General features: G+C 72.1%; 54 protein-coding genes (2 of these 54 only partly in view). 39 read left to right on the forward strand and 15 right to left on the reverse strand.

Features of this window, described 5'->3' with window-relative positions:
- On the forward strand, positions 1-1,001 hold the 3' portion of the coding sequence (gene groL, locus ABEB12_RS01625) for a chaperonin GroEL (RefSeq protein ID WP_185058597.1). 631 nt of this gene lie to the left of the window's left edge; 1,001 of the gene's 1,632 nt are visible here — the last part of the coding sequence; its start codon lies off the left edge, out of view; the stop codon is at positions 999-1,001.
- 49 nt (positions 1,002-1,050) lie between these two features.
- On the opposite strand, the gene ABEB12_RS01630 is transcribed toward groL, so the two are convergent.
- Positions 1,051-2,037 carry a WYL domain-containing protein gene (locus ABEB12_RS01630; RefSeq protein WP_185058598.1) on the reverse strand — a complete coding sequence of 329 codons (987 nt, stop codon included), beginning with the start codon at positions 2,035-2,037 and terminating at the stop codon, positions 1,051-1,053.
- 63 nt (positions 2,038-2,100) lie between these two features.
- Here ABEB12_RS01630 and ABEB12_RS01635 point away from each other — a divergent pair, with 63 nt between their 5' ends.
- Positions 2,101-2,679, forward strand: a complete 579-nt coding sequence (locus ABEB12_RS01635) for a TIGR03086 family metal-binding protein (RefSeq protein WP_185058599.1) — start codon at positions 2,101-2,103, stop codon at positions 2,677-2,679.
- Here the strand turns inward: ABEB12_RS01635 and ABEB12_RS01640 are convergent.
- On the reverse strand, positions 2,670-3,317 hold the full coding sequence (locus tag ABEB12_RS01640; protein ID WP_345702475.1) for a PspC domain-containing protein: 648 nt from the start codon (positions 3,315-3,317) through the stop codon (positions 2,670-2,672). The two genes, ABEB12_RS01635 and ABEB12_RS01640, sit on opposite strands and share 10 nt — an antisense overlap.
- Before the next feature lie 183 nt (positions 3,318-3,500).
- The gene (locus ABEB12_RS01645) at positions 3,501-5,153 is read right to left on the reverse strand and encodes a DNA repair helicase XPB (RefSeq protein ID WP_185058600.1); all 1,653 of its coding nucleotides are present in this window, start codon (positions 5,151-5,153) and stop codon (positions 3,501-3,503) included.
- Between the two features lie 332 nt (positions 5,154-5,485).
- Here ABEB12_RS01645 and ABEB12_RS01650 point away from each other — a divergent pair, with 332 nt between their 5' ends.
- From ABEB12_RS01650 to ABEB12_RS01665, 4 genes are read left to right on the forward strand one after another with little or no spacing between them, the layout of a single operon-like run.
- Entirely contained in the window at positions 5,486-8,581 is a 3,096-nt protein-coding gene (locus ABEB12_RS01650) for a nitrate- and nitrite sensing domain-containing protein (RefSeq protein WP_185058601.1), read from the forward strand.
- Positions 8,578-9,000: a roadblock/LC7 domain-containing protein gene (locus ABEB12_RS01655; RefSeq protein WP_185058602.1), complete on the forward strand. Its 423-nt coding sequence runs from the start codon at positions 8,578-8,580 to the stop codon at positions 8,998-9,000. Before ABEB12_RS01650 ends, ABEB12_RS01655 begins: the two co-directional genes overlap by 4 nt.
- Entirely contained in the window at positions 8,997-9,563 is a 567-nt protein-coding gene (locus ABEB12_RS01660) for a DUF742 domain-containing protein (protein WP_185058603.1), read from the forward strand. The genes ABEB12_RS01655 and ABEB12_RS01660 overlap by 4 nt, the downstream gene beginning before the upstream one ends.
- Entirely contained in the window at positions 9,544-10,137 is a 594-nt protein-coding gene (locus tag ABEB12_RS01665; RefSeq protein WP_185058604.1) for an ATP/GTP-binding protein, read from the forward strand. Before ABEB12_RS01660 ends, ABEB12_RS01665 begins: the two co-directional genes overlap by 20 nt.
- Here the strand turns inward: ABEB12_RS01665 and ABEB12_RS01670 are convergent.
- Positions 10,134-12,404, reverse strand: a complete 2,271-nt coding sequence (locus ABEB12_RS01670) for a helicase-associated domain-containing protein (protein ID WP_185058605.1) — start codon at positions 12,402-12,404, stop codon at positions 10,134-10,136. The genes ABEB12_RS01665 and ABEB12_RS01670 overlap by 4 nt on opposite strands.
- A 48-nt stretch (positions 12,405-12,452) precedes the next feature.
- Between ABEB12_RS01670 and ABEB12_RS01675 the strand changes: the two genes are divergently transcribed.
- The 3 genes from ABEB12_RS01675 to ABEB12_RS01685 all read left to right on the forward strand — a co-directional run bounded on the left by ABEB12_RS01675 (position 12,453) and on the right by ABEB12_RS01685 (position 14,746).
- The gene (locus ABEB12_RS01675; protein ID WP_185058606.1) at positions 12,453-12,629 is read left to right on the forward strand and encodes a hypothetical protein; all 177 of its coding nucleotides are present in this window, start codon (positions 12,453-12,455) and stop codon (positions 12,627-12,629) included.
- Complete coding sequence (locus ABEB12_RS01680) at positions 12,626-13,231, forward strand: NTP transferase domain-containing protein (protein WP_185061061.1); 606 nt, start codon at positions 12,626-12,628, stop codon at positions 13,229-13,231. The genes ABEB12_RS01675 and ABEB12_RS01680 overlap by 4 nt, the downstream gene beginning before the upstream one ends.
- 144 nt (positions 13,232-13,375) lie before the next feature.
- Positions 13,376-14,746, forward strand: coding sequence for a malic enzyme-like NAD(P)-binding protein (locus tag ABEB12_RS01685; RefSeq protein ID WP_185058607.1), 1,371 nt, complete (start codon positions 13,376-13,378; stop codon positions 14,744-14,746).
- Positions 14,747-14,807: 61 nt separating this feature from the next.
- On the opposite strand, the gene ABEB12_RS42030 is transcribed toward ABEB12_RS01685, so the two are convergent.
- Complete coding sequence (locus ABEB12_RS42030) at positions 14,808-15,959, reverse strand: transglycosylase family protein (RefSeq protein WP_185058608.1); 1,152 nt, start codon at positions 15,957-15,959, stop codon at positions 14,808-14,810.
- A 381-nt stretch (positions 15,960-16,340) separates the two neighbouring features.
- Here ABEB12_RS42030 and moaC point away from each other — a divergent pair, with 381 nt between their 5' ends.
- Genes moaC through ABEB12_RS01720 form a run of 5 tightly spaced genes read left to right on the forward strand, consistent with a single transcriptional unit; the run spans position 16,341 to position 18,260 of the window.
- Positions 16,341-16,817, forward strand: a complete 477-nt coding sequence (moaC, locus tag ABEB12_RS01700; protein WP_185058609.1) for a cyclic pyranopterin monophosphate synthase MoaC — start codon at positions 16,341-16,343, stop codon at positions 16,815-16,817.
- Positions 16,814-17,296 carry a MogA/MoaB family molybdenum cofactor biosynthesis protein gene (locus ABEB12_RS01705; protein WP_345702476.1) on the forward strand — a complete coding sequence of 161 codons (483 nt, stop codon included), beginning with the start codon at positions 16,814-16,816 and terminating at the stop codon, positions 17,294-17,296. The genes moaC and ABEB12_RS01705 overlap by 4 nt, the downstream gene beginning before the upstream one ends.
- Positions 17,296-17,733: a molybdenum cofactor biosynthesis protein MoaE gene (locus ABEB12_RS01710; RefSeq protein WP_185058610.1), complete on the forward strand. Its 438-nt coding sequence runs from the start codon at positions 17,296-17,298 to the stop codon at positions 17,731-17,733. Before ABEB12_RS01705 ends, ABEB12_RS01710 begins: the two co-directional genes overlap by 1 nt.
- Before the next feature lie 10 nt (positions 17,734-17,743).
- Positions 17,744-18,106 (forward strand): hypothetical protein, encoded by a 363-nt coding sequence (locus tag ABEB12_RS01715; protein WP_185058611.1) that lies wholly within the window; start codon positions 17,744-17,746, stop codon positions 18,104-18,106.
- On the forward strand, positions 18,081-18,260 hold the full coding sequence (locus tag ABEB12_RS01720; RefSeq protein WP_345702477.1) for a pyridoxal-phosphate dependent enzyme: 180 nt from the start codon (positions 18,081-18,083) through the stop codon (positions 18,258-18,260). The genes ABEB12_RS01715 and ABEB12_RS01720 overlap by 26 nt, the downstream gene beginning before the upstream one ends.
- 475 nt (positions 18,261-18,735) lie before the next feature.
- On the opposite strand, the gene ABEB12_RS01725 is transcribed toward ABEB12_RS01720, so the two are convergent.
- Positions 18,736-19,572, reverse strand: a complete 837-nt coding sequence (locus ABEB12_RS01725) for a transglycosylase family protein (RefSeq protein WP_185058612.1) — start codon at positions 19,570-19,572, stop codon at positions 18,736-18,738.
- A gap of 411 nt (positions 19,573-19,983) precedes the next feature.
- Between ABEB12_RS01725 and ABEB12_RS01730 the strand changes: the two genes are divergently transcribed.
- From ABEB12_RS01730 to ABEB12_RS01750, 5 genes are read left to right on the forward strand one after another with little or no spacing between them, the layout of a single operon-like run.
- Entirely contained in the window at positions 19,984-20,868 is an 885-nt protein-coding gene (locus ABEB12_RS01730) for an AAA family ATPase (RefSeq protein WP_185058613.1), read from the forward strand.
- A complete protein-coding gene (locus ABEB12_RS01735) occupies positions 20,868-22,025 on the forward strand; it encodes a VWA domain-containing protein (RefSeq protein WP_185058614.1) in 1,158 nt (385 codons plus the stop codon). Before ABEB12_RS01730 ends, ABEB12_RS01735 begins: the two co-directional genes overlap by 1 nt.
- A gap of 11 nt (positions 22,026-22,036) precedes the next feature.
- A complete protein-coding gene (locus tag ABEB12_RS01740) occupies positions 22,037-23,161 on the forward strand; it encodes an XdhC family protein (RefSeq protein WP_185058615.1) in 1,125 nt (374 codons plus the stop codon).
- A 54-nt stretch (positions 23,162-23,215) separates the two neighbouring features.
- Positions 23,216-25,198 carry a hypothetical protein gene (locus tag ABEB12_RS01745; RefSeq protein WP_185058616.1) on the forward strand — a complete coding sequence of 661 codons (1,983 nt, stop codon included), beginning with the start codon at positions 23,216-23,218 and terminating at the stop codon, positions 25,196-25,198.
- Positions 25,195-26,715, forward strand: a complete 1,521-nt coding sequence (locus ABEB12_RS01750) for a type 1 periplasmic-binding domain-containing protein (protein ID WP_185058617.1) — start codon at positions 25,195-25,197, stop codon at positions 26,713-26,715. The genes ABEB12_RS01745 and ABEB12_RS01750 overlap by 4 nt, the downstream gene beginning before the upstream one ends.
- Positions 26,716-26,840: 125 nt before the next feature.
- On the opposite strand, the gene ABEB12_RS01755 is transcribed toward ABEB12_RS01750, so the two are convergent.
- Positions 26,841-28,391, reverse strand: a complete 1,551-nt coding sequence (locus tag ABEB12_RS01755) for a DHA2 family efflux MFS transporter permease subunit (RefSeq protein WP_185058618.1) — start codon at positions 28,389-28,391, stop codon at positions 26,841-26,843.
- A 99-nt stretch (positions 28,392-28,490) separates the two neighbouring features.
- Here ABEB12_RS01755 and ABEB12_RS01760 point away from each other — a divergent pair, with 99 nt between their 5' ends.
- The gene (locus tag ABEB12_RS01760) at positions 28,491-29,132 is read left to right on the forward strand and encodes a TetR family transcriptional regulator (RefSeq protein WP_185058619.1); all 642 of its coding nucleotides are present in this window, start codon (positions 28,491-28,493) and stop codon (positions 29,130-29,132) included.
- Positions 29,133-29,134: 2 nt separating this feature from the next.
- Complete coding sequence (locus tag ABEB12_RS01765) at positions 29,135-30,307, forward strand: FAD-dependent monooxygenase (protein WP_185058620.1); 1,173 nt, start codon at positions 29,135-29,137, stop codon at positions 30,305-30,307.
- Between the two features lie 149 nt (positions 30,308-30,456).
- On the opposite strand, the gene ABEB12_RS01770 is transcribed toward ABEB12_RS01765, so the two are convergent.
- Positions 30,457-31,647, reverse strand: coding sequence for an FAD-dependent monooxygenase (locus ABEB12_RS01770; protein WP_185058621.1), 1,191 nt, complete (start codon positions 31,645-31,647; stop codon positions 30,457-30,459).
- Between the two features lie 16 nt (positions 31,648-31,663).
- Positions 31,664-32,809: a GNAT family N-acetyltransferase gene (locus ABEB12_RS01775; protein ID WP_185058622.1), complete on the reverse strand. Its 1,146-nt coding sequence runs from the start codon at positions 32,807-32,809 to the stop codon at positions 31,664-31,666.
- Between the two features lie 233 nt (positions 32,810-33,042).
- Between ABEB12_RS01775 and mftA the strand changes: the two genes are divergently transcribed.
- The 9 genes from mftA (at position 33,043) to ABEB12_RS01820 (ending at position 41,275) form a co-directional block, all read left to right on the forward strand.
- Positions 33,043-33,141 carry a mycofactocin precursor MftA gene (gene mftA, locus ABEB12_RS01780; RefSeq protein WP_185058623.1) on the forward strand — a complete coding sequence of 33 codons (99 nt, stop codon included), beginning with the start codon at positions 33,043-33,045 and terminating at the stop codon, positions 33,139-33,141.
- Complete coding sequence (gene mftB, locus ABEB12_RS01785) at positions 33,131-33,460, forward strand: mycofactocin biosynthesis chaperone MftB (RefSeq protein ID WP_345702478.1); 330 nt, start codon at positions 33,131-33,133, stop codon at positions 33,458-33,460. Before mftA ends, mftB begins: the two co-directional genes overlap by 11 nt.
- Positions 33,461-33,600: 140 nt before the next feature.
- On the forward strand, positions 33,601-34,767 hold the full coding sequence (gene mftC / locus ABEB12_RS01790; protein WP_185058624.1) for a mycofactocin radical SAM maturase: 1,167 nt from the start codon (positions 33,601-33,603) through the stop codon (positions 34,765-34,767).
- A 457-nt stretch (positions 34,768-35,224) separates the two neighbouring features.
- Positions 35,225-37,012 (forward strand): oxidoreductase, encoded by a 1,788-nt coding sequence (locus ABEB12_RS01795; RefSeq protein ID WP_345702531.1) that lies wholly within the window; start codon positions 35,225-35,227, stop codon positions 37,010-37,012.
- Positions 37,009-39,012 carry an oxidoreductase gene (locus ABEB12_RS01800; protein ID WP_185058626.1) on the forward strand — a complete coding sequence of 668 codons (2,004 nt, stop codon included), beginning with the start codon at positions 37,009-37,011 and terminating at the stop codon, positions 39,010-39,012. The genes ABEB12_RS01795 and ABEB12_RS01800 overlap by 4 nt, the downstream gene beginning before the upstream one ends.
- Complete coding sequence (gene mftE / locus ABEB12_RS01805; protein WP_185058627.1) at positions 39,009-39,692, forward strand: mycofactocin biosynthesis peptidyl-dipeptidase MftE; 684 nt, start codon at positions 39,009-39,011, stop codon at positions 39,690-39,692. Before ABEB12_RS01800 ends, mftE begins: the two co-directional genes overlap by 4 nt.
- A 65-nt stretch (positions 39,693-39,757) precedes the next feature.
- Positions 39,758-40,114 carry a metalloregulator ArsR/SmtB family transcription factor gene (locus tag ABEB12_RS01810; protein ID WP_185058628.1) on the forward strand — a complete coding sequence of 119 codons (357 nt, stop codon included), beginning with the start codon at positions 39,758-39,760 and terminating at the stop codon, positions 40,112-40,114.
- Complete coding sequence (locus ABEB12_RS01815; protein WP_185058629.1) at positions 40,098-40,523, forward strand: SRPBCC domain-containing protein; 426 nt, start codon at positions 40,098-40,100, stop codon at positions 40,521-40,523. Before ABEB12_RS01810 ends, ABEB12_RS01815 begins: the two co-directional genes overlap by 17 nt.
- On the forward strand, positions 40,520-41,275 hold the full coding sequence (locus ABEB12_RS01820) for a DUF899 family protein (protein WP_345702479.1): 756 nt from the start codon (positions 40,520-40,522) through the stop codon (positions 41,273-41,275). Before ABEB12_RS01815 ends, ABEB12_RS01820 begins: the two co-directional genes overlap by 4 nt.
- Before the next feature lie 29 nt (positions 41,276-41,304).
- Here ABEB12_RS01820 and ABEB12_RS01825 read toward each other — a convergent pair whose 3' ends face one another.
- The gene (locus tag ABEB12_RS01825) at positions 41,305-42,453 is read right to left on the reverse strand and encodes an alkaline phosphatase family protein (protein ID WP_185058630.1); all 1,149 of its coding nucleotides are present in this window, start codon (positions 42,451-42,453) and stop codon (positions 41,305-41,307) included.
- Positions 42,454-42,615: 162 nt separating this feature from the next.
- Between ABEB12_RS01825 and ABEB12_RS01830 the strand changes: the two genes are divergently transcribed.
- Together ABEB12_RS01830 and mftF are read left to right on the forward strand one after the other, a co-directional pair.
- On the forward strand, positions 42,616-43,392 hold the full coding sequence (locus ABEB12_RS01830; protein WP_185058631.1) for a mycofactocin-coupled SDR family oxidoreductase: 777 nt from the start codon (positions 42,616-42,618) through the stop codon (positions 43,390-43,392).
- An 82-nt stretch (positions 43,393-43,474) separates the two neighbouring features.
- Positions 43,475-45,322, forward strand: a complete 1,848-nt coding sequence (gene mftF / locus ABEB12_RS01835) for a mycofactocin biosynthesis glycosyltransferase MftF (protein WP_345702480.1) — start codon at positions 43,475-43,477, stop codon at positions 45,320-45,322.
- On the opposite strand, the gene ABEB12_RS01840 is transcribed toward mftF, so the two are convergent.
- Positions 45,239-45,829: a DUF5134 domain-containing protein gene (locus tag ABEB12_RS01840; protein WP_185058632.1), complete on the reverse strand. Its 591-nt coding sequence runs from the start codon at positions 45,827-45,829 to the stop codon at positions 45,239-45,241. The two genes, mftF and ABEB12_RS01840, sit on opposite strands and share 84 nt — an antisense overlap.
- Positions 45,830-46,115: 286 nt before the next feature.
- Between ABEB12_RS01840 and ABEB12_RS01845 the strand changes: the two genes are divergently transcribed.
- The 6 genes from ABEB12_RS01845 (at position 46,116) to ABEB12_RS01870 (ending at position 53,649) form a co-directional block, all read left to right on the forward strand.
- Positions 46,116-46,631, forward strand: coding sequence for a 2Fe-2S iron-sulfur cluster-binding protein (locus ABEB12_RS01845; RefSeq protein WP_185058633.1), 516 nt, complete (start codon positions 46,116-46,118; stop codon positions 46,629-46,631).
- Between the two features lie 7 nt (positions 46,632-46,638).
- Positions 46,639-49,122 carry a molybdopterin cofactor-binding domain-containing protein gene (locus tag ABEB12_RS01850; RefSeq protein WP_185058634.1) on the forward strand — a complete coding sequence of 828 codons (2,484 nt, stop codon included), beginning with the start codon at positions 46,639-46,641 and terminating at the stop codon, positions 49,120-49,122.
- The gene (locus tag ABEB12_RS01855; RefSeq protein ID WP_185058635.1) at positions 49,119-49,979 is read left to right on the forward strand and encodes an FAD binding domain-containing protein; all 861 of its coding nucleotides are present in this window, start codon (positions 49,119-49,121) and stop codon (positions 49,977-49,979) included. The genes ABEB12_RS01850 and ABEB12_RS01855 overlap by 4 nt, the downstream gene beginning before the upstream one ends.
- An 87-nt stretch (positions 49,980-50,066) precedes the next feature.
- On the forward strand, positions 50,067-50,843 hold the full coding sequence (locus ABEB12_RS01860) for an SRPBCC domain-containing protein (protein WP_185058636.1): 777 nt from the start codon (positions 50,067-50,069) through the stop codon (positions 50,841-50,843).
- Between the two features lie 47 nt (positions 50,844-50,890).
- Positions 50,891-51,931 carry a P1 family peptidase gene (locus ABEB12_RS01865; protein WP_185058637.1) on the forward strand — a complete coding sequence of 347 codons (1,041 nt, stop codon included), beginning with the start codon at positions 50,891-50,893 and terminating at the stop codon, positions 51,929-51,931.
- A 53-nt stretch (positions 51,932-51,984) separates the two neighbouring features.
- The gene (locus ABEB12_RS01870) at positions 51,985-53,649 is read left to right on the forward strand and encodes a PstS family phosphate ABC transporter substrate-binding protein (RefSeq protein WP_345702481.1); all 1,665 of its coding nucleotides are present in this window, start codon (positions 51,985-51,987) and stop codon (positions 53,647-53,649) included.
- 181 nt (positions 53,650-53,830) lie between these two features.
- Here ABEB12_RS01870 and ABEB12_RS01875 read toward each other — a convergent pair whose 3' ends face one another.
- On the reverse strand, positions 53,831-54,529 hold the full coding sequence (locus ABEB12_RS01875; RefSeq protein ID WP_185058638.1) for an NAD(P)H-binding protein: 699 nt from the start codon (positions 54,527-54,529) through the stop codon (positions 53,831-53,833).
- A gap of 89 nt (positions 54,530-54,618) precedes the next feature.
- Between ABEB12_RS01875 and ABEB12_RS01880 the strand changes: the two genes are divergently transcribed.
- Positions 54,619-55,203 carry a TetR/AcrR family transcriptional regulator gene (locus tag ABEB12_RS01880; RefSeq protein WP_345702482.1) on the forward strand — a complete coding sequence of 195 codons (585 nt, stop codon included), beginning with the start codon at positions 54,619-54,621 and terminating at the stop codon, positions 55,201-55,203.
- Here ABEB12_RS01880 and ABEB12_RS01885 read toward each other — a convergent pair whose 3' ends face one another.
- From ABEB12_RS01885 to moaA, 3 genes are all read right to left on the reverse strand, one after another.
- The gene (locus ABEB12_RS01885; protein ID WP_185058639.1) at positions 55,204-55,923 is read right to left on the reverse strand and encodes an SDR family NAD(P)-dependent oxidoreductase; all 720 of its coding nucleotides are present in this window, start codon (positions 55,921-55,923) and stop codon (positions 55,204-55,206) included.
- Between the two features lie 100 nt (positions 55,924-56,023).
- Entirely contained in the window at positions 56,024-56,272 is a 249-nt protein-coding gene (locus tag ABEB12_RS01890) for a MoaD/ThiS family protein (RefSeq protein WP_345702483.1), read from the reverse strand.
- Between the two features lie 2 nt (positions 56,273-56,274).
- A protein-coding gene (gene moaA, locus ABEB12_RS01895; RefSeq protein ID WP_425572185.1) for a GTP 3',8-cyclase MoaA crosses the window boundary here: on the reverse strand, positions 56,275-56,499 show its 3' portion. Its footprint extends 915 nt past the window's final position; the window shows 225 of its 1,140 coding nt (coding positions 916-1,140); the start codon falls outside the window, past its right edge; its stop codon occupies positions 56,275-56,277.

A 56,499-nucleotide genomic window follows, 5' to 3' on the forward strand; every position in this document is an offset into this window, starting at 1 on the left:
CCGAGCTGGAGGACCCGTACGTCCTCCTGGTCAGCTCCAAGATCGCGACCGTCAAGGACCTGCTCCCGCTGCTGGAGAAGGTCATGCAGGGCGGCAAGCCGCTGGCCATCATCGCCGAGGACGTCGAGGGCGAGGCCCTGGCCACCCTGGTCGTCAACAAGATCCGCGGCACCTTCAAGTCCGTTGCCGTCAAGGCCCCGGGCTTCGGTGACCGCCGCGAGGCGATGCTGACCGACATGGCCATCCTGACCGGTGGCGAGGTCATCTCGGAGAAGGTCGGCCTCAAGCTGGAGAACACCGACCTGGCGCTGCTGGGTCGGGCCCGCAAGGTGGTGGTCACCAAGGACGAGACCACCATCGTCGACGGGGCCGGCGACGCCGACCAGATCGCCGGGCGGGTCCAGCAGATCCGCAACGAGATCGAGAAGAGCGACTCCGACTACGACCGCGAGAAGCTGCAGGAGCGCCTGGCCAAGCTGGCCGGCGGTGTTGCGGTGATCAAGGCCGGTGCCGCCACCGAGGTGGAGCTGAAGGAGCGCAAGCACCGCATCGAGGACGCGGTGCGCAACGCCAAGGCCGCCGTTGAGGAGGGCATCGTCGCCGGTGGTGGCGTCGCCCTGCTGCAGGCCGGGGCCACCGTCTTCGACGGCCTGGGCCTGGACGGCGACGAGGCGACCGGCGCGAACATCGTCAAGGTCGCGCTGGAGGCTCCGCTCAAGCAGATCGCGATCAACGCCGGCCTCGAGGGTGGCGTTGTGGCGGAGCGGGTGCGCAACCTGCCCGCCGGCGAGGGCCTGGACGCGGCCACCGGCGAGTACAAGGACCTGATCAAGGCCGGCATCATCGACCCGGCCAAGGTCACCCGGTCCGCGCTGCAGAACGCGGCATCCATCGCGGCGCTGTTCCTCACCACCGAGGCAGTGATCGCGGACAAGCCGGAGAAGTCGGCCGCTCCCGCGGGCGACCCCACCGGTGGCATGGGCGGGGGCATGGACTTCTGAGTCCACGCTCTTCCTAGCTGGCACACACGCTTCGGCGCCGGCACACGGGCTATCGCTCGGGTGCCGGCGCCGAATGCTGTGTGTGGACGACCTTCGCGCGCTCGGCCAGCGCCGTGCGGAGGGTGGGCGGGGAGAGGGCTTCGGCGTGGGGGGCCAGGGACCAGATGACGTGCTCGGCGTGGCCGAGGTCGGCGAACTCGATGTCCACGAGCAGCCAGCCGGGGTGTTCTCCGGGCTCGCTGAGGTGGCCGAGGCAGGTGCGGACCAGTTCGTCCAGGCGCTCGGCGCGGACCCGTACCCGGGCCGACACGCTGGTCAGGCGGGACCGGAAGTCGGCCTGGCGGCGTCGCCAGAGCTGGGCCAGGTCGATGCCCCGGGGCCGGCGGGCGGGTTCGTCGAGGTCGACGGCTTCGCTGATGCGGGAGACCCGGTACGTGCGGTCCCGCGCGTCGTGCAGGGCCAGCAGGTACCAGCGGTTGGCGGTGTTGACCAGGCCGAGTGGATCGACGACCCGCCAGGTCTGCTCGGAGTCCGGGTCCTTCGTGTTCGTCGGGTACCGGATGCGCAGCCTGCGCCCGGCGAACACCGCGCGCTGCACGGTGGCCAGCGCGGGCTCGTCCAGAGGGGGCGGGCAGCGGGTCCACCTGATTCGCGGATCGACCAGGACGCGTTCGGCGGCCTCGGTGGCGCCGGGGCGGGTGCTGGCGGGTAGCGCGGCGACCACCTTGCGGATCGCCGAGGCGAACGCCGGGCCGAGACCGAGGGCTTCCGGGGTGGCGGCGGACTGGGCGGTCAGCAGGGCCACGGCCTCGTCCGGGGTCAGGCCGGTCAGGTCCGTGGAGAAGCCCGGCAGCAGCGCGAAACCGCCGTCCCGGCCCCGTTCGGCGTACACCGGGATGCCGGCGGCGGACAGCGCGTCGATGTCGCGCAGCACGGTCCGGGTGGACACCTCGAGCTCCGCGGCAAGGGCGGCGGCGGTCAGCCGACCTCGCGCGCGCAGCAGCAGGACCAGGGCGAGCAGTCGGTCGGCGCGCATGCCCGGAACTCTCTCTCACATATACGACAGAAGATGTCGTATATGGCGGACAGACTTCCACTCATGACGCAACAACCAGACCCCCGACCGCTCTACCGCGACGCACTCGCCTGGGCGCAGTCTCTCATCGAGAACGTCCGGCCCGATCAGTTCGGTCTCCCTACCCCGTGCCCCGAGTTCGACGTCCGCACCATGCTCGGCCATCTGGTCACCGTCGTCGAACGGAGCAGGGTGGTCGGGGAGGGTGGCTCGGCGCTGTCCGTGCCACTGGTGACCCCCGAGGTACCCGGCGACGACTGGGCGCTGGCCTTCGGTGCCGGCGTCCAGAAGATGCTGTCGGTCTGGTCGGACGACGGCCTGCTCGACACGGTGGTGACCGTTCCGTGGGGCACCATGCCCGGCCGGGCTGCCCTGTGGGGCTACCTGGACGAGGCCGTGGTGCACGGCTGGGATCTCGCTGTGGCCACTGGTCAGCCCCCGGAGGGACCCGCTCACGCGGCCGAGGCGACGTTGGCGGTGTTCAAACAGACCCTGCCGGCCGATCAGCGCGGCGAAGGGGTGCCGTTCGGGCCGCCGGTCGACCCGGCCCCGGACGCCGGACCCACCGAGCGCCTCGCCAACTGGGTGGGCCATCACCGCTGAGTCGGCTGGTCCTCCTCGGGCATCAGGATCCAGCAGGCGACATAGAGCACCACACCGGCGCCGAAGCCGAGCACGGTGGCCAGCACCAGGGCCAGCCGGAGGATGAGCGGGTCGATGTTCAACACCTTGGCCAGCCCGCCGCACACCCCGCCGATCATCTTGTCCGACCGGCTGCGCACCAGGCGGGTGGACCGCCCGGGCAGGGATGGCGGGGATGCCGGAGGGGCCGGCGGTAGCGCCGGAGCCGGGGCCGGCGGGATGGCGGGCGGCGTCGGCTCGGCGGGTGGTGGGGCCGGCTCGGCCGGTGGTGGGGCCGGCCGGGCAGCGGGTGACTCGGCGACCGGGGTGTCGGTGGCCGGTGCCTGGGTGGCAGAGGTGTCGGCAACCGGGGTCTCGGCAGCGGGTGGCTCGGCGACCGGTGCCTCAGTGACCGGTGCCTCAGTGGCCGGTGCCTCAGTGGCCGGTGCCTCAGTGGCCGGTGCTTCGGCTTCCTGGGGCGGTGCGGGCTCGGTGTCCGTCGTGGGCTGGGTGTCCGCCGGTTCGGACCGCGGTGCCGCCGGAACTTCGGCGGCCCGCGGTTCGGTCGGTTCGGACGGGTTCTCGGGCGTGGGGACCTTGTCGGTGGCGGTCTCGTTCATGCCTCCGAGGGTGTCGCCCCGCCGGCCCGGCCACCTCGGGGCTGTGCCCGGATTCGCCCCTGAACGGTGACCCTGGTGTGTGCGGTCGGCCGCCTTCCGCCGTGTGTCGGAATCCGCGACACAGCGTGCCGGAACCCGCGACATGACCCGGTGAAATCCGCGACATGGGGGTTTTGGGGGTGGTTAGGGGATGGCGGGGCCTAGGAGGTCGTCGGCGTCGACGATGCGGTAGGCGTAGCCCTGTTCGGCCAGGAAGCGCTGGCGGTGGGCGGCGTACTCGGTGTCCAGGGTGTCGCGGGAGACGACCGAGTAGAAGTGGGCCTGCCGGGCGTCGGACTTGGGGCGGAGGAGGCGGCCCAGGCGCTGCGCCTCCTCCTGGCGGGAGCCGAAGGTGCCGGAGACCTGGACCGCGACCGACGCTTCGGGGAGGTCGATGGAGAAGTTGGCGACCTTGGAAACCACCAGGCGCGGGATCTCGCCCCGGCGGAAGGCGTCGAACAGTGCCTCGCGCTCCTTGTTCTTGGTGGAGCCCTCCACCACCGGGCAGTCCAGCTCGGCGCCGAGCTCGTGCAGCTGGTCCAGGTAGGCGCCGATGACCAGGGCCGGCTCGCCGGGGTGGCGATCCAGCACGGCGCGCACCACGGGCAGCTTGGTGCGCGCGGTGGCGGCGAACTTGTAGCGCTCGTCCGCGTCGGCGGTGGCGTAGGACAGCCGTTCGGCCTCGGTCAGGGTGACCCTGACCTCGACGCAGTCGGCCGGCGCGATCCAGCCCTGCTGCTCGATGTCCCGCCATGGCGCGTCGTAGCGCTTCGGGCCGATCAGGGAGAACACGTCGCCCTCCCGGCCGTCCTCGCGGACCAGGGTGGCGGTGAGGCCCAGCCGGCGGCGGGACTGGAGGTCCGCCGTCATCCGGAACACCGGTGCCGGAAGCAGGTGCACCTCGTCGTAAACGATCAGGCCCCAATCCCGTGAGTCAAATAGTTCCAGATGACGGTATTCACCTTTTGATTTACGGGTCATCACCTGATAGGTGGCGATCGTCACGGGGCGTATCTCTTTGCGCTCGCCGGAATACTCGCCGATTTCTTCCTCGGTCAGTGATGTCCGGGCGATCAACTCTCTTTTCCATTGCCTACCGGCCACTGTATTCGTGACCAGGATCAAAGTCGTGGCCTGGGCCTCGGCCATCGCTGCCGCGCCGACCAGGGTCTTCCCCGCGCCGCAGGGCAGTACCACCACGCCCGACCCGCCGGCCCAGAAGCCGGTGACCGCCTCTTTCTGGTAGTCACGCAGCGCCCAACCGTTCTCACGCAACGTGATGGCGTGCGCCTCGCCGTCCACGTATCCGGCCAGGTCCTCGGCGGGCCAGCCGACCTTGAGCAGGGCCTGCTTCAGGTGACCGCGCTCGGACGGGTGCACCAGCACGGTGTCGTCATCCAGCCGGGCGCCGAACATCGGCGCGATCTTCTTCTGGCGCAGCACCTCCTCCAGTACCGCGCGGTCCGACGACTCCAGCACCAGCCCGTGCGCCGGCGATTTGACCAGTCGCAACCGGCCGTACCGGCTCATCGTGTCCACCACGTCGACCAGCAACGGCTGCGGCACCGCGTACCGGGAGAAGCGGACCAGCGCGTCGACCACCTGCTCCGCGTCGTGCCCGGCGGCGCGCGCGTTCCACAGTGCCAGCGGGGTGACGCGGTAGGTGTGCACGTGCTCCGGGGCGCGCTCCAGCTCGGCGAACGGGGCCACCGCGGCGCGCGCTTCGGCGGCGTCCGGATGATCCACTTCGAGCAGCAGAGTCTTGTCGGATTGGACGATCAGGGGTCCGTCGGGCACCGACGATCCTTTCCTGGCGGGTATGGCTTGGCTAACTTCGCCTGGTCGGGGAGCGGCCGGGCGCTCTACCCATGATACGCAGCGAAAATAGTGTTTGCCCTTAAGGATGATGGGCCGCGGTTGTTAGGGCGCTCTTAACGTGTGGCTATACTTCGCGCCCTCATTAGCACACACGCCGGCCAAGAAGATCATACTCGCACCTCGGGGGAGCCCACCAGTCATTTTGATCTAGGTGGGCGTGTCGGGAGGAATCGGTGACGAAAAAGACGGCAACGGACCGTCCAAGCCGGTTACAGCCGCGCAACTGGAGCCTCCCGGTCAAGCTCGCGTCGGTGCTCCTGGTGCCCACGCTGCTGGCTCTCGTGCTGGGCGCGCTCCGCATCGCGGACCGCACGCACGAGGCGAACGACCTGGCCCGGCTGGACCGGTACGTAGTACTGCAGGAGAAGGCGTCCACGGCGATCGACCGGCTGCAGGCCGAGCGGTACACCTCGGCGCTGTTCGTGCAGAAGGGTGCCGGCGCGCCGGAGCCCAGGGACGGGGCCTCGGAGTCCGAGGCGAACTCCGAGGAGGACTCCGCCGCGCCGGACGACTCGGCGGTGGGGGACGCCGTCCGGGCCAGTGACAGCGCGCTGGAGGACCTGAACAAGGCCGTCGGCGACCCGGCCACCATGCCGGGCGCCACCGTCGACGCCTACCGGCTGGTGAGGACCGGCGTGGACCGGCTCGCCGCGGTGCGCGAGGCCGTCACCTCGGCCGGCGAGCGGGACCGCTCGAGCGGGACGGACGCCAAGCCGGCGATCACTCCGGGCGCGGTGATCGGCCAGTACACCGGCCCGATCGAGGCGCTGCTCGGCTTCGAGGACTCGATGAACCGGCAGCTGGCCACGCCCGCACTGGCCGGCCTGCCCGCCGGCCTGTCCGCACTGACCATGTCGCGCGAGCAGGTCGCACTGCAGCACACGGTGATCGGCGTGGCCGCGCTGCGCGGCGGCATGCTGCCCGGGGACGCGGATCTGATGCGCGCCACCGACGCCCGGCTGTCCACCTCGGTGGGCCAGTTCCGGGCCGGGCTGACCGCCGAGCAGCAGTCCCGCTACCTGAGCTTCACCACCAGCGGCGGGCACGACCAGCGGCAGGCCATGAAACAGCAGGCGATGAGCCGGGTCAGCCCGCGCGGCACGGTCGCGCTGGGCATCAACCCCAGCGGCTGGGACCAGGCTTCCAAGTCCGTACTTGAGGAAATGCGGACCTCGGAAACCGGCCTGCGCAACGAGATCAAGGGCATCAGCCACGCCCAGCAGGAGGCGCAGCGCGACGCCGCCGGCATCTACTCGGTGGTCCTGCTGCTCGGGTTGCTGGCCGCCGCGACCGTGGTGTTCCTGGTCGGCCGGTCCATGCTGAAGCCGCTGCGCGAGCTGCAAAAGACCGCGCTGGACGTGGCGCAGCGCCGGCTGCCCAAGGCGGTCCGCGCGATGCGCGCCGGCGAGGTGCCGAACGTGAAGGTGGCGCCGGTCAAGGTGAACAGCATCGACGAGATCGGCCAGGTGGCCCGGGCGTTCGACCAGGTGCACGGGCAGGCGGTCCGGCTGGCCGCCGAGCAGGCCACCCTGCAGACCAGCGTCAACTCGATGTTCGTCAACCTGTCCCGGCGCAGCCAGGGCCTGGTGGAACGGCAGCTGCGGCTGATCGAGCAGTTGGAGCGCAACGAGCAGGACTCCGACCAGCTGGCCAACCTGTTCCAGCTGGACCACCTGGCCACCCGCATGCGGCGCAACAGCGAGAACCTGCTGGTGCTCTCCGGCAGCGACGTGGCCAAGCGGTCCGCGACCCAGGTGCCGACGGTGGACGTGCTGCGCGCGGCCGTGTCGGAGATCGAGCAGTACCAGCGCGTGGTGGTGCAGCCGCCGCCGGCGGCCGACCTGCTCGGCCGGGCCGCCGGTGACATGGTGCACCTGGTCGCCGAGCTGCTGGACAACGCGACCAACTTCTCCGCCCCGGACACCCAGGTGGTCGTCACCAGCACCCGGGCCAAGGACGGGTCGGTGCTGGTGGAGATCGCCGACCAGGGCGTCGGGATGACCGAGGAGGAGCTCACCTCGGCCAACAAGCGGCTGTCCGGCCCGAACACGATGGACGTCTCCGCGTCCCGCCGGATGGGCCTGTTCGTGGTCGGCCGGCTGGCCGCCCGGCACGAGATCAAGGTCGAGCTGGCCGTCGCCCCGTCGGGCCAGGGGGTCACCGCCCGGGTGACCGTGCCGGCCGGGCTGGTCACCGTGGGAAAGTCCTCGGCCGAGCCGGCCCACGCCGCGGCGCCGGAACCGGGCGTCGAGGGACGCCCGGCGGCGGCGATCGCCGGTGGGATGCCGGAGAACCCGAGGGTGCCGGCCGCGCGGGTGGCGACGTCCAGCGGCGGTGTGCTCGCGGTCCCGGCGAACGGTGCCGGTGTCAACGGTTCCCCGAGGGTGAACGGTGCCCACCGGGCCCCGACGAACGGTTCCGGGCCGGCGGACGACGAGGGCGGGCTGCCCCGGCGTACCGCCGGGCTGGCCCTCGGCGCGCGCAACAGCGACGGCACGCGCTCGTTGGTGCCGCCCGGCCAGCCGGCTCCGCCCTTGTCGACCGGCCAGTCCGGCTCCATGACCGCGGGTCAGCCGGGTCAGCCCGGCCACTCCGGTCACTCCGGTCAGCCGGTGGGCGGTCAGTCCGGCCCGATGCCGGTCAACCAGCCCGGCCCGATGGCGGGAGGCCAGTCCGGGCCGTTGCCGATGGGGAACCACTCCGGCCCGCCCGGGCGGTCCGGGCCGCCACCGGGCCGGTCGGTTCCGCCCCCGCCCGGACGCCCCGGGCAGGGCGCTCCCACCAACGGACGCCCGCCCGGCCGGCCGCACGGCGGGCCGCCCCGCCGGCCGGGCGGCGAACTGCCGCCCCTTCCGCCGTACCAGGGCTTCCGCCCGGACCCGACGGAGACCGCTCGGCAGATCCGCGAGCGGAACGCCGGCTCGCCGATCTTCGAGGAGATGGCCTCGGCGTGGTTCCAGGACGTCAGGGCGAACGAGATGGGCGACGACGAGGTCGACCCGGCGGCCAACGCCAAGCTGAACTGGGGCAGCTCGGAACCGGTTGTGCGTGAACCGCGCAAGCCGGCGGACTCCGAGATGACCAAGGCCGGTCTCCCCAAGCGCGCGCCCAAGGCCAACCTGATCTCGACCGGCGGCTCCGGCTCGTCGGGCGAGTCGGGTCCGGCCGCCCCGGCGGCGGTGCCCGCCCGCAGCGCGGAGCAGATCCGCGGCCGGCTGGCCAGCTACCAGCGCGGCGTCCGCCAGGGGCGGGAGTCGCTGACCCCCGATCCGAACGATCCGGCCGCCGACGGGACTGATGACGCCGGCCGGCACGCGCGCGAAGGCGACCGGGAGGAGACGACGTGACCACGGTAGAGAGCCAACCGAGCCGGTTCGGCTGGCTGGTGACCAACTTCGCCGAACGAGTGCCGGGGGTGGCGCACGCGGTGGTGGTGTCGGCCGACGGGCTGCTGCTCACCGCGTCCTCCCGGCTGCCCCGCGACCGCGCCGACCAGCTCGCCGCCGTGGCGTCCGGGATGGTCAGCCTCACCCAGGGCGCGGCGCGCTGCTTCGAGGCCGGCGGCGTGGTGCAGACGGTGGTGGAGATGGAACGCGGCATCGTGCTGCTGATGTCCATCAGCGACGGCTCATGCCTGGCCGTGCTCGCCTCGCCGACCTGCGACATCGGGCTGATCGGCTACGAGATGACGCTGCTGGTGGACCGGGTCGGCCAGATCCTCACACCGCAGCTGCGCGCCGAGCTGCAAGGCTCGCTGGGCAGATGACCAGGCCCGACGGTCCGGAGCCGTCGTTCGCGGACGTGATGAACGGGTTCAGCTTCGACAGCACCCGGTCCTCCCGGCGTCGCAAGCGGCGCCGGGAGGAAGACGAAGAGGTCGAGCAGGTAGTCGTCGCCACGCCGGTCGAGCCGGTGCCGCCGCCGGACCCGTTGGAGTTCGCGCCGGCCGGCTACCTCGACGCGCCGGAGGAAGCCCGGTACGAGGACACCGCGTCCTCCGCCGTGCGGCCGTACGCGTGGACCCGGGGACGCACCACCACCGGCTACCACCTGGAGATCGAAACCCTGGTGTCCACCAGCTCGCGGGGGCGCGAGCAGCTGGTGCTGCTGCCGTTCGAGCACCGGTCGGTCGCCGAACTGTGCGAGCAGGCCCGCTCGGTCGCCGAGGTCGCCGCCCTGCTGGGCGTGCCGCTGGGCGTGGCGAAGGTTCTGCTGGGTGACATGGCCGGCCTGGGGCTGGTCTCGGTGCACTCAACGGTCAGTGGCAATGGCGACGTCCCCGACCTCGCCCTGATGGAAAGGGTGCTCAGTGGACTCCGCCGTCTCTAGCGCCGGTGTCGCCACCACCGCAACCACGTCCGCGAAGATCGTCGTGGCCGGTGGTTTCGGTGTCGGCAAGACCACCTTCGTCGGCTCCGTGTCGGAGATCGTGCCGCTGACCACGGAAGCGGTGATGACCGAGGCCAGTGCCGAGGTGGACGACCTCGGGCACATCCCGAACAAGCGCACCACCACGGTGGCCATGGACTTCGGCCGGGTCTCCCTGGACTCGGACCTGATCCTGTACCTGTTCGGCACGCCCGGGCAGCACCGGTTCTGGTTCATGTGGGACGACCTGGTGCGCGGCGCGATCGGCGCGGTGGTGCTGGTGGACACCCGCCGGCTGGCCGACTGCTTCGGCGCGGTGGACTTCTTCGAGGATCGCGGGCTGCCCTACGTGGTCGCGTTGAACCGGTTCAACGGGGTGCTCGCGCACGACCTGGAGGATGTGCGCGAGGCGATGGCCATCGGCCCGCACGTGCCCATGGTGAGCTGTGACGCCCGGGACCGGGACTCCACGAAGACGGCGCTGATCTCGCTGGTCGAGCACGCCATGCGGGCCCGGCTGGCCAAGGCTCGCTAGTGGGCCTCGGTTTCGGGGTCCATGACCACCGCTGAGGTGATGCGGTGCAGCATGAAGCGGCGCAGGTCGCCCTGCAGGCGGTCGTAGCCCTCGAGCACGCCACCGGCCACGCTCACCGGTTCCACGATCCGCCGGCTGGCCACGCCGAGGGAGTTCACGTAGCCGATCCACACGCTTCGGCGTTCCCGGGCGGCGCCGCGCAGCAGTTCCAGGGTGTTGCCGGCACCGTTGGTGTCCGCGTCGGTGTGCGCCGGTCCGGTGGGGCGCATGGTGGCGGCGCGTTCGCCGGCCCTGATCGAGGCGACCAGTGCGCTCAGCCGGTTCTCGTCCAGGGCGGGTAGGTCGGCGCGCGCGGCCGCGCGGGGCTTGGCGCTGATCCGCCGGCCGCGCGGGCGCAGGTCCACCACGGTGCCGTCGCCGGCCTCGGCGGCCGGGGAGAAGCCGGCGGCCCGCAACCCGTCCAGCAGCTGGGCCAGCGGCAGCTCGCTGATCAGCACGGTGGGCGCGATCTGGCGCAGCTCCCAGTCGTCCGACCCGGGATGCGCGAGCACCTCGGTGAGCAGCACCTCGTCGTCCGCGCGCAGGAACGAGCGCGCGGTGCCGCCGCGCACCCGGCCGTGCCGGCGGGCCACGTCGTCGATCAGGTAGGTCAGCCCCTGCGGCACCGGGGTGGCCGAGCGGGTGGCGAACAGCTGGTGCAGCTCGGTGGGCGCGCGGCCGGCATCCAGCGCGCGCAACAGGCTGGCCTCGGTGATCCGGTACACGGAGGCGGCCCCGGAACTTTCCACGTCGGCGACCAGCGCCATCTCCTCCGCCACGTCGGCGCGCAGCGGGCCGGGGGCCACGGCGGTCAGGTCGGCCTGCAGCAGCACGTGGTCCACCGGTTCGGGCAGCGCCTGGCGCAGCGCGGAGAGCACCGGCGCGGTGTCGCCGGTGTCCGCCGACCGCAGCAGGGCGCGGCCCGGGCCGGTCAGTGCGCCCAGGGCGACCAGTCCGAGCAGGGTGGCCTCGTCGACGGTCCAGGTGACCTGGGCGTCGCGCATCCGCCCGCCCCGGCGGGGTGCGCGCCAGGTGAGCACGGCGGCCAGCGCCTCGGGGTCCACCACGCCCTCACCCTCGGGCAGCTCGGTGAGCGTGTTCAGCACGCGGCGGCGGTCCCGGGGGGCCAGCGGGCGGCGCAGCTCCTCGGACAGCGCGCCGAGCACCTTGTCCCCGTCGTCGCGCTGGCCTATCAGCCCGGGCAACCGCGGCAGCTCCAACCAGGCCCGGGCCAGGGCCAGCCAGCGCTGCTCGGGACCGCCGGCGGCCCACAGGTCGGCCTGGGTGGTCGGCACCCACTCGCCGCCGCCGGCCGCTTCCGAGTCGGCGATCAGCCCGGCCGCCGCCAGTACCTCGACCAGCAGCCCGGTCTGTGGCTCGGTGAGGCCCAGGTCGCGCGCGGCGCGGCGCAGGTCGCGCACGCCGAGGCCGCCGGAACGCAGCACGGGCGGGGGTTCGTGACCCCAGGCCTCGATCAGCGTTTCGGCGTGCCGCAGCAGCTCCAGCACCGCGCCGGCGGCCGTGCCGTCCACCCGTTCCGCGCCGGGCCGGGTGGTGGCCAGTTTCGGTTCCGCCGGGACCAGCGAGCGGAGGGGTGCGGCGCCGCGCAGCTCCAGGCCGACCTGGCGGGGCAGCTCGACGGTGCTCGGGTCCACCCGGAGCAGCAGCCCCCTGGAGATCAGCCGCTGGATCACCCGCGCGCCCGGTTCCTGGCTGCGGCCGATCGGCGGGCCCGCGACCAGCGCCTCCAGCACGCGTTGCTCGTCGGCCGGGGTGTCGGCGAGCAGCTCGCGCAGCTTCGCCGGGTCGGACACCGACTCGGCCGGCCGGCCCAGCCCGCCCGGGTAGCGGGAAACCACCTCCAGCGCGGCCGGTACCAGGCGCAGCTCCTCGTCCCCGCCCCAGACCAGGGCGCGCTCCCGCAACAGGCCCAGCGCGGCGGACAGCCGTCGCTTCGGCATGCTCGAACCGAACAGCTCGGCGATCCGTGCGGCACCGGTCGGCTCGGCTTCCGCGCCGGCGACCACCAAGGCCTCCAGCACCGCGAGGGTGGGCGTTTCCAGGTCCTCGCACGCGCGGTTCACCGAGGCCCGCACGCCGGCGCGGGTGGCCAGCACGGTCAGGTCGGAGGGCGGCGGGACGCCCAGGTCGGGGCGCAGCCGCAGCAGTGTGGCGAGGGTCGCGTCGTCTTGCGCGCGCAGCCAGTCGAGGAGGGAGGTGCCGGCCATCCTGTCCACGGTAGCCTGAACCCGATCGCGACTGACCAGGAGGAGACGGTGGGCAACACCCGTTCCGCACGCATCGACCCGAGCTGGCCGGAGCACGCCGACGGCGAGCACCCGGTCAGCGAGCTCGCCGCGCCGGTGCAGGGCTCGATGTCGCCCTTCGGCGACCTGGAGTTCCCGCTGCCGTCCGTGCCCTACGAGCACCCGGTCACCGAGATCAACCGCTGAGCGGCTCCGCGGCCGGGCTGCTGCTGGCCGCCGGCGCCGGCCGCCGGATGGGCGGCCCGAAGGCGCTGGTGGAGCTGGCCGGCCGGCCGCTGGTGCTGCGCGCGCTGGACGCGCTGCGCGAGGGCGGCTGTGCCCCGCTGGTGGTGGTGCTGGGCGCCGCCGCCGACCGGGTGGCCCCGTTGCTGCCGCCGGACGCGCTACCGATGATCGCGCCGGACTGGGCCGAGGGCATGGGCGCCTCGCTGCGCGCCGGCCTGGCCTCGCTGAGGGACGTCTCAGCCCCGGCCGCGCTGGTGCACCTGGTCGACCTGCCCGGGGTGGGTGCGCCGGCGATCGCCCGTCTGGCCGCTTGTGCGGACGAAGGACCGGACGTGCTGGCCCGCGCGGCCTACCACGCCCGGCCGGGTCACCCGGTGCTGCTCGGCCGCGCACACTGGCCGGCCGTGGCGGCCGCCGCCCGGGGCGACGCCGGCGCGCGTGACTACCTGTCCGGCCATCCCGCGCTGCGCCTGGTCGAATGCGGCGACCTGGCCGACCCTCGGGACGTGGACACCCCCGAGGCGCTGCGCGCATTCTCGCCTCACCCGTCATCGGAAAGCTGAGAGCGTTCCTCGGGCACTCTCCGCCTCACTATGGCTCTGCGTGGAACCTCGGGTCGGAGGGGTCGGCTCGAAGGTGGCGTCTGCCCGGGACTTGCCGGACGCGCGCGGCGCGGAATCGGTAGGCGCTCGGACTAAGCTGTGCGGGTGCCCGTACCTGGTCCTGGTTACACGATTACCGTGCGGTTGTCCGCGCCCCCGACGGCCAGCACGGCCGGCGACCTGGCGGCGGCGGTCGGCCGCGTGGGCGGGGTGGTCACCGCCTTCGACGTGGTGGACTCGCTCGCCGACCGCATCGTGATCGACCTCTCCTGCAACGCGATGAGCGAGGACCACGCGCAGGAGATCACCGAAGCGCTGGCCGCGTTGCCGGGCGTCGACGTGCGCAAGGTCTCCGACCGCACCTTCCTGGTCCACCTCGGCGGGAAGATCGAGGTGTCGCCGAAGGTCAGCCTGCGCACCCGCGACGACCTCTCCCGCGCATACACCCCCGGGGTGGCGCGGGTGTGCCGGGCGATCGCGGCCAACCCGGACGACGCCCGCCGGCTGACCATCAAGCGGAACACGGTCGCCGTGGTCACCGACGGCTCCGCGGTACTCGGCCTGGGCAATATCGGCGCGGCCGCCGCGCTGCCCGTGATGGAGGGCAAGGCGGCGCTGTTCAAGCGGTTCGCCGGGGTGGACGCCTGGCCGGTCGTGCTGGACACCCAGGACACCGAAGAGATCATCCGGATCGTCAAGGCGATCGCCCCGGCGTACGGCGGGATCAACCTGGAGGACATCGCCGCGCCGCGCTGCTTCGAGATCGAGGCCCGGTTGCGCGAGGCGCTGGACATCCCGGTGTTCCACGACGACCAGCACGGCACCGCGATCGTGGTGCTGGCCGCGCTGCGCAACGCGCTGCGGGTGGTGAACCGGCCGCTGTCCGAGTGCCGGGTGGTGGTGTGCGGGGTGGGTGCCGCCGGTTCGGCGATCATCCGGCTGATGCTGCCGGAACAGCCGAAGGACGTGCTGGCGGTGGACGTGGCCGGCATCGTGCACCCGGACCGCCCCGGGCTGGACCCGAACCTGATGTGGATCGCCGAGCACACCAACGCCGAGCGCCGGTCCGGCAAGCTGGCCGACGCGATGGTCGGTGCGGACGTGTTCATCGGCGTCTCCGCGCCGAACTTGCTCGGCGAGGCCGAGCTGGCCTCCATGGCGCCGGACCCGGTGGTGTTCGCGCTGGCCAACCCCGATCCCGAGGTCGACCCGATCATCGCCCAGCGGTACGCCGCCGTGGTGGCCACCGGCCGCTCGGACTACCCGAACCAGATCAACAACGTGCTGGCCTTCCCCGGCGTGTTCCGCGGCCTGCTGGACGCGCAGGCCGGCGACATCACCGACGAGATGCAGCGGGCCGCCGCCGAGGCGATCGCCCGGGTGGTCTCCGAGCCGAATCCGTCGTTCATCGTGCCCAGCGTGTTCGACCTGTCGGTGGCCACCGAGGTCGCTCGCGCGGTGCGTGGGGCCGCCTAGGTCCAGATACTCGTGAACCCCGGGTCTGCCTTGCACCCGGGGTTCACGACACGCGACTTGCTTAGTCCAGTTCGAGCTTCTGGCCCGGCTTGACGGTGTGCTTGCCGCCCAGCTCGCTCTCGTTCGACTTGTAGACCGACTCCCAGCCGCCGTTCACCTTCTGCTCCTTGGCGATGGAGGATAGGCTGTCGCCCTCCTGCACCTGGTAGGTGCGCGGGGTCTTGGCCACCTTCGGCGCGGCCGGTGTCCGGCCGGTCGGGGACTGGGCCAGTGGGGCCGGCGTGTTGTTCGACTCGGGCACGATCTGCCGCCCGGACTGGCTCGGCCGGCTGGGCTCGGCCAGCGGCAGCGCGGTGGGCGCGGTCGGGGCCACCGCGGCGCGGTCGGTCGGCGCGGTGAAGGTACCCCGCTCGGCGGGCGCCCCGAGCGTGCCCCGCTCGGTCGGTGCGGAGAGGGTGCCCCGTTCGGTGGCCGCGTCCGTCGGGGCGCGGTGCGTCGGCGCGCTCGGCGTGATCGCGGTGGCCGGCTGGGTGCGCTGGCTGAACGAGTCGCGGTCCGACGAGGTGACCGGCATCGCCGTGAACGGCGTGGTGGCGCTGTCCGTGCTGGCCGGCGTGCTGTCCATCGCCTCCAGGCGGCCGATCTTCGGCGTGCCGGACTTGTCGGCGCGGGGCGTCGTGGCCAGGCCGGGCGTGGTGTTCGAGCCGGTGAGCGTGGAGGTGACGTCGGAGCCCGGGGTGACCGGCCGGGCGGCGTTGTCCGGGGTAAGGGTCTTGCGGCCGATCGACTTCGGCGTGGCCTTCTTCTTCGCGGTGATGGCGCGCACGGTGTGCGACTCGCCGCGCACCCCGGTCTTGCGGGAGCAGGAGGGCCAGGCGTTCCAGCCCTGCTCGGCGAGGACCTTCTCGGCCACCGCGATCTGTTCCTCGCGGCTGGCCTGGTGGGCCGAGTTGGCGTACTTGGTGCCGCCGTAGGCCCGCCAGGTGGACGGGGAGAACTGCAGGCCGCCGTTGTAGCCGTTGCCGGTGTTGGTGCTCCACTTGCCGCCGCTCTCGCACTTGGCGAGGCGGTCCCAGGAAGCGTCGGACGCGGCGTAGGCCTGACCGGCGGTGGCCAACGGAGCGCCGATGACCACACCGGTGATGGCGGTGGTCGCGATGGTCTTACCCGGGTTGGACGACGGTTTTCGATGCCGCCCTCGGTATCCGGCCATACTCAATCTCCGACAGCCGCGCACCCGGGATACGGCCGGTGGGGAGTCCGGCTGCCCGTTTCGCGCGCCGGTGCGCGAGCTGGGCGTTCCCGCCCTGTCCGACGTCTTCTTTCGGGGGCCGAGGACCACTGGACAGGGCGAGCACGCGGTGGTCTCCGGGGCCCGCCGGAAATGCCTTGGGGAGTGGCGGGCCAGGGCGCAATCTATGCCACACGGGCCGGGGAATAAAGGCCCACGGGCGGGTCGGCGTCGGCGTGGCGCGGGGTAATCGGCCAAAGGGGCAGTTCAGCGGACGAGCGGGTGACAAAACGGAAACGGCGGCGTGTTACCGGATTACCCCGAACGTGTGAGTCACATCGTTGGCTGCGTAGGGTCGGTCAGGTGGAACTGACTCACGTCGACGCCGCCGGCGCGGCGCGCATGGTCGACGTCTCGGAGAAGGCCCCGTCGGCCCGCGTGGCGGTGGCCAGTGGGGTGCTGCGCACCACCGCCGAGGTGATCGACCTGCTCCGCCGGGACGGCCTGCCCAAGGGCGACGCGCTGGCCACCGCGCGGATCGCCGGCATCATGGGCGCCAAGCGCACCCCGGACCTGGTGCCGCTGTGCCACCCGATCGCGCTCAGCGGGGTCACCCTGGACCTGTCGCTGGAGGCGGAAGCGGTGCGCATCACCGCGACCGCGAAGACCACCGACCGCACCGGGGTGGAGATGGAGGCCCTGACCGCCGTGGCGGTGGCCGGGTTGACCCTGCACGACATGGTCAAGGCGGTGGACCCGGCGGCCGTGCTGGACGCGGTACGGGTGGACCGCAAGGACGGCGGCAAGACCGGTAGCTGGACCCGCCCGGAGGACCGGTGAACGGGGGTGCACGCACGGCCCGCGTGGTGACCGCGTCGAACCGGGCCGCCGCCGGGGTCTACCCCGACCGGGGCGGGCCGTTGATCGCCGAATGGCTCCGCGAGCGTGGTTACGCCTGCCCCGACCCCTCGGTGGTGGCCGACGGCGAACCGGTCGGCGCCGCGTTGCGGGACGCCGTGGCCGCCGAGGTCGACGTGGTGATCACTACCGGGGGCACCGGCATCTCCCCGACCGACGCCACCCCCGAGGTAACTCGCGGAATACTGGATTATGAGGTGCCCGGCCTGGCCGACGCGATCCGTGCGGCCGGCGCCCCGAAGGTGCCCACCGCGGTGCTCTCCCGGGGCGTCGCCGGTGTCGCGGGGCGCACCCTGGTGGTGAACCTGCCCGGTTCCACCGGCGGGGTGCGGGACGGACTGGCGGTGTTGGCCGACGTGCTGGACCACGCGGTCGACCAGCTGCGAGGAGGCGATCACTGATGACGGTGGTACTGCCCACGGTCACCAGGGCCGAGGTCGTTGACCGGCCCCTGGACGTGAACGAACACGCGGACCTGGTCTCCCACGTGGCCGCCGGTGCGGTGGTGACGTTCGCCGGCGTGGTGCGCAACCACGACGGCGGCCGGGACGTGACCGCGCTGGACTACTCCGGGCACCCCACGGCCGACCGGATCATCCGCGAGGTGGCCGAGGCGGTGGCCGCGCGCGCCGAGGGCGTGCGGGCGATCGCGGTGAGCCACCGGATCGGCCAGCTGCGCATCGGTGACACCGCCCTGGCCTGCGCGGTCGCCGCCGATCACCGCCAGCAGGCGTTCCAGGTGTGCGCCGAACTGGTCGACGAGGTGAAGCGCCTGCTCCCCATCTGGAAACACCAGCTGTTCACCGACGGCACCGACGAGTGGACCAACTGCCCCTAGGGAGCCTCGGGTGTCGTCGCCGCTGGTCGAGGTCCTCGACGACCGGCTCCGGGGGAACCGGCTGCTGGTCAAGCGGGATGACCTGCTGGACCCGGAGATACCTGGCAACAAGTCGCGCAAGCTGAAGTACCAGTTGCTCGGTGCCCAGGCCTCGGGCATCACCACCCTGCTCACCTTCGGTGGCGCGTACTCGAACCACGTCCGGGCCGTAGCGGCCGCCGGCCGCCGGTTCGGGTTCGACACGATCGGAGTGATCCGCGGCGAGGAACGGCCGTTCAACGAAGGACTGGCCCATGCCGAGTCGGCCGGGATGCGCCTGCACTACCTGGATCGCGCCACTGCTCGCGATGAGTGGCTGTATCGAGCTGGTTGAGGAGATTGACGAATCGTTCGATGCGATCATTTGTCCGGTCGGCACCGGTGGCACCTTGGCCGGCCTGGCCGCGGGCCTTGGCGAGTCCCAGAGGAGTGAGCGGGTCTGGCGACCTCGTCCAGCTCGGACGCCGCCAGCGCCGCCGCCGTGCTGAGCTTGAGCAGTTGCGCGCGGTGATCGTTGCGCCGGGTGCGTCCGGTCCAGTCGGATATCGCCCGGGTCAGCTCGTGCAGGTCGAGGTTTCGGGGCGTGGCCGGTCGGGCTGGGCCAGTTCTCCCAGTAGGAGAAGTTCCGCTCTTGCCAACTATCGCTAATGCGTGCGGCCGTTGCCACCGCGTTGGAGATCGACATCATCACCACTGACTTTCGCGGGCCGTGCAAGGGCAGTGACGATGAAGTTGATCTTCCTTCGGGCGGATTCGCGGTATGAGCGGGATCACTCATGGTCAAGTAGCGGTGACAGACCCTACTCGCCGGTAGAACGTCTCCTACTGCTACTTGACCATGGACTGCCGCCGAGGACGACCGACGCTACATCTACCCGCGAGACCGGGACGCCGCGCGTGGTGCGCGACGTCCCGGTCTCTGGGTGACGTGCCGGCGGACGGACCGGCGACGCGATCGGTGGGTCAGCCCAGGTTGAGCTGCTGGCCCGGCTTGAGCTTGTTGGGCGCGCCGCCGAGCTGGTCGCGGTTGCGCTCGTAGAGCGCCTGCCAGCCGCCGGGCAGGTTCCGCGTCTGGGCGATCTTGGACAGGCTGTCCCCGGAGACCACGGTGTACTTCTGTCCGGCGGGGGTCGCGGGGGCGGCCGGGGCGGCGGGAGCCGGGGCGTTGGGCACGTTCGGCACCTGGGCGGCCGGCGTCGGCACGCTCGGCACCCGGGGCGCGGGCACGTTCGGCACGGCGGCGGGGACCTGCGGCGCCGGCACGGCGGCGGGGACCTGAGGTGCCGGCACGGCGGCGGGGATCCGCGGCGCCGGCGCAACCGGCGGCACCGGAGCGGCCGGAACCGCGGGAACGTTGGGTTTCACCTCGGTGCGGGTGTCCTTGGTGGCGTTGGTCTTGTCCCGCAGCTGGGCCTTGCCCTTGGCCTTGATCTTCTTCGAGCAGGCGGGCCAGGCCTTCCAGCCCTGGCTGGCGAGCACGCGCTCGGCCACCCGGATCTGCTCCTCGCGGCTGGCGTTGTGCGCGCTGCCCTTGCCGCCGTTGGCCCGCCAGGTGGATGCGGTGAACTGGAGTCCACCGGAAAAGCCATTACCGGTGTTGGTGCTCCACTTTCCGCCACTTTCGCATTTAGCCAATTGGTCCCAGGTCTCGTCGGACGCGGCGTGCGCGGTGCCGGCGAACAGGAAGGGAGTGCCGGCGACTACCGCGCCGGCGGTGATGACACGGACGACGCGAGCCAGATTCCGTGAGCCGCGGCTGTCCTCACGCGGCTCGGGAGAGGTGTCTCGTGACGGGGTCATGACGTTTGCTCCACACCGCACCCAGGGGTTCCCCCCAACCCTGCCCGGCGTGTTTTCTGTCGGCGTCCTGACGCACTGGGCAGGTTTGGCGCGGTGCGTCAATGGGTACTCGTTCGCTGGACGGCTGGTTGCCGGCCGGGATGGACGGTACGTAAGCCGGGTGGGTATCCGTCAAGAATGGTTATTGCGAGCCACATCACTCAAATGAATCTCAAGTTTTGTTGCATCTTGCAAACGACATAGGTGTTTCGGCAGGTCATAACGGAAGTATCACGACGGAAAAACGTTGCGAACAAGGAACTTTCATTTTGGAAGTTGTGATCTTAATCACGCTGAAAAACGCGTCAAATTCCGTTGCGTGGAACACGATCCGAGTGGCAAGCACCGGGCTGCCTCGGTCATGCTGGATGGGTGAGTGAAGCCGTGGAGACCCCCGCCGAGCTGGCGAAGGCGCTGGAGGACACCGGATACCTGGCCGACGACGGCCTGGCCACCGCCGCCTACCTGGCATTGCGGATGAACCGGCCGCTGTTCTGCGAGGGCGAGCCGGGCACCGGCAAGACCGCGCTGGCCCAGGCGCTGGCCCAGGTCCTGGACGCGGAGCTGGTCCGGCTGCAGTGCCACGAGGGGATCGACGCCAGCCAGGCCCTCTACGACTGGGACTTCCCCCGGCAGCTGCTGCACCTGCGCGCGCTGGAGGCGGCCGCCGGGCACGAGCGGCTGGACGCGGACACCGTCGAGGCCTCCCTGTACGACCAGCGCTTCCTGATCGCCCGGCCGGTGCTGCGCGCGTTGCGGGGCGCCAAGCGCAGCGTGCTGCTCATCGACGAGGTGGACCGCGCGGACGACGAGTTCGAGGCCTTCTTGTTGGAGGTGCTCACCGAGCACGCGGTGACCATCCCCGAGGTCGGCGAGGTGCGGGCGGAGATCCCGCCGCTGGTGGTGCTCACCTCCAACCGGACCCGCGAGGTGCACGACGCGCTCAAGCGCCGCTGCCTCTACCTGTGGCTGGACCACCCCGACGTGACCAGGGAGATCGCCATCCTGCGCAGCCGCCTGCCCGGGGTGCCCGAGCGGCTGGCCGGCCGGGTGGCGGCCGCGGTGCGCCGGATGCGCGGGATGGAGCTGCTGAAGCCGCCCGGCGTGGCCGAGTCGTTGGACTGGGCGCAGGCGTTGCACCTGCTCGGCGCCGACGACTTGGACGTCGACACCGCCGCCGCCTCGCTGGGCGCGGTGCTCAAGTACCGGGAGGACGCCGACCGGGTGCGCGCCCAGCTCGACGCAGTACTGGCGTAATGGTCCAGTTCGACGCGTTCGCCGGGGAGCGCGAGGTCGACCCCCTGCCGAGGCTGGTCGGGTTTACCTCGGTGCTGCGGCACGCCGGCCTGCCCGTCACCACCGACCGGGTGGCCGCCTTCCTCACCGCGCTGGACGAGCTGGACGTGACCAGCGAGCCGGCCACCTACTGGGCCGGCCGGCTGACCCTGTGCGCCGATCCGGACGACGTCGGCCGGTACGACGCGGCGTTCGCGGCGTGGTTCGCGCCGAAGCGGGGCGGTCCCCGGGTGCGCGTGCAGGACCAGCGGAAACCGCCGCCCTCCCAGCTGGCCGCGCTGACCCGGGAAGCCGGCGCGGACGAGCCGGAGAGCGACGATGACGACGGCCCGGACGACGTGCAGCGGCTGCGGGTCGCGGCCAGCGCCACCGAGGTGCTCCGGCACCGGGACGTGGCCGAGCTTTCCCCGGCCGAGCGGGAGCACCTGCGCGCGTTGCTCGCGCTGTTGCGCGCGGAACCCCCGTTGCGGCGCTCTCGCCGCCGTCGCCCCGGCTCGCGTGGTTTCCCCGATCCCGGCCGCACCCTCCGCGCCGCCCTGCGCAACCACGGTGAGCTGCGGGAACTGCGCCACCGGGCGCCGGCCGAACGGCCCCGCAAGGTGGTACTGCTGATCGACGTCTCCGGGTCCATGGCGCCCTACGCCGACACCCTGATGCGGTTCGCGCACGTGGTTGCGCGGCGTATCCCCAGTACCGAGGTGTTCACCATCGGCACCCGGCTGACCCGGATCACCCGCGAGCTGCGGCACCGGGACCCGGAGCGCGCGCTGGCCGCCGCCGGCCGGGCCATCCCGGACTGGTCGGGCGGCACCCGGCTGGGCGACGCGGTGCGCGCGTTCACCGACCGCTGGGGGCAGCGCGGGGTGGCCCGCCGGGCGGTAGTGGTGATCTTCTCCGACGGGTGGGAGCGGGGCTCGCCGGACCTGCTCGGCGAACAGCTCGGGCGGCTGCGCCGGCTGGCCCACAAGATGGTGTGGGTGAACCCGCACGCCGGCAAGGATGGCTACGCACCGGTGCAGGGCGGAATAGTTGCGGCGCTGCCGCACTTGGATGAACTGCTGGCCGGGCACAGCCTGGCCACGCTGGAGCGGTTGGTCGGGGTGATCGCCGATGCGTGAGGTGGAAGAAGATGCGTGACGTACTCGAACAGCTGGGCTCGTGGTGGGACGACGGCAAACCGGTGGCCCTGGCCACCGTGGTTGCCACGTTCCGTTCGGCGCCGCGGCAGCCCGGGGCTTCGATGCTGGTCGGGCCGGGTGGCGAGGCGGTGGGCAGCGTCTCCGGCGGTTGTGTGGAGGGCGCGGTCTACGAGCTGGGCAACCAGGTGCTGGCCGACGACCGCCCGGTGCTGCAGCGCTACGGCGTCTCCGACGACGACGCGTTCGCGGTCGGCCTGACCTGCGGCGGCATCCTTGACGTGTTCGTGGAGAAGATCGACCCGAAGACGTTCCCCGAGCTGGCCGAGGTGTCCCGCGCGATCAAGGAGGAGCGCCCGGTCGCGGTGGCCACGGTGGTCGCCGGCCCGGCCGACCGGCTGGGCAGGCGCCTGGTCATCTGGCCCGACCGGGTCTCCGGAACCACCGGCTCAACCCGCCTGGACGACGCGGTGCGCGACGACGGGCGCGGCCTGCTCGCCGCCGGCCGCAACGGCATGCTGCACTACGGCGTGGACGGGCAACGCCGGGGCGAGGGCCTGGACGTGTTCCTGGAGGCGTTCGCCCCGCCGCCCCGGATGATCGTGTTCGGCGCGATCGACTTCGCCTCGGCGGTGGCCCGGATGGGCACCTTCCTGGGCTACCGGGTGACCGTGTGCGACGCCCGGCCGGTGTTCGCCACCGCGTCCCGGTTCCCCGGCGCGAACGAGGTCGTCGTGGAATGGCCGCACCGCTACCTGCAGGCGGAGGCCGGAGCTGGTCGTATTGATGGCCGCACCGCGATCTGCGTGCTCACCCACGACCCCAAGTTCGACGTGCCGGTGCTCGAGGTCGCGTTGCGCCTGCCCGAGTTCGGCTACTTGGGCGCCATGGGTTCGCGGCGCACCCACGACGACCGGCTGCAGCGGCTGCGCGAGGCCGGTCTCACCGAGGACGAGCTGGCCCGCATGTCCAGCCCGATCGGCCTGGACCTGGGCGCCCGCACCCCGGAGGAAACCGCCGTCTCGATCGCGGCCGAAATGATCGCCCTCCAGTGGGGCGGCGCCGGCAACCGCCTGGCCGAACGCGAAGGCCCCATCCACGCCACCGCCCCCCGCTGATCCGATCACCGGTTCCGCCACCACGGAACCGGTGATCGTTATACGGTAGCTCCCATGGGGGAGCGCGAGGCGGCCGTCGAGTTTTTGTTGCGCGAGTGCGCCGACCACACCGGCCGGCACGGCGACCCCGACGACCGGCCCGTCGTGGTGCTGTGGAGTGCCCGGGGCTCGCCCGGTTCGGACCTTCTGGCGCACCTGCGGCAGATCGAGCACTGGTCGGGGCCACGGGCGTACCTGGACAGCGCCCGGCTGCCGGACAGCCACCGGCCGCACGAGGTGGCCAACCGGCTGGCGCTGCAGTTGGGCTGGCGGGTCAAGGGGTTCGGCCGGGCCGGGTTCCCGAGGTTCCTCCTCGGCATGTGGGCGGCGCGCAACCCGCTGGACCCGGACGCCACGGCCGGCGCGCGGGCGGCGCGGCGCGAGCTGATCCGCAAGCTGATCGGCAACCGGACCGAGCTGCGCGCCTGGGTGCGCGACATGGCGCGCGTGCTGGCCGAGGCCGGCGGTTTGCCCGGGCCGGCCTCGGAGGCGTTCGGGCTGGCCGTTGACGGGCTGTCCGGCCTGGTGCACACCCGGCTGCTGCTGCGCCGGGCCGGCATGCGCTGGTACCGCACCGGCCTGAACCTGGCGATGATCCAGGACGCGGCGGACGGGCTGGTGGAGCTGTCCGTGCGGGAGTTCCAGGGCAACCACGGATGGGTGGACGAGGTGCTCTGCCGGGCCTTCGTGGCCGACCTTCGGGCCGCCTATTGGGCGAAACGGTGGATCAATGCGTGCCCGGTGGGCGCGGTGGTGCTGCTGGACAACGTCAGCATCGGCCCGGCCCACGAGTTCCTGAGCACGCTGGCCGCGCAGCCGGGCGGGTCCGGCCCGCTGCTGGTGGTGGCCGCCTCGCACCGGCGCTACCCGCCGGACGCCGCCAAGCGGCCGCTGGTCTGGCAGCCCGACCCGCTGCGGGACGCCTCGATGGTGCGCTGGCTGGCCGGTCGGGACGGGCGCGGCGGCAGTCGGTTCTACCCGGTGTGGGTGGACCCGGTGGACGACGTGGCGCCGATCTCCGACCCGGCCCAGCCGGAGGTCGAGGCGACCACCGAGCGGCTGGTCGCGCACCGGAGCCTGGCCTACAGCCCGGAGCTGCGCGCCTCGGTGGCGTTCGCCTACCGCCTGACGTCGGCGCACCAGGCCGGCCTCGGCATGGTGCTCGACGCACTGCTGCGCGGTGGCCCGGAGGACGACCCGCGCCGGGTGCTCGGCCGGTCCTCCGGAGACGGCGCGCCACCGCTGGACGAGCAGGTGATGGAGCTGGTGCTCGGCCCGCGCGACGACCATCTGCGCCAGGGACTGGTGCTGATGGCCATGGTGGTCGACCTCTCGGACACCAGCATCGCGCCGATCCTGGATCTGCTCACCCCGCACAAGATAAGAATGATCATGGAGTTCCGGGCCGGGGACCTGTGGGTGACCTACCCGGTGGAGGACGGCCGGTTGCGGGCACCCCGGCTGCACCCGTTCGCCCGCCGGGCCATCGCGCACCGGCTGGCCGGTCCCGGTGGCCTGCCCGACCTCGGGCTGACCTGGGAGGACGTGCACGAACTGCTGCGCGCGGACGCGCGGGACAAGCGGCGGGAGGGCGTCGCGCTCTACCACAGCCTGGCGCTCGGCCGGGTGCAGCAGGTGGCCACCGCGCTGACCGGAGAGTTCCGCCCGGGCAACCAGGAACGGTTCTACCGGCAGCTCACCCGGGTGACGGCGGCGCCGCTCGCGGTGCCCGGCCAGGGAGCGGACGCGAACGCGCTCTTCGGCCGGCTGTGTGCGGACCCGGCCCCGGAGCCCCGGGTGTCCCGGCGCCTGGTCGCCGCGCTGCAGCTGCACTCGGACCCGCTCGGCGATCCCCGGCACGACATGTGCGTGATCGTCGCGGACGAGCTGCTGGAGCTCTCCCGGCACGCCGGCGCGGGCGCCCGGTTCCTGTACGAGCAGCACCTCAGGTTCGCGGAATGCTCGCGGCGGTGGCACTCGATCGGAGGAAGCAGATGATCGCGGCGTTGCGGCTCTGGTGGCAGGACCGCAGTCGGATGATCCAGCGCACGATTTGCGGGCTCGGGGTGGTGGTGCTGGGCGTGCTGGGCTACCTGGTGTGGGACTGGCACGTGCACTGCGCGCCCGGGGTGGACCAGGTGGGTGCGCAGTGCGTGGGCATCACCGACGGCACGCAGGGCCCGTTGTTCGGTGCGCCGACGGCGGACGCGCTGCGGCTGATCGGTGAGGAGAACACCCGGCTGACGGCCACCGGCACGCCCAGCCTGACGGTGGCCTACCTGGTGCCCATCCCGCCGCCCGGGGTGGAGGACGAGTACGGCGAGCGGCTGGCCGGCGACCTGCGCGGGGTGGCGGTGGCGCAGCGCCAGGCCAACCGGACCAACACGCTGGGCGACCGGCCGGCGATCCGCGTGCTGGTGGCCAATGTCGGCGACTCGGCCGAACCGGCGGAGAAGCCGGTGCGCAAGCTGATCGAGATGGCCACCAGCGGCTTCGCCGAGCACCGGCTGATGGCGGTCGGGGTGACCGGGAAGTCGCTGGACCCCTACCTGCGCCTGATCGGTCAGCTGGTCCTCGCCGACGTGCCGGTGATCGTGTCGCACGTGACGGCGGACCGGCTGCTCCAGGCGCCCTCGGCGAACACCCCGTACATCCGGGTCGCTCCGAGCACCGCGGCGCAGGCCGAGGCGGCGGCCGCCTACCTGCGGCAGTCCACCCGCCGTGCGCTGGTCGTGCAGAACTCCGATCCCGACGACCAGTACGCCCGCACGCTGGGCGACGCGTTCCGCGCCCGGTACCCGGACCCGGGCAGCGGGCACACCCTGGTCGTCCCGGAGGAGAGCTACAACGGTTCGCGCCCCGGTGCGGCCAACGCCATGAAGGGCATCGTGCGCAACCTCTGCCAGCAGCGTCCGGACGTGGTGTTCTTCGCCGGTCGTTCGCCGGAGCTGGCCGCGTTCGTCGCGGCGCTGCCGTCCCGGCCCTGCCCCGGCCACCCGGTACGGGTGATGACCGGCGACGACGGGGTCCGCTTCGGCTCGGGGGTGACCGGCTCGCCCGAGCTGGCCGCCGGGCTGCGCGCGAACGCCACGGTGGAGTACACCGCGCTGGCCCACCCCCGGGCATGGCCGGCCGCGCCGGCCGCGTTCGCGCCCGGCGCCACCGCCTACCTGACCGGCCACTGCCCGGAGTGTCTGGACACCTTGTTCCCCGGCGCGCGGCTCGACGACAGCTACACGATCATGGCCTACGACATGATGATGGCCGCCGTGGCCGGGATCCGGTCGCCGAACGGCGTGGTCGACTCGCCTGGAGCGCTGACCCAGGAGTTCAAGCGGATGCACGGGGCCGGCTCGGTGGCCGGGGCCAGCGGTTGGATCTCCCTCACCTCGGCCGGCGAGACGATCGACAAAGCGGTGGCGATCATGCGCGTGCTGCCGATGGAGGGCATGGAGTTCGTCCAGCTCAGCGCCCCGTCCGGGGTGCCATGCACCCCGAACTCCAACAACTGCTAACCCCCCAGCCCTGATCCGGTCACTTCAGCAGGGTGATTCAGTCGGTTCAGCAGGGTGATTCAGTGCGTTCAGCAGTGTGGTTCAGTCGGTTCAGCAGTGTGGTTCAGTCGGTCTGGCAGGGTGGTTCAGTGCGTGGCGGCGGCGAGCGCGGCCCGCCCGGGCTCGGGCTCGTCGCCGGCCCGGGGCGGCGTGGCCGGCGGCGGGGGCGGTACGGACGGCTTGTGCATGAGCGCGGCCAGGCCGATTCCGACGCAGGTGAGGACCGCGGCGACCAGGAAGACGTTGCTGTACGCCTGGCCGAGCACGTCCAGCTGCACGGCGCGGTAGTAGCCGTACAGGGAGCGGGGGTCGTCCGGCGAGATGCCGTGTGCGGCCAGGTCCGGGTTGCCGACCTGGATGAGTGCGGCCCGGTCGGCGGACAGCTGGGCCTGCTGCGCGGTGGCCAGGACGGTCATCACGGCCAGCCCGAGCGCGGATGACGCGCGCATCACGATGTTGTTCACCAGTGAAGCCGAGCCGACCTGGGCGGGCGGGATCGCCGCGATGCCCGCCGTCATGATCGGCATCATGGCCAGCCCGTTGCCGAACGCGCGCACGCAGGTCCAGAGGATCACGTCCCCCTCGGACATGGCCGGGCCGATGCCGCACAGCAGGAACCCGCCGTACGCGGCGATGGCCAGCCCGATCACCCCCGGCCAGCGCGGCCCGATCAGGTCGTAGAGCCGCCCCGCGACGGGCATCAGCAACCCCATCACCACCGCCTCGGGCAGCAGGATCAACCCCACCCGCAGCGGTTGTATGCCCTGCCCCTGCTGCATGAACAGCGGCAGGTAGAACAGCACCGCGAACAGGCCGACGGACAGCACGCTGATCAGCAACAGCGAGTTCACGAACATCCAGTTGCGGAACACCCGCAGGTCGATCAGCGGGTGCTCCACGGCCAGCTCGATCACCACGAACAACGCCAGCGCCAGCACCGCGAACACCAGCAGCATGCGGATCCGGTAGGAGTCCCAGCCCCAGGACTGGCCCTCGGAAACCGCCAGCAGCAGCGCGAACAGCCCCGTCGCGGCGGCCACGAAGCCCCACCAGTCGAACGGCCGGGCTGGTCCGGGCGGGGTGCGCGGCAGCACCAGGTAACCGGCGATCACGCCCAGCACCCCGGCCGGCACGTTGATCAGGAAGATCAGCCGCCAGTCCACGTACTCCACCAGGTAGCCGCCCAGCGTGGGGCCGATGGCCGGCGCGACCACCACGCCCTGCCCGTAGATGCCCATCGCGGTGCCGATCTGCTCGCGCGGCACGATGGACATCAGCAGCGACACGGTCACCACCGGCAGCACGCCGCCCGGGACGGCCTGCAGGATGCGGAACGCGACCATGCTGGGCAGGTCCCAGGCCAGCCCGCACAGTGCCGAGGTCAGCGCGAACCCGACCAGCGAGTACAGGTAGATCCGGGTCAGCCCGATCCGGTCGCCCAGCCAGCCGCTCATCGGCACCACCACGCCCAGCGCCAGGGTGTAGGCGGTGCTCACCCACTCGATGTCGTCCACCGTGGTGCCGAAGTCGCGCTGCATGGTGGGGATGGCGACGTTCACGATGCTGATGTCCAGCACGGACATGAACATGCCGACGATGAGCACCAGCAGCGGGATCAGCCAGCCGGGCTTGGCCATCAGCGTGCCCCCCTCATCGCCGGACCGTCCAATATATCGGTGGGTGAGGTAAAAAGGTTAGTCGGTTACGCTTTCCGCTGACTTACGAAGGGCTGCCCGGTGGGCCTGCGCGAACGCAAGAAACTGATCACCCGGAAGGCGATCCTGGACGCCGCCCGGGAGATGTTCACGGCGCGCGGCTACGACAACGTCACGGTCGCCGAGATCGCCGACGCGGTGAACCTGTCGGCCAAGACCGTGTTCGCCTACTTCCCCTCCAAGGAGGACCTGGTCTTCGCCGACGCGGAGGAGACCCTGGTCCGGCTGCGCGACCGGCTGCGGGACCGGCCGGCCGGGCAGACCCCGCTGGTCGCGGTGGCCGAGGCGATCCGCGAGGAGTTCGTCGCGGAGCGGGAGGAGATGTCCGGCCGGGGCACCCGGCTGGCCGACGAGGTCGAGCGGTCCTACCGGATGATCGTGGACAGCCCGACGCTGCGCTCCCGGATGCGGCTTTGGTGGGAACAGTTGGAGGAGGCGTTCGCCGAAGTGCTGGCGGCGGAGGCCGGCCCGGGTCCTCGGCCCCGGGTGGTGGCCGGGCAGCTGGTGCTGATCTTCCGGCTGCTGCTGTCCGAACATATAGTCGGTTACCTGCGCGAGCACGACGAGCCGAAACAATGGGCCGCGCTGGGTGACTGGTTGGATGTGTGCGTCGAGCTCATCGGGAACGGCATCGGTGAGTACGGACGCCGAGGGGACGCCTGATCGTGAAGATCATTTGTATTGGGGCCGGGCCGGCCGGCCTGTACTTCGCCATCCTGAGCAAGCTGCGCGACCCGGCCTGCGAGGTCACCGTGGTGGAGCGCAACCCGCGCGGGGTCACCCACGGCTGGGGCGTGGTGTTCTGGGACGACCTGGTGCACGGTTTGCGCCGGTCCGACCCGGTCACCTGCGCGGCGATCCTGGACGTGGCCAACCAGTGGCACGACCAGGAGGTCCAGGTCGGCCGGCCGTCCGGCGCGGAGAAACCGGCCCGGATGGGCGGCTACGGCTACAGTGTCGGACGCGCACAACTGCTGGACATCCTCACCCGCCGGGCCGAGTCGCTCGGGGTCAAGGTCGAGTTCGAGCATTCGCCGGTGGACGCTTCGGACTTCCCGGACGCCGAACTGGTGGTCGCCGCCGACGGCGCGGGCAGCGTCACCCGCACCCGGTTCGCCGAGCACTTCAAACCGACCGTCGAGTCGGCCAACAACTACTACATCTGGCTGGGCACCCGGAAACTCTTCAACATCTTCACCTTCGCGTTCGAGGAGTCCCCGGCCGGCTGGGTGTGGCTGCACGGCTACCGGTTCTCCGACGAGTACTCCACCTGCATCTTCGAGTGCTCGCCGCACACCTTCGCCGGGCTCGGCCTGGACACGCTTTCCGAGGAGGACGGGCTGGCCAAGATCCGCTCGCTGTTCGCCCGGGAGCTGGACGGGCAGGAGCTGATCAACAAGGGCAGCCCGTGGCTGCGCTTCACCGACGTGTCCAACCAGCACTGGTACCACGGCAACATGGTGCTCATGGGCGACGCCGCGCACACCACGCACTTTTCCATCGGCTCCGGCACCAAGCTGGCCATGGAGGACGCCATCGGGCTGGACGTCGCCCTGCGCGGGTCGGAGTCCCTGCCGGACGCGCTGGCCACCTACCAGGCCGACCGGTCCGCCGCCGTCGCGGTGCGCCAGGCCGCCGCGCGCACCAGCACCGAGTGGTTCGAGAACGTGGCCGAACACATCAAGACCGACCCGGTCCGCTTCTCCTACGCCCTGCGCACGAGGCGGGAGGAGGCCGGTGGCCTCTCCTGGCTGGCCCACCGGGCCACCCAGTACCGAGCCGGCCAAACCGCCCGCCGCTGGGTGAGCACCGCCAAACGCCGCCTCCGCCCCACCTAACCCACATCGCGCCTCCCACCCCGCCATATCGCGCGTTCTACCACCTCATGTCGCTGATTCCGACCGCGACATGAGGTGGTGAAACCCGCGACATGGGGCGGCGGAACCCGCGATATGGGGTGGTGTGGCCCGCGATAGGGCGGGGGTGGTTAGTGGGAGCGGCGGTGGGTGCGGCGGGCGGCGGTCAGTCGCGCGCGGAGGGTGCGGAGAGCGGTGACCTGGGTGGCCAGGTGTAGGTAGTAGCGCCAGCGGGCGGTTCGGCTGCCCAGCCGGCGGGAGATCGCGTAGGCGAAGGCGACCGGGTCCGGGTCGGTGTCCAGGCGAGCTGGCGCGGACTCCAGGAAACGCATGCTGGCCAGCGCCTCAGCCTGGGTCTGGTCGATCACCGGGCGGCGGGTCGCGTCGTAGGTCGCGAGTGCGGCCGGTATGTCGCCGGGATGTGAGGCCACCGCGGCGGCCAGCGCCACCGAGTCGCCGATGGCCAGCCGGGTGCCGGAGCCGATGGAGAAGTGCGTGCTGTGCGCGGCGTCGCCGAGCAGGGCCACGTTCCCGTCGTACCAGCGCGCGTTGCGCACCTGCTTGCCGTGCAGCCAGGACACCGTGTCCACGTCCTGCATCTGGCTGATCAGGCTCGCCCCGTCCAGGTGCCGCGCGAAGATCTTCTCCAGCGCCTGGAGACACTCCGCCGGGCCGAGCCGGTCGAAGCCCAGCCCCTGCCACGTCGACGGCGGGCATTCCACGATCACCGTGCTGCGCCCGGCGTCCAGGTAGTAGCAGTGCAGCCAGATCCAGCCGGCCGGGGTGCGCTCGAAGATGTACCGGAAGGCCTTGAACTCCTTGTAGGCGCCCAACCACAGGTAGTGGTTGGTGCCCATGTCCACCGAGGTGCCGAACCGTGCGGCGCCGGCGGTGCGGAAGCCGCTGTTGATGCCGTCGCCGGCGACGATCAGGTCCGCGTCGGCGAACTCGTCCAGCGACTCCACCGGGTGCTCGAACTCCAGCTTGATGCCCAGGTCACGGGCGCGCGCGACCAGGATGTCGAGCAGCCGCTGCCGGCCCATGGACAGCCCGTAGCCGCCCAGGTAACCCGGCTTGCCCGAACCGACGTGCACCTCGATGCCGCCCCACACCCCGGAGGCTTCCTCGACCTGTTTGGCGGTGACCGGGTCGTTCGCGTAGAGCATGTCCAGCACGTCGTCCCAGAAGCCGAAGCCCCAGCCGAAGGTGACCCCCTCCGGGCTGCGTTCCAGCACGGTGATCTCGGCGTCCGGGTCGCGCAGCTTCGTGCATATGGCGAAGTAGAGGCCGGCCGGGCCGGCCCCCACACAAACGATGTTCAAGAAAAGCCCCCTCGGCTCAGCCCCGCCGGAACTGACCCCGCAGCTTCACCTTGGCGGTGCCGAGCAGCTTCTTTCCCGTCGCGCTGCGCCGCAGCAGGTCGTAGCCCACCTTGGCAGGCCATGGCCTGATCAGCTCAACCGGGGCCGGGTAGCGGAAGGGGGTGCCGTTGAACGCCAGCTTGGCGCGCTGGGCGCTGGGCCATTCGTCGCTGGTGTGCATGCCGCGGTCGATCATGTCGGTGAGCATCTGCTCGGGCAGGCCGCCGAAGTCTAGCCATCGGTGCCCCTGCCGCTGCCCCCACTTGATGATCTCCCAGCGGACCGCCGCCGGCACGCTCAGCTTGCCCGTCGCGCCGGAGCCGTCGAAGCCGCCCAGCCGGCCGCGGATCATCCCGCCGACCACGGTGACCAGGTCCGCCGAGACCGGCCGCCCGTCCACCTCGCCGACGAACACCGCCGCATGCCCGTGCGGGGCCAGCTCGCGGTACATCCGCCGCATGTACTCCAGCGGCGGCGGGGTGAACCCCTGCCGGGCGCCGGTGTAGGCCATCAGGTCGGCCAGCAGCGGAAGGTCCCGCTCGTCGCCGAGCCGTACGTGCACGCCCTTGGCCGCCCACCGGTTGGTCCAGGACTTGAGCCGCTTGGAGAAGCCGCCGCGGATCTCCTCCAGCGGCCGGGTCAGGTCGACCCGGTAGGAACCCAGCGGCGCGATGCCGGCGCGGGATGGCCGGAAGCCCCGGGCCAGCAGGCCGGTGGTCATTTCGGGCGCACCCTCCGGCGGCTGCACGAAGGTGGCCATCAGCGAACGGGCGACCCTGGTCAGCTGGTCGAGCAGGGCGGCGGTGACCGCCCCGGGGTCGGCGGTGTCGGGGCTGACCAGCGGTCCGTAGGGCAGGTAACCCAGCTCCACCAGCGGCATCAGGCGCCGGCGCAACAGCAGTGCTCCGCCGGCCAGTCGGCCGCCAGAGTAGGCGAGCAGGTACTCCGGGGTGTACCCGGCCAGGCCGCGGATCCGGCCCCATGCGCTGAGCTGGGTCACGTCGGTGCCGCCGACCTGGCTGACCAGCTCGTCCCATTCATTCAGCTGCTCGGCCGGCGGGTTGGTCAGCCGCAGCAGCGTCACGGTGGCGGCGCCGGCCGGCGCCTCAGTCTTCGTGTTCATGCTCTGGAACTGATCCTCCCGGCGCCACCTGTAAAACTTCGACATCGGTCACCCGAATTAGGCGTCGCTAACCCCAGCGGCATCGTTACGGCTCGGTCAACGCTCGGACAAGATTATTTCCCTTGATCGAACAATCCTCACACACCCCCCGGGGGAATGTTCCCGGGTTGCCGGGACCGCAACCGGTCTTTACCGTCATCACGTAATCACCGTCGGCTTTCAGAGGAGTTACAGTGGCGCCGAGCGACCAGGTCGAACCGGCCGAGCAGCCGGTCGTTGAGGAGACCCTCGTCGAGGAGGTCTCGATCGACGGCATGTGCGGTGTCTACTGAGGACGCCCTGAGCTCCCCCGGCTTCGACCCGGGCCGGCCGTACCGGTGCAGCCCGAGCGTGTCGCTGCGGCCGGAGCCGTTCGGCGCGCTGGTATATCACTTCGGCACCCGAAAGCTCTCCTTTCTGAAGACTCCTGAGCTGTTCGCGGTGGTCAGCGGTCTGGAGCGGCAGCCGGACGTGCACGCGGCGCTCGCCTCGGCCGGGGTTCCGGATTCGCTGCGTCCCGCGTATCTGCGCGCGCTCGCCGGACTGGCCGAGGCGGGCACCATCGAACCCCGTTTGGGCGTGTCTGATGGATCTATGCCGAGCGAGCGGTGATCCAGATGGTGCGTCGCAAGGCGGAGGAGGAGCTCATAGCGGAGCTATGCGCGACGACGACTACGCCGCGAGGCGCCATCTGGGCGCCGCACAGCCGGCTGGATGATCCATCAGACACGCCTTAGGGAGGCTCTCCCCCGATGAAGCTGACCGAGCACTTCCAGTACGGCCTGAACTCGCCGATCTGCCTCACCTGGGAGCTCACCTACGCCTGCAACCTGGCGTGCGTGCACTGCCTGTCCTCGTCCGGCCGGCGCGACCCCCGGGAGCTGTCCACCGCCGAATGCAAGTCGGTCATCGACGAGCTGCAGAAGATGCAGGTCTTCTACGTCAACATCGGTGGCGGCGAACCGACCGTGCGGTCCGACTTCTGGGAGCTGCTGGACTACGCCATCGGGCACGACGTCGGGGTGAAGTTCTCCACCAACGGGATCAAGCTCACCGAGGATCGGGCCCGGCAGCTGGCCGCGACCGACTACGTCGACGTGCAGATCTCCCTGGACGGGGCCACAGCCTCGGTGAACGATGCGGTGCGCGGCCCCGGTTCGTACGACACCGCTCTTCGCGCCCTGTCGAACCTGGCCTCGGCGGGCTTCCTCGAGCCGAAGATCAGCGTGGTCATGACCAGGCAGAACGTCGACCAGCTGGACGAGTTCAAGGCGATCGCGGACAAGTTCGGCGCGCAGCTGCGGATCACCCGGTTGCGCCCTTCCGGGCGGGGCGCGGACGTGTGGGATTCGCTGCATCCGACCGCTGACCAGCAGCGGCAGTTGTACGACTGGCTGGTGGCGCGCGGTGACGGGGTGTTGACCGGGGACTCGTTCTTCCATCTGTCGGCCTACGGCTCGCCACTGCCCGGGTTGAACCTGTGCGGCGCGGGCCGGGTGGTGTGCCTGATCGACCCGGTCGGCGACGTGTACGCCTGCCCGTTCGCCATCCACGAGAACTTCCTGGCCGGGAACGTCCGCTCGCCCGGTGGTTTCGCCGAGGTGTGGCGGTCGTCCTCGCTGTTCGAGGAGTTGCGGCAGCCGCAGACCGGCGGCGCCTGTCAGTCGTGCGGTCACTACGACGCCTGCCAGGGCGGGTGCATGGCGGCCAAGTTCTTCACCGGTCTGCCGTTGGACGGCCCCGACCCGGAGTGCGTGCGCGGCTTCGGCGAGCAGGCGCTGGCCGCCCGCTCGGACCTGACGGTGATCCCGAAGTCCGACGTGGACCACTCGCGGGGCTCGAGCCGCCGCCCGGTCCCGGTCACGTTGGCCGCGCCACCCCCGCGCGCCTGCGACTCCAGCCCCCTAGGCCGTGTTTAAGAAGTCCCGGTCGATGGGCTTCGTGATCCAGGTGGTTTCCGGCAAGGCGGAGGCATGGCCTCGTACCGGGGTACGTGGCCGTGCCGACAACGCGGCCGGGACCGCCTGGGCGCGAAGACCGCGATCGAGGGCTTTTTAAACACGGCCTAGCCCCCGCCACCCCCTGACCCAGCCACCCCCCAACCCTGATTCAGTGCCTTTGGCAGCGTGATTCAGTGGGTTGAGCAGGGTGATTCAGTCACATTGGACTGCGGGGACCCGCGACATGGGACGCCGCAATCCGCCACATGGGGTGCGTCGATCCGCGACATGGGGTGCGTCGACCCGCGACATGGAGCGCTGTAATCCGCGACATGGGGTGCTGAAGGTGTCGACTCGGGGTGCTGAGAACGTCGACTCGCGGTGGGTGGTGGCGGGGGCGGTGCCGGTGGGGCCGTGTGTTGCGGGCTCGCGGGTGATGTTCGGGCCGATCGAGACGAATCTGGGGCGGGGGCGGGGGTTTACCGCCGAGCATGTCGGGTTCTATGCGGCGCGGGGCGGGGCTGGTGTGATCGTTACCGAGGTTGCCTCGGTGCATCCTTCGGACTGGCCGTACGAGTCGGCTCCGCTGGCCACCGAGTGCGCGCCGGGTTGGGCCGAGATCGTGCGCGCCTGCCGGTCGGGTGGCGCGTTGGTGTTGGCCGGGCTGGGGCACGCCGGCGGGCAGGGCACCTCGGCGCATCACGAGCGGGAGCTGTGGGCGCCCTCGCCGGTGCCCGACCCGCGCAGCCGGGAGGTCCCGGCCGAGATGTCGGTGGCGCAGATCGACGAGGTGGTGGCCGGGTTCGCGGCAGGGGCCGAGCTCGCCGTGGCGGCCGGGTGCGCCGGGGTGGAGGTGGACGCCGGCGAGTTCGCGCTGCTCCGCCAGTTCGCCTCCGGGCTCACCAACCGGCGGGCGGACGGCTACGGCGCCGACCGGACGCGGCTGCTGCGCGAGGTCGTGGCGGCGGTGCGCGCGGCGGTCGGTTCGGAGCGGGTGGTCGGGTTGCGGCTGTCCTGCGATGAGCTGGTCGGGGCGCCGGGGATCACGCCGGATGTGGCCGTGCGGGAGCTGGTGCCGGCGGTGGCGGCCTGGCTGGACTACCTGGTTCCGGTGCGCGGGGGCGGGTTGGCGGCCACGCCCGCTCGCCCGGACGCGCACACCCGCCCGGGGTTCAATCGGGCGCTGTGTGACCGGTTGCGAGGGGTGGCGCCGGCGCTGGTGCTGCAGGGCAGCGTGGTGGACGTGGCGATGGCCGAGGCTTCTGCGCGGGCCGGTGTCGCGCTGGTCGAGATGACCCGGGCGCAGCTGGCCGAGCCGGACCTGGTCGCGCTGTTGCGGGCGGGTACGCCGGAGCGGATCAGGCCCTGCTTGCTGACCAACCAGTACAGCGCGGTGCGCGATCCGGCGAACGTGGTCATCTCCGACGAGGGCGAGCCCCGCACCGGCCACGAAACCACCGATCCCCTGGTTCCCCGCGGCCCGTTCAGCGGCGTGGGCGAGGTGCGCGGCGTGGCTGGGCGGGTGTTGGTGGTCGGGGGTGGGCCGGCGGGGTGTGAGGCGGCGCGGGTGGCGGCGGCGCTGGGGTTGCGGGTGCGGTTGGTGGAGCGTGCGGCCGAGCTGGGGGGCGCGATGCGGCTGGCGGCACGGTTGCCCGGGTTGGAGCGGTACGAGCTGCTCGTCGAATGGTGGCGCCGCGAGCTGAACCGGCTGGGGGTGGAGGTCCGGCTCGGGTGCGAGGCGGACCTCGGTGAGTTGCTCGCCGCCGAGCGGGCCGGGGTGGCCGTGCTGGTGGCCACCGGCTCGGTGCCTCGGGAGGGCGTCGAGCCGGCTTGGGAGTTCCTGGCCGGTGAACGCCTTCGTGCCCAAGGCGCGGTCACGCTGTACGACCCGGTGGGCGGTGCCCTGGCGATCGGCCTGGCCGAGTTGCTCGCCGGTGCCGGGCGCGCGGTGACCTTGGTAACACCGGATGCCGTGGTCGGCGCCCGGCTGCCGCCCGGCTCGCTGGTCGCGGCGAACACCCGGCTGGCCCGGGCCGGGGTCACCCGGGTCACCGACTGGCGCGGCCCGCCGCCTGGCGGAGCGATCGACTGCGGTCACCGTTTGTCGGACGACACGTTTCCCCGAGGTCACCCGCGCGCCGGCGACGCCGTTGCGCCCCGCAACGTCCACCAGGCCGTCCTGGAGGGACGCCGGTTCGCGCTCTCACTGGTCGGCCGCCCGTGACCTGGCCGCTCGGGCTGCGCTCGCCGGTGGTGTTCACCGCGCACCTGACCAACTTCGCCGAGCACGGGCTGCCCACCGAACGGCATGCGGCGTACTACGCGGCGCGGGCGGCCGGCGGGGTCGGGATGATCATCACCGAGGAGCACTGCGTGCACCCCTCGGACCGGGCCTACCAGAAGGTGATCCAGGGGTACCGGCCGGACGCGCTGCCCGGTTACCGGACGATTGTGCACAGCGTGCATGCGCACGGTATACCGATTCTGGCGCAGTTGAACCACCACGGCGGGCAGGGGCACGGCCGGTACTCGCGGCGCGCCGTGTGGGCGCCCAGCGCGGTGCCGGACCCGTTGCACCGGGAGGTTCCGGTGGCGATCGACGCCGACCGGATCGGCGAGCTGGTGGCGTCGTACGCCGAGGTGGCGGCCCGGTGCCGGGCCGGCGGGTTCGACGGGGTGGAGATCCAGGCCAGCCAGTCGTCCATCGTCCGGCAGTTCCTCTCCCCGGCGGCGAACCGGCGCACCGACGCCCACGGCGGCGACCTGCCGGGCCGCGCCCGGTTCCTGCTGGAAGTGGTTGCGGGGGTGCGCGCGGCGCTCGGGCCGGAGGCCCTGCTCGGCGTGCGGCTCGGCCCGGACGCACTCTCGGACGAGGCCCTGGCCGAGACGGTCGAGGTGGCCCGGTTACTCGCGGACACCGGCGCGGTCAGCTACCTGAACAGCACCGTCGGCGTGGCCGGCGTGACCCAGGAGCTGATCACCCCGCCGATGGGCGTGCCGGCGGGTTACGCGCTGCCGGTGGCTCGCGCGTTGCGCGCGGCGGTGGACCTGCCGGTGCTCGGGGTCGGCCGGTTCACCGAGTTTGCCCAGGTGGAACGGGTGCTGGTGGATGGGGACTGCGACCTGGTCGGAGTGGTGCGCGGTCTGCTGGCCGACCCGGGTTTCGCCGGTGGCGGGGCGACTCGTTGTGTTGGCGCGAACTCCGGCTGCGTGGGCCGGGTCGGGCTCAACCGGCCGATCGGCTGCCTGGTCAACCCCCGGATCGCCGACGTGCGACCGCCGGGCGACCCGGCGTCGGTCCGGGTTTCGGGTGGCATCGAGCTGGGCCGGTTGCCGGGTGGTGTGGAGCCGGGGCGGGCGCTGGGTGGCGGTGAGCCGGGCCAGGTGTCCGGGCTTGCCGAACCCGGGCGGACCGTCTTGGCCCGGGAGCCGAAGCGGGTGTTGGTGATCGGCGGCGGTCCGGGTGGGTTGCGGGCGGCGGTAGCCGCGGCCGAGCTCGGCCATTCCGTCACGCTGTGTGAGCGTTCCCCAGAACTCGGCGGCCAGCTCGCGGTGGCCGCGCTGGCTCCCGGGCGAGCCGAACTGGGGCGGGTCACCCACGACCTGGCCAGCCGCGCCCGTGCGCTCGGAGTGACCCTGCGCGCCTCCACCGAGGCGACTCCGGAACTCGTCGACGCGCACCGGGCGGACGTGGTCGTGCTGGCCACCGGCGCCCGTCCGGAACCGCCGCCGTGGGCCATCGGCGAGCGGGTCGCCGCCGTTTCCGACGTGCTCACCGGGGATATCCACCCAAGTGGCCGGGTGCTGGTGTACGACGAGCTGGGCGGTCCGGCGGCCACCGGGGTGGCCGAGCTGCTGGCGTCCCGGGGAAACCCGGTGGAGATCGTCACGCCGATGTTGGCGGTGGCCCCCGACCTTGGGCTCACGCTCGAGCGGGAGCCGTTCCTGGCCCGGGCGGCGGCGTTGGGCATCCGGTTCGGCGTCGAGCGGCTGGTCGAGTCGATGTCGGACGGAACGGTCACGCTGCGTCATCACCTGCTCGACGTGCGGGAGCGGCGGGAGTGCGATTGGCTGGTCTACGCCACGCCGCCGAGGCCGGACGACCGGCTGTGGTCGGGGCTGTCCGGCGGCGGGCTACGGGTGCACCGGGTCGGAGATTGCCTGGCCCCCAGGGACGCCCGCGCGGCGATTCGGGACGGTGATCGGGTGGGGAGGGCGCTGTGACGCTGGGCGGTCTGACCTGGCCGGACCTGGATCCGCCGGCCGAACGTACGCTGCTCGTTCCGGTCGGCTCGACGGAGCAGCACGGGCCGCACCTACCGCTGGACACCGACACCCGGGTGGCCGAGGCGGTGGCGCACGGTGTGGCCGCACGGATGAACGCGCTGGTGGCGCCGGCGGTGGCGTTCGGCGCTTCCGGGGAGCACGAGGCGTTCCCCGGCACGGTGTCCGTCGGCACGCAGGCGCTGCGCGCGGTACTGGTGGAACTGGGCCGTTCCGCCGGGCGGTGGGCGCCGCGGCTGGTGTTCGTGAACGGGCACGGCGGGAACGTGGAAGCGCTGCGCGGTGCGGTCGGGCTGCTCCGGGCGGAGGGGCGGGACGCGCGCTGGTGGGGTTGCGCGCTGCCCCGCGACGCCGGCTTCGTCCAGGACGGGCACGCCGGCCGCACCGAGACGTCGTTGCTCCTGGCGATCGCCCCTGAACTGGTGAAACTGGACAGCGCGGCGCCGGGCAACACCGTCCCTCTGGCCGAGTTGCTGCCCGCCATGCGCGCGCACGGGGTCCGCGCGGTCAGCGAGAACGGCGTGCTCGGCGACCCGACCGGCGCGAGTGCCTCCGAAGGCCGGGCCATGCTCGCCGCCCTGACCGACGCCTGCACTGCCACCCTCCACCGGTCTCCCTAGCCGGAGGGAGCCCTGTGTGGAGCGTAGGTTGACGCTTACGTAGGTGGACGCCTACGATTGGTCGAGTGCAGGCGGTGTTGGAGGCAGTGGTGGAGCCGCGTCGGCGGGAGATTCTGCGCCTGGTGAGGGTGCGGGAGGCGACCGCGGGGGCGATCGCCGCGCATTTCCCCGACGTGTCCCGGCCGACCGTGTCGCAACACCTGCGGGTGCTGCGCGACGCCGGGCTGTTGCACGAGCGGCGGGACGGCACCCGCCGGCTCTATCGCGTCCGAACCGAGGGGTTCACCGAGGCGCGCGCGTTCTTCGACGAGTTCTGGGACAGCCGGCTGCGGGCACTGAAGGCCGAGGCCGAGCGCGAACAACGGAGGCAGGATGCCAACCGAGAGCAGCGTGAGCGGAACGAGCATGGGCACCGAGACTGACGCCATCGTGCGGGAGATAGACATCGAAGCGTCCGCCGAGACGGTCTTCGAGTTCTTCGTCGACCCGGAGAAGATCACCCGGTGGCTGGCGGTCGAGGCCGACCTGGACCCGCGCCCCGGCGGCGTCTGTCACCAGGTGCACGAGGCCGCGACCGACTCTCACTTCCACATGCAGGGCCAGTTCCTCGAGGTCGACCCGCCGAAGCGCGTGGTGTTCAGCTGGGGGTTCACCGAGCCGGAGGTCGGTGTGCCGCCCGGCGCGAGCACCGTCGAGGTGACGCTCACGCCCACCGGTTCCGGTACCCGGGTGATGCTGGTGCACCGGGGCCTGCCGCCGGCCGCCGTCGGCGACCACTCCGGCGGCTGGACGACCATGCTGGACCGGCTGCGCCAGGCGGTGACTCCGTGACCGATACCGAAGGTTCGCTTGCGGAACCGAGCATCAATACCGACTGGATGCACCAGCTGAAGAGCATCACCCTGCACGTGGAGGGTGACCCGCCGCCGATGTGGCCGGACGGGGCGAGCGAGGAGTACCGGGCCGCGCGGCGCAAGCTGGCCGAGGCCGAGATGGCGCTGCGCGACCAGGTGGAGGCGGTCGCCGCGCTGCGCCGCGCGCTGCCCGCCGGGGCGGTGCTGCCGGACTTCGTGCTCACCGGTGACGGGTCGGTGCGCCTTTCCGAGCTGTTCGGCGAGCATCGTGAGCTCGTGGTCTACCACCTGATGTTCCACCCGGACGACGCCGAACCCTGCCCGATGTGCTCCATGTGGGTGGACGGCTTCCACGGCGTGGCCAAGCACCTCACGCAGCGCGCGGCCGTTGCGGTGATCGCCAAGGCGCCGATCGACAAGCTGCGCGAGTACGGCGAGCGGCGCGGTTGGCAGGGCATCCGGCTGGTGTCCGCGCACGACTCGGACCTGCCGCGCGTGCTCGGGGTGGAGGGGTCGCGGGGCGGGCAGTTCCCGGCGGTCAGCGTGTTCGCCCGGGACGACGACGAGGGTATACGACATGTATACACACAGTCGGCCGACTTCGGCGACGGCAGCGGACGCGGGATCGACCTGCTCTCCCCGGTGTGGCAGGTGTGGGACCTGCTGCCGAGGGGCCGCGAGGACTGGCACCCGCACAACAGCTACGCGGTGAGTCCGTCGCGCGCCTGACCGGGCGCGCGACCTGAGCGTGCGGCGGGTCAGCTCCGGACCTGCAGCAGCGGGATGTGCTGCTCGGCGGCGGTGAGCGAGCCGTGCTGGCCGGTCAGTGCGCTGATCAGCGGTTCGCCGTTGGTGCGGGTGACGGCGGTGGTGCCGCGCATGGCCACCACCACGTCACCGATGCGCGGGCGCATTGCGTCGGTGACCTCGCCGAACCAGCCGTCCGCGATGGCCTCCTCGCGGGTGCGCACCCAGGCGCGCTCGCCGAGGAGGCCGGTCCAGGTGGCGAGCACGTCGCCGGCGGCCCCCGGCTCGGCGTACACGTGCCGGGACCGGGGGTCGCCGCCGAGCATCCGCACGCCGTGCTGGAGTTCCGGCGTGGTGTCGGCGTCGATCTTGTCGGTGGGTGGCACGTGCACCATGCCGTGGTCGGCGGTGATCGCCAGCAGGCCGTCCGGCGGCAGCGCCTCGGCGACCAGTGCGGCCACCCGGTCGATGATCCGCAGCTCCAGCCGCCAGGCCAGTGAGCCCGGTCCGTACAGGTGGCCGAGCGCGTCCAGGTTGGCGTGGTAGCCGTAGCAGAACACCGGCGGTGGCGCGCTCAGCGCGGTGATCAGCTCGGCGGCCAGGTCGCCGAGCGCGTACACCCCTCGGTAGTCCGCGCCGCGCAATGTCGCCCTGGTCAGACCGCTGCCGGCGAACATCGCGGCGGACGCCACCCGCACGTCCACCCCCTGCTGGCGCGCCCGGCCCAGCGCGGTTTCCAGTGGTTGGACCTCTTCCGGGGGTAGGGACTTGCGCTGGTCGGCGGGCTTGCCGTCCACCTCGGTGGTCCACTTCAGCGAGTCCAGCAGTGGACCGTGCTCGACCGCGAAGCTGACCCCGAGGATCCCGTGCGCGCCCGGCGGAGCCCCGGTGCCCAGCGAGGCCAGGCTGACCGGCGTGCTCGACGGGAACCCCGCCGTCAGTGCGCCCGCGCCGGGCAGCGAGGAGAGGAACGGGGCGTCGGCGGCGTGCGCGGCGAGCAGCTCGGTGCCCAGCCCGTCCACCAGCAGCAGGCACACCCGGCCGGCGGGCTCGATGCCCAGCGGGTTCGCCTCGCCGCGCAGCGCGCCGATCAGCGAGGGAGTCACCTCCGCGAGCGAGCGCGACCCGTAGGCGGGCAGGACCGGAGCCGTGTCGACCATGCCCCCAGCCTGGCACGACCCGCGCGCCGGCGCCCCCGGGTCTGGTCGGCGCCGTGTGTTTGGTCGGGCTGGCGTTGTGTGTTTGGCCGGGCTGGGGTGGTCGTGTCCTGCGTCGGGTTGTGTGGCCGCGCCCGGGGGTGGGTGGCGTGGCACGATCGGCCGGTGAACAGGGTGGCGGTGGTGACCGGTGCGGCGCGCGGGATCGGCGCGGCCGTGGTGCGACGGCTGGCCGGCGACGGCTGGCGGGTGGTCGCCGTGGACGCTTGCGCCGACGACCCCGCCGTGGATTACCCGCTGGCCACCCCGGCCGACCTCGACGATGTGGCGCGGGCCGGCGAGGTTCTGCCCGTTGTCGCGGACGTGCGCGACCAGGCGGCGATCTGTGACGCGGTGCGTAAGGCGGTCGACCAGTTCGGCGGGTTGGACGCGGCGGTCGCGGCGGCGGCGGTCATGACCGGCGGGCGGCCGCTCTGGGAGACCTCCGACGAGCAGTGGGACGTGCTCAACTCCGTCGGCCTTCGCGGCGTGTTGCACCTGGCCAGGGCGGCGGTGCCGGCGCTGTTGGAACGGCCGGCGCCGCGCAGCGGACGGTTCGTCGCGCTCGCCTCGGCCGCCGCACACCACGGGCTGTATCACCTGGCGCCGTACTGCGCGGTCAAGCACGGCGTGCTCGGGCTGGTCCGCGGGCTGGCGGCGGACCTGCGCGGCACCGGGGTGACCGCGACGGCGGTGTCTCCGGGTTCCACCGACACCGCGATGCTGGCCGCCACCGCCGCGCTGTACGACCTGGAATCGCCCGAGCGTTTCGGCGCCCAGCAACTGGTCGACCGCTTGCTCCAACCGGACGAGATCGCCGCGGCGGTCAGCTGGCTCTGCGGCCCCGAGTCCGGCGCCCTGACCGGCTCCGCCCTGATGGCCGACGGCGGGTTCGTAGGTTGAGCCCGGCCCGCACACACCTTTTGGCGCCGGCACACGCTCTGAAGCTCATGGGCCAGCGCCGAAACGCGTGTGTGAGCCGGTGATGGACGTGGCGGGGCGGTTGCCGGACGGGTTTCGGGTGCGGTTGGACCGGCGGGTTCGGTGGGTGAGTCGGCGCGCGTTGTTGGGTGGGTCGCCGTTGCGGCTGTTGCGGTTGGCGCCGGTGGCGCGGGGGTTGCTCGGTGCGGACGGCGCGCTGACCGTCACCGATGCGACGTCCGCCGCGTTGGCCCGCCGGCTGCTGGACGCCGGCGTGGCCCACCCGGCCGGTCTCGCCCCGGCACCGGCGGACCCGAACCCGGCGGACCCGAACCCGGCGGACCCGGACCCGGCGGACCCGAACCCGGCGGACCTGGACCGGACAGACTCGGACCCGGCGGAACCTGACCCGGCGGAACCGGACCCGGCGGACCTGGACCGGACGGACCCGAACCCGATGGACTCGAATCCGGCGGAACCCGATTCGGCGGAACCGGACCGGACGTCCCGGGACCCGGCGGACCCGGACCGGACGGACCTGAATCCCCGACTCGCCGTGCGCGAATCCGCGACTCGCCGTGCGCGAATCCGCGACTCACCGTGCACGAATCCGCGACTCGCCGTGCCTGAATCCGCGACTCACCGTGCGCGGATCCCCGACTCGCCGGGGGTGGGGGCGGTGACGGTGGTGGTGCCGGTGCGGGACCGGGGGGAGGGGGTGCGCCGGTTGGTTGCGGCGGTGCGGGCGACGGCGGCGGGGGTGGCCGAGGTGATTGTCGTGGATGACGGGTCGGTGGTGCCGGTTGTGGAGGCGGGCGCCCGGGTGATCCGGCACGGCACCTCGCTCGGGCCGGCGGCGGCGCGGAATACCGGGCTGGCCGCCGCGCGCACCGAGTTCGTGGCGTTCCTGGACTCGGACGTGACGCCCGAGCCCGGCTGGTTGGCGCCGCTGCTCGAGCTGTTCGCCGACCCTTCGGTGGCGCTCGCGGCGCCGCGCATCGTCGCGGGCCCCGACACCCGATACGGCTGGCTGGCGCGGTACGAGCAGACCCGGTCGGCGCTGGACCTGGGGCCGGAGCCGGGGCCGATCGTGCCGCTTTCCCGGATCGCCTACGTGCCCAGCGCGGCGATGGTGGTGCGCCGCCGGGCCCTCCACGACCGCGGGTTCGATCCCGAGCTCAGAGTGGCCGAGGACGTGGACCTGGTGCTGCGGTTGCACTCGGCCGGTTGGCGGATGCGCTACCAGCCGGCGGCCCGGGTGGCGCACCGGCATCGGGTCGCCCTCAAAGCGTGGTGGACCCGCAAGGCGTTCTACGGCACCGGCGCCGCCGCGCTGGCCATCCGCCACCCGGGTTCGGTGCCGCCGGCCGTGCTGGCGCCGTGGGCGGCCGGGGCGGCGGCGCTGCTGATCGCCCGCCAGGACCGGTACGGCGCGCTCGGCGCGGCCGCGCTCACCGGGCTGGCCGCGACGAAGCTGCGCCGCACGGCCGAGGGCACCGACCGCCCGAACCTGCTCACCGCGTACCTGGTCGCGCGGGGCGTGGCCGGTGCGGCCGGCCAGGTGGCCGGGCTGCTCAACCGGCACTGGTGGCCGCTGACCGTGCTGGGATGCCTGGCCTCGAAACGGATCAGGCGCGCCGCACTGCTCGCCGCCCTCGCGGAGGGCGCGGTGGACTGGTACCGGCACCGGGGCGCGCTGGACCCGGTGCGCTACCTGCTCGCGCATCGCGCCGACGACCTGGGTTACGGGGCGGGGCTGTGGTGGGGCGCGTGGCGGCGCCGCACGGCGGCGCCGCTGCTGCCGGTGGTCACCGGGCCGGCCCGGAAATCAGGTCATCGCGACCAGCATGAGCGCGGTGCACAGGGCCATCGCCGCCTCGGTGAGCACCCCCGGCCGGGTGATGGCCAGTGACCGCGTGACCGGCTCCCGCCTGGTCATCCCGAGCACCGCGGTGAACAGGAAGTACGCGGCCAGTGACCAGCACAGCACGTGCAGCGCGGTGTCCAGCGGGCCGGCCGGCCCGGTGCCGGGCAGCGCGGCGGCCAGTTCGGCGGAGTAACCGTGGTGATGCCCGGAGCCCGCGCTGGCCAGCAGCAACGCCGAGGGTTCGGCCGGAGCCGGGTGAGCCGGCAAAAGGCACATGACGATCATTGCCACCCCGCCGACCACGTGCGGGACCGGTCCGCCGCCGCAGCGCTCGCGGGCCGCCCGGTGCACCAGGGGCCACAGCGCGAGCAGCCCGAACCCGGCCGCCCACCACGGCCCGCTGGGCAGCACGGACACCGCCATCCAGGCCATGCCGAGGGCCATCAGGGTGCCCGGGGCGTCCCGGTGCGCCGCGCGGTACGCCCCGACGACGGCGAGCGCCCCGGCCAGTGCCACGCCCAACCAGCCCGCTACCAAAACCAGCCCCCTCACCGTCCACCTCGACGTTATGTGTCCGACCGTCCGGCATGTTGGTCCGAACGGGTGGAAATGCCCGGTCTCAACCAGCTCTCACAGACCGCGTCAGCGGCATGAGAAAGCGGTTTCCGCCGCGGCTGCGGAGGCACCGGCGTGTCGCGTCAGGAATCCGCGTGCTACCTGTGTTGTTACTGGTTATCGGGCCTTTCCCCGATCTTGCGAGGCCCGATCAACCGGAGTTCCATGTGTTGGCTGCCACAAGTATGTGCGCGGCGAGTCAGTAAGTAGGGAGTAGAAACTCATGGCACAGGTACGGGTCACCGTCGACGGTGTCGAGTACGCCGACGATGTCGAGCCGCGCATGCTGCTTGTCCAGTACTTGCGTGAACGCCTCGGAAAGACCGGCACGGTGGTCGGTTGCGACACCAGCAACTGCGGCGCCTGCACGGTCCATCTCAACGGCCAGAGTGTGAAGTCCTGCTCGGTGCTCGCGGTCCAGGCCGACGGCAGCGAGGTCACCACCATCGAGGGCCTGGCCCGGGACGGCCAGCTGCACCCGATGCAGCAGGCCTTCAACGACAACCACGCGCTGCAGTGCGGCTACTGCACCCCGGGCATGATCATGCAGTCGATCGACCTGCTCGGCGACAACCCCGACCCGAGCGAGGAGGAGGTGCGCCACGGCCTGGAGGGCAACCTCTGCCGGTGCACCGGTTACCAGAACATCGTGCGAGCCGTCCGTGACGCGGCGCAGAAGATGAAGCCGGGCGCGCAGGCCACCCCGGACAGCGCCCCGGCCTCGGTGGCGGGGGGCTAGCGAAACCATGACGACGACGGCCGAACCCACCACAGAAGTTGGGCGCGCGCGCACCCGCAAGGAGGACGCGCGGCTGATCACCGGTCGCACCCGCTGGACCGACAACCTCACGCTGAACGGGATGCTGCACATCTGCATGGTGCGCAGCCCGCTGGCCCACGCCCGGATCACCCGCATCGACACGGCCGCCGCGCGAAATACGCCCGGTGTACACGCTGTATACACCGGTGCCGACCTGGACGCGGAGCAGTCCGCGCTGCCCTGCGCCTGGCCGATCAACGCCGATGACGAGCCACCCCGGCACGTCTCCATCGCGGTGGACACCGTGCGGTTCGCCGGGGAGATCGTGGCCATCGTGGTCGCCCGGTCCAACGCGATCGCCCGCGACGCCGCCGAGGCGGTCGAGGTGGACTACGACCCGCTCGCCCCGGTGCTGGACATGGAGGACGCGCTACAGGCCGACGCGACCCTGGTCCACCCCCAGCACGGCAGCAACAAGTGGGTGACCTTCCCGTTCGACTCGGTGGCCGCCGGGGCGACGTCCGGCCCCACCGCCGAGGAGGCCATCGCGGCCGCCGAGGCCGACGCCGACTCGGTCGTCGTCACGCGGAAGTGGCGCCAGCAGCGGCTGATCCCGGCGTTCATGGAGCCGCGTTCGGTGGTGGTCGACCCGACCGCCGAACAGCTCACCATGTGGTCCTCCACCCAGGTGCCGCACGTGTTGCGCACCATGCTGGGGCTCACCCTGGGTCTGCCGGAGCACAAGCTGCGGGTGATCGCGCCCGACGTGGGCGGCGGGTTCGGCGGCAAGCTCCAGCTGACCCCGGAGGAGCTGCTGGTCACGCTGGTCGCCCGGCGCATGAACAAGCCGGTGAAGTGGACCGAGACCCGTTCGGAGTCGCTGCTCAGTGCCCACCACGGCCGGGACCAGATCCAGGAAATCACCGTGGCGGCGCGCAAGGACGGCACGCTGACCGCGTTGAAGATCGACATCACCGCGGACATGGGCGCCTACTTCGGGCTGTTCACGCCGGCCATCCCGGTGTTCGGCGCGTTCATCGGCCCGGCGATCTACAAGGTGCCGTCGTACCTGTTCAGCTGCACGGACGTGTTCACCAACAAAACGCCCACCGACGCCTACCGGGGCGCGGGGCGGCCCGAGGTCACGTTCGCCGTGGAACGGATCATGGACGAGCTGGCGGTCGAGCTGGGCCGGGACCCGCTGGAGCTGCGCGAGCAGAACTGGATCAAGAACACCGAGTTCCCGTACACCAACGCCGGCGGCCTGACCTACGACTCGGGCAACTACGAGGCGGCCACCGCCAAGGCGATGCAGCTGTTCGACTACGCCGGCCTGCGCCAGGAGCAGGAGCGCCGGCGGCGGGACAACGACCGGGTCCAGCTGGGCATCGGCGTCTCGGTGTTCACCGAGATGTGCGGGCTGGCCCCGTCGCGCCTGCTCGGCGCGCTGGGCGCCGGCGCGGGCGGCTGGGAGCACGCGGCGATCCGCATGCTGCCCACCGGCAAGGTCGAGGTGGTCACCGGCTCGTCCGCGCACGGCCAGGGGCACGAGACGGCGTGGAGCCAGATCGCCGCCGACCAGCTGGGCGTGCCGTTCGAGGACATCGAGGTGCTGCACGGGGACACCCAGGTGTCGCCGAAGGGCCTGGACACCTACGGCTCCCGTTCGCTGCCGGTGGGCGGCACGGCGGTGGTCAAGTGCGCCGAGAAGGTCGTGGAGAAGGCGAAGAAGGTGGCCGCGCACCTGTTGGAGGCCTCGGAGGAGGACCTGGAGTTCGCCACCGGCAAGTTCTCGGTGAAGGGCACCGACAAGGGCGTGTCCATCCAGGAGGTCGCGCTGGCCACCTTCACCTCGCACAACTTCCCGGAGGGCATGGAGCCGTCGCTGGACTCGGAGTACACCTTCGACCCGGAGAACTTCTCCTTCCCGCACGGCACCCACCTGGCCGCGATGGAGGTGGACACCGAGACCGGCAAGACCAAGCTGCGCCACTACGTGTGCGTGGACGACATCGGCAACGTGGTGAACCCGCTGATCGTGGACGGCCAGGTGCACGGCGGCCTGGCCCAGGGCATCGCGCAGGCGCTCTACGAGGAGGCCGCGTACGACGACCAGGGCACCCTGGTCACCGGCACCTTCGTGGACTACACCCTGCCGTCGGCGGCCGACCTGCCCAGCTTCACCACCGCCCGGACGGAAACCCCGGCCACGTCCAACCCGCTGGGCGTGAAGGGGGTCGGGGAGGCGGGCACCATCGCCTCCACCCCGGCCATCGTGAACGGTGTGATCGACGCGGTGCGGCACCTCGGCGTGCGGCAGATCGAGATGCCGTGCACCTCGCAGCGGGTATGGCGGGCCATCCAGGAGGCCCAGGGCCACGCCACCCAGGAAACCCCGATCGACGTGCATTCACCGGGCGGCGGACTTGGTTCCGTCGACCCCAACGAACCACAAGGAGAAGCTCAGTGATCCCGGCTCAGTTCGAGTACGTCCGGCCCGCTTCGGTGGACGAAGCGGTGCGGGCGCTTTCCGAGGGCTTGGCTAACGACGAGGAGGTGAAGGTGCTGGCCGGCGGGCAGAGCCTGCTGCCCGTGCTGCGCCTGCGCATGGCCGCGCCGACGCTGGTCGTTGACCTCGGCGGAATCGCCGAGCTGCGCGGCGTGCGGGAGGACGGCGACGAGATCGTGGTCGGCGCGATGACCACGCACCACGACGTGGCCACCGACGAGCTGTTGGCCGAGCACGTGGGCCTGCTGCCGGACGCGGCGACCACCGTGGCGGACCCGCAGGTGCGGCACCGGGGAACCCTCGGCGGCTCGCTCTCGCACGCCGACCCGGCCGGTGACCTGGGCGCGGCGGCGCTGGCGCTGGGCGCGTCCTTCGTCATCACCGGCCCGGACGGCCGGCGCACGGTGTCGGCCGAGGACTTCTTCCAGGGGCTGTTCGAGACCGCCCTGGGCGAGGACGAGATCCTCACCGAGATCCGGTTCCCGAAGTTCACCGGGTGGACGCACCACTACGAGAAGTTCAACCGCACGGCGCAGGCGTGGTCCATGGTGGCCGTCGCGGTGGCGCTGCGGGTGGAGGGCGGCTCGATCGCCGAGGCCAGGGTCGGGCTCACCAATATGGGTGCCACGCCGATCCGGGCGCACGCGGTGGAAGCGGCCCTGGTCGGCCAGCCGGCCAGCGAGGATGTGGTCCGGGCCGCCGCCGAGCACGCGACCGACGGCACGGCCGCGCCGAGTGACGCGGATGCCGCGGCGGACTACCGTGAGCACTTGGCAAGGGTGCTCACCGGCAGGGCCGTGCTGGCCGCGGCCGGCTGATCAACTAACTGATTGCGTGGGCGCCCGCCCCGGTCGCTGGTCGGCCGGGGCCGGGCGCCCACCGCATTTGAGGAGATTTCGAGAGCGATGGAGCTGGAGAACAATTTCACCGTCCCGGCCGGGATCGACGAGGCCTGGGCGGCGTTCAACGACCTGAGCCGCATCGTGCCGTGCTTTCCCGGGGCGACCCTGCAGGAGTTCGACGGTGACTCGTTCACCGGCACCGTCAAGGTGAAGCTCGGTCCGATCTCGCTGACCTACAAGGGCAAGGGCAACATCGTCTCCCGGGACGAGAAGGCCCACATCATGGTGATCGAGGCGTCCGGCCGCGATGCCCGGGGCAACGGCACCGCCAGCGCGACGGTCACCGGCACGCTGACCGCCGACGGGGCGGACAAGACCAGCGTCAAGATGGTCACCGACATGACCGTCACCGGGCGTCCGGCCCAGTTCGGCCGGGGGGTGATGGCCGACGTGTCCGACAAGATCATCGGCCAGTTCTCCGACTGCCTGGCCAACAAGCTGGGCGACAACGGCGGCCCGGCCGAGGAGGCCTCCCCGGCGGGGTCCTCCGGGCCCGGCGCGGCGAAGGCCGAGGGTTCCGGCTCGTCCGGGGCGAGCGCGGCGAAGTCCGAGTCGGCGACCGCCACGGTGACCGCCCCGTCCGCCGAGGCGATTACCCAGAACGGCGCCTCCCCCCGCCTGGCCACCGCGCCGGAGCCCACGCGCAGCGAGGTCGACGCCATCGACCTGCTGGACACCGCCGGCGCCCCGGTCCTCAAGCGCCTGGCCCCGGTCCTGCTGGGCCTGCTGGTGCTCTTCATCCTGATCCGCCGCGTCCGCAAGGCGCGCCGGGCGGACTGACCGATTCGTACCAGCGCGTCGGCCGGTGAGTCGGCTACGAAGGTTCCATGAAGACCGGACCAACCAACTCACTGGTCGACGTGCCCGGGTTGCGCGTCGGGCACGCCAGCCGTCAGACCGCCACCGCCGACGCGCCCGGGGCGCTCACCGGGGTGACCGTGGTGCTCGCCCCGCCGGACGGCGCGGTGGCCGGCGTGGACGTGCGCGGCGCGGCCCCGGGCACCCGGGAGACCGACCTGCTCGACCCCCGCCGGCTGGTGGAGCGCGCGCACGCGGTGGTCTTCACCGGTGGGAGCGCGTACGGCCTGGCCAGCGTGGACGGCGTGATGCAGGGCCTGGAAGCGGACGGCGTGGGGTTCCCGCTGGGGGAGCCCGGCTCCGGCCGGGTGGTGCCGATCGTGCCCGCCGCCGTGGTTTTCGACCTGGGCCGGGGTGGCGCGTTCGGCGAACGGCCGGACGCGGCGGCCGGCCTGGAGGCCTACCGGGCCGCGACCGACACCGCCCCTGCTCAGGGCGTGGTCGGCGCGGGGACCGGTGCGGTGGTCGGGCGGTTGAAGGGCGGCATCGGCACGGCCAGTGCGGTGCTGCCGGACGGCGCCACGGTGGGCGCGCTGGTGGTGCTGAACGCCGCCGGCTCGGCGGTGCACCCGGCGACCGGCGAACCCTACGGAGCCCGGTTCGGCCTTCCCGGCGAGTTCGACCACCTGGGACCGCTGCCCCCGTCGCGCTTGGCGCAGGCCCAGGCGGAGGGGCTGCTCGGAACCGCACTGGAAGGCCCGCTGCGGGCCACCACCCTGGCCCTGATCGGCACCGACCTCACACTCACCCAGGCGCAGTGCACCATGCTCGCCACCATGGGTGCGGACGGCCTGGCCCGGGCGGTGCGCCCGGTGCACACCATGGTCGACGGGGACAGCACCTTCGCGCTCTCGGTACCCCGCCGCCCGGCCCCGGAGCTGCCCGAGCTGCACGCCCTGCTGGCCGCCGCGGCCGACTGCGTCAGCCGGGCGATCGTGTACGCGCTGCTCGCCGCCGCGCCGGTCCGCACCCCGGCCGGGAACTGGCCGGCCTACCTGAACATTCAATGAACCGCTGGTGAACCTGCCCTCCTGGGTGGGCGCCCGGGGGATATGAAAGATCCGTGCTGGAAATCCTTTCCTCGGCGCTGGGGACGGTGCAGTCAACCGTCGAGTTCCTCGGTCCGGGGAACCTCGTGGTGGCCATCCTCGCCCTGATCGCCACCCCGTACGTGGATCGGCTGCTCATCCGGCGCAAGCGGGTCACCTTCCGGGTGCTGTACAACTCGAAGGTCGGCATCGGCCCCGAGCTGCTGCACCTGGACGGCGACCACACGCGCAAGGACGGGCAGGCGAAGCAGCTGGCCGAGCTGCTGGCCCGGATGAGCGTGGTGGTGGTGCGCATCCGCAACACCGGCAGCTACGACATCCACGCGGGGGACTTCGAGAAGCCGCTGGCCTTCACCTTCGGCGGCCGGGTGATCTGGAACGCGCGAATCTCCGACGCCAGCGATGACAAGTTGCGCAAGGACGTCCGGGAGGGCCTGGAGTTCTTCGCCGCCACCGCCGGCGCAAACCCCCGGGCCAACCCACCGTCCAGCGGAACGCTCCGGGCGATGCGCGACCTGTTGCCCAGCCGGACGACCAAGGGAGGGGCGCAGGCGCCCAGCTGGCAGGGCGTGCGGCTGGGTGAGCTCAATCTGGGCCGTCGACAGCGGTTCAAGCTGGTCGTGGTGCTGGTCGAGCCGCCGGGCCGCACCGGCGAGCTGACCAAGGGCTTTCGGTACGAGGGCAAGCTGAACGAGAACGGCCTGATCCGGGACGACAAGGTGGAGCGGCGGGTCACCCTGCCTCGGGTCACCGGGGTGGCGGCGGTGGCGTTGACCGGCCTGCTGCTGGCCGGCCTGGCGCTGGCGCCGACGGCGCGGCCGGCGGCCGGCGTGAACTGCGCGTCCGGGCAGCTGTCCGTGGTGGGCTCCAGCGTGTTCATGCCGACCTTGAGCACGCTGGCCGACCTCTACCGGCAGGGCTGTCCGGGAGCGGTGATCGACACCCGGCCCACCGGCAGTGTGGACGGCGTGCGGCAGCTGATCGCGTCGGAGCACCCGGAAGGGCTGGTCGCGCTGTCCGACGGAAAGCAGAACACCGGCGCCGCGCCGGTGCGGGCGGAGCAGCTGGGCATCGTGGTCTACCACGTGGTGGTGAACTCCTCGGCCGGCGTGGACGGGCTCACCAGCGCCCAGCTGCGCGGCATCTACGACGGCACCTACCGGGACTGGAGCCAGCTGCGCGGCGGCGCCCCGCTGCCCATCCGGATCGTCGGGCGGGGTCAGGAGTCCGGCACCCGCGAGCTGTTCGAGCAGCGGGTACTCCACGCCGCCGAACCCGGCCTGACCTCGAACGACTGCCTCACCAACGACCGCGACCAGCGCGCGCCGATCATCCGCTGCGAGCGCAACGCCAACCCCGAGGTGATCGACATGATCAGCAACACCCCCGGGGCGATCGGCTACTCGGACGCGCCGTCGGTGGCCGAGGCGCGCAAGAGCAGCGCACTGAACGCGCTCACCCTGGACAACAAGACCTTCGACACCAACAGCGTGATCGAGTCCGGCTACCAGTTCTGGACCGTCGAGTACCTCTACCTGCGCTCCCCCGACGGCCTGCCCGCCGCCCTCCTCGACTACCTACGCCACGACCCAACCGCCCGAATCCGCCTCACCGCCGCCGGCTACATCCCCTGCACCACCCCCGACAACGCCCCCCTGGACCTCTGCAACCACCGCTGATTCAGTCACTCCAGCACCGTGATTCAGTGGGTTCGGCACGGTGATTCAGTGGGTTCAGCACGGTGGTTCAGTGGGTTCAGCACGGTGGTTCAGTGGGTTCAGCACCGTGGTTCAGTCGGTTTGGCACGGTGGTTCAGTCGGTTTGGCACGGTGGTTCAGTCGGTTTGGCAGGGTGGTTCGGTCAGTTGGCCACGTTGACCGCGGCGCGCACGGTCGCCGGGTCGGCCAGCGCGTCCAGCATCGCGCGGGCCAGGTCGGCCCGGCTGATCGACCAGCCGCCGCGCAGCCGGGAGTTCACCGCCGACCGGTAGCTACCGGTGGCCGGCTTGTCCAGCAGCCGGGGCGGGCGGAGCACGGTCCAGGCCAGCCCCTCCGGTTGCGCCCGCAGCAGTTCCTCCAGCCGGGCCATGTCCCGGTAACCGCTGCCGAAGAACCGGTGCAGCACCCGGTCCACGAGCAGGCGCTCGAATGGGGAGCGTTCCGCCGCCGGTGCGACCGGCGCGGCGGTCAGCAGCACCAGCCGGGTGACCCCGGAGGCGCGCATGGCGTCCATAATGTGCCGCGCGCCGGTGGAGTAGACGCTGGTCTCGGCGTTCGTGGCGCGCGTGCCCAGGGCGGAGAGCACGGCGTCGGCGCCCTCGCAGGTGCCGGCCAGCGAGGCCGGGTCGAGCACGTCCCCGGCAAGCACGGTGAGCGTCGGCCCGCCGGCCTGCGCTCCCGGGACGGCGGCGGATCCGGCAAGGCTCGACGCCCCGGCCGAGAGGTCGGCCAGGGCAGCCGGGTCACGGGCCACGGCGGTGACCCGGTGGCCGTCGGCGAGGGCCAGCCGGAGCAGTTGGCGGCCGGTCGGCCCGGTGCCGCCGAACACGGTGAGCTTCATGGTCGGGCTCCTCTAAGATCGAGTGAGTAAATGCTCACCCACAGACGGTAGTGAGCATTTACTCACCGAGCAACGGATTAGGAGCGAGCGTGGACGAGGTGAGGTCGACCAGGGACCGCATCCTGGACGGCGCGGCGGCGGTGATGGCCGAGCGGGGCCTGGCGCACACCACGACCAAGCAGATCGCCCGCGCGGCCGGTTACTCCGAGGCCACGCTGTACAAGATCTTCGAGGACAAGGTCGACCTGTTCCTGTGCGTGCTCACCGAACGGCTGCCCAAGATCGACCTGCTCGCCGGCGAGCCGGCCGGCCGGGCGAGCGTGGCAGACACCCTGCGCACGGCGGGCGAGCAGGCCCTGGCCTTCTACCTGGCCTCGTTCCCGATTTCCGCGTCGATCTTCGCCGACGCCGCGTTGCTGGCCCGGCACCGGGACGGCGTGCTGGCCAGGGGCCGGGGGCCGGCCGGGGTGAACCACGCCGTCGCCGAATATTTGCGCGCAGAGCAGACCGCCGGCCGGCTGCCCGCCGGCCTCCGCCCGGACGCGGTGACGGCCGCACTGGTCGGCGCCTGCTTCCAGCGCGCCTTCCTGATCTCCTTCACCGGCGAGCCGGCCACCGAGGAGGAAAACACCACATTCATCGCGGACCTGGTCGCCACCCTGCTCCCGGACTGATCACCAGGGAACGGGCCGGCCGTCCCGGGTGAACGTGCCGGTGGGGCCGCCGTCCGGCAGATCCATCGCGTACCGGATGCTCGCCGCGCCATCCGAAACCGGGCGCCCGCCGGGGCCGCCCATGTCGGTGGCCGTCCAACCCGGGCAGACCGCGTTCACCAGGATCCCCTCCCGGCGCAGGTCACCGGCCATGGTCAGGGTCAACGCGTTCAGCGCGGCCTTGCTCACGTGGTAGGCCGGCAGCCCGCCGCCCATCGAGGCCAGCGAGCCGCCCTCACTGCTGACCATGACGATCCGCGCCGCCCGTCCCGCGCGGCGCAGCAGGGGCAACAACGCCAGCGTGGTCTGCCAGGCGCCGACCAGGTTGGTCTCCAGCGCCTCCCGGACCACGGTGAGGTCGGCGTTCGTGCTGGCCTGCCAGGTGTCGTAGTGGATCGCCGCGTTGTTCACCAGCACGTGCAGCCGGCCGAACTCGTCGTCAACCCGCCCGGCCAGCTCGGCCAGACCGGCCCGGTCGGTGACGTCCAGGCGCACCGGCAGCACCCGCCCGGCCGGTGCGCCGGTGTTCAGCTCGGCCGTGATCTCGGCCGCGACCCGCTCGCCGCCGGCCCGGTCACGGCTGCCCAGCAGCACGGTGTCCCCGTCGGCGGCGCACTGCCGGGCCAGCTCGCGACCCAGCCCCCGGTTCCCACCGGTGATCACTACGACCCGTTCGGTCATGTCCGCCAGCCTGCCCGACTCCCGGCCAGCCAGGGGACCGGCCTGCTGAAGTCACTGAATCACTGTGCTGAAGTCACTGAATCACGGGGTCGTGCTCGACTTAGCCGCCGGCGAAGGGGGGGAGGATGTCCAGGGTGGAGTTGGGCGGGATGGGGTGGGTGCGGCTGCGTACCGCGACCTCGTCCAGGAGCAGGCTGGAGGCGGTGAGCACCCGCTGCAGTGCCGCTCCGTGCCGGGCGCCGATCAGCGCCAGGACGTCGTCCACGGTTGCGCCCTCGGGGATGGCGACCGGCTCCGACTCGAGCCCGGCGGCGGCGCGCGCGCCGGCGAAGTAGCGGACCGTGATCACTCTCAGCCTCCGATTGCGCTCATCGGGCGGTCGGGCTGCAGGAAGCCGGGGTCGTCGATGCCGTGCCCGGCCGCCTTGGCCCACATGGTGCCGCGCCAGGTGTCGGCGATCTCCTCGTCCGACGCCCCGCCGCGCAGCAGCGCGCGCAGGTCCGTCTCGCCCCGGGCGAACAGGCAGGAGCGTAGCTGGCCGTCGGCGGTCAGCCGGGTGCGGTCGCAGGCGCCGCA

The sequence above is a fragment of the Actinospineispora eucalypti genome (assembly GCF_039543365.1).
In the GTDB taxonomy this organism is placed as follows: Bacteria; Actinomycetota; Actinomycetes; order Mycobacteriales; family Pseudonocardiaceae; genus Pseudonocardia; species Pseudonocardia eucalypti.

Excerpts from the sequence above, each read along its gene's own strand:
- ABEB12_RS01630 (WP_185058598.1), bottom strand. The coding sequence starts at position 2,037 with ATGCGCGCCGACCGACTGCTCGCCCTGGTCCTGCTGCTGCGCGCGCGA.
- ABEB12_RS01635 (WP_185058599.1), top strand. The coding sequence starts at position 2,101 with ATGACGCAACAACCAGACCCCCGACCGCTCTACCGCGACGCACTCGCC.
- ABEB12_RS01640 (WP_345702475.1), bottom strand. The coding sequence starts at position 3,317 with ATGAACGAGACCGCCACCGACAAGGTCCCCACGCCCGAGAACCCGTCC.
- ABEB12_RS01660 (WP_185058603.1), top strand. The coding sequence starts at position 8,997 with ATGACCAGGCCCGACGGTCCGGAGCCGTCGTTCGCGGACGTGATGAAC.
- ABEB12_RS01670 (WP_185058605.1), bottom strand. The coding sequence starts at position 12,404 with ATGGCCGGCACCTCCCTCCTCGACTGGCTGCGCGCGCAAGACGACGCG.
- ABEB12_RS42030 (WP_185058608.1), bottom strand. The coding sequence starts at position 15,959 with ATGGCCGGATACCGAGGGCGGCATCGAAAACCGTCGTCCAACCCGGGT.
- ABEB12_RS01710 (WP_185058610.1), top strand. The coding sequence starts at position 17,296 with ATGACGGTGGTACTGCCCACGGTCACCAGGGCCGAGGTCGTTGACCGG.
- ABEB12_RS01720 (WP_345702477.1), top strand. The coding sequence starts at position 18,081 with ATGAGTGGCTGTATCGAGCTGGTTGAGGAGATTGACGAATCGTTCGAT.
- ABEB12_RS01725 (WP_185058612.1), bottom strand. The coding sequence starts at position 19,572 with ATGACCCCGTCACGAGACACCTCTCCCGAGCCGCGTGAGGACAGCCGC.
- ABEB12_RS01735 (WP_185058614.1), top strand. The coding sequence starts at position 20,868 with ATGGTCCAGTTCGACGCGTTCGCCGGGGAGCGCGAGGTCGACCCCCTG.
- ABEB12_RS01740 (WP_185058615.1), top strand. The coding sequence starts at position 22,037 with ATGCGTGACGTACTCGAACAGCTGGGCTCGTGGTGGGACGACGGCAAA.
- ABEB12_RS01745 (WP_185058616.1), top strand. The coding sequence starts at position 23,216 with ATGGGGGAGCGCGAGGCGGCCGTCGAGTTTTTGTTGCGCGAGTGCGCC.
- ABEB12_RS01750 (WP_185058617.1), top strand. The coding sequence starts at position 25,195 with ATGATCGCGGCGTTGCGGCTCTGGTGGCAGGACCGCAGTCGGATGATC.
- ABEB12_RS01755 (WP_185058618.1), bottom strand. The coding sequence starts at position 28,391 with ATGGCCAAGCCCGGCTGGCTGATCCCGCTGCTGGTGCTCATCGTCGGC.
- ABEB12_RS01775 (WP_185058622.1), bottom strand. The coding sequence starts at position 32,809 with ATGAACACGAAGACTGAGGCGCCGGCCGGCGCCGCCACCGTGACGCTG.
- mftC (WP_185058624.1), top strand. The coding sequence starts at position 33,601 with ATGAAGCTGACCGAGCACTTCCAGTACGGCCTGAACTCGCCGATCTGC.
- ABEB12_RS01795 (WP_345702531.1), top strand. The coding sequence starts at position 35,225 with ATGTTCGGGCCGATCGAGACGAATCTGGGGCGGGGGCGGGGGTTTACC.
- ABEB12_RS01815 (WP_185058629.1), top strand. The coding sequence starts at position 40,098 with ATGGGCACCGAGACTGACGCCATCGTGCGGGAGATAGACATCGAAGCG.
- ABEB12_RS01825 (WP_185058630.1), bottom strand. The coding sequence starts at position 42,453 with ATGGTCGACACGGCTCCGGTCCTGCCCGCCTACGGGTCGCGCTCGCTC.
- mftF (WP_345702480.1), top strand. The coding sequence starts at position 43,475 with ATGGACGTGGCGGGGCGGTTGCCGGACGGGTTTCGGGTGCGGTTGGAC.
- ABEB12_RS01845 (WP_185058633.1), top strand. The coding sequence starts at position 46,116 with ATGGCACAGGTACGGGTCACCGTCGACGGTGTCGAGTACGCCGACGAT.
- ABEB12_RS01850 (WP_185058634.1), top strand. The coding sequence starts at position 46,639 with ATGACGACGACGGCCGAACCCACCACAGAAGTTGGGCGCGCGCGCACC.
- ABEB12_RS01860 (WP_185058636.1), top strand. The coding sequence starts at position 50,067 with ATGGAGCTGGAGAACAATTTCACCGTCCCGGCCGGGATCGACGAGGCC.
- ABEB12_RS01865 (WP_185058637.1), top strand. The coding sequence starts at position 50,891 with ATGAAGACCGGACCAACCAACTCACTGGTCGACGTGCCCGGGTTGCGC.
- ABEB12_RS01875 (WP_185058638.1), bottom strand. The coding sequence starts at position 54,529 with ATGAAGCTCACCGTGTTCGGCGGCACCGGGCCGACCGGCCGCCAACTG.
- ABEB12_RS01885 (WP_185058639.1), bottom strand. The coding sequence starts at position 55,923 with ATGACCGAACGGGTCGTAGTGATCACCGGTGGGAACCGGGGGCTGGGT.